Raw genomic sequence first — 55527 nt, forward strand, 5'->3', positions numbered from 1 at the left:
CCCGTACATCACGACGATCTCATTCGTGATCTACCTGGTCTGCCGGGCGCCGACCGCCCGGCAGACCAGGTAGATCACGAATGAGATCGTCGTGATGTACGGGCTGACGGGAAGAGTGCCCATGATCGCGAGCAGGATGCCGCCCACGGCCGACGAGATGCCGAAGACGGCCGCGAGCACCGGGACCGCCACGGGCCCGGTCGCCACTCTCAGGGCGGCGGCGGCAGGAGTGACGACCAGCGCCATCACCAGCAGTGCGCCGATGATGTGCACGGCGACGGCGACGACGAGTCCGAGCAGCAGCATGAAGGCGAACGAGACGCCGACCACGGGCACTCCCCGCGCCGCAGCAGCCTGCGGGTCGAGCGAGTCGAATCGCAGCGGACGCCAGATCAGCAGCAGACCGACGAGCACGAGGCCGCAGATGCCGGCCAGCCAGCTCAGCTGCGCCGACTGCACCGACACGATCTGCCCGGTGAGCAGACTGAACCGCCCGGCGGCCCGGCCGTTGTAGAGCGACAGGAACAGGATGCCGAGGCCGAGGCCGAACGGCATCAGCACGCCGATGATCGAGTTCCGATCCCTGGCGCGAGCGCCGAGCCAGCCGATGATGGCCGCCGCCAGCAGCGAACCGACGAGCGATCCGGCGACCACGTCGACGCCGATGAGCAGCGCCGCCGCGGCTCCGGCGAAGGAGAGCTCGCTGATGCCGTGCACCGCGAACGCCATGTCGCGCTGCATCACGAACAGGCCGATGAGACCGCCGACCAGTCCGAGGATCGCGCCTGCCCAGACGGAGTTGGAGACCAGGGCGAGGATCTCGCCGTACTGCGCGACGCCGCCGAACATGGCGTTGCCGATGTCGTCGAGGTTCACGCCTCGTCCCCTTCATGGCCATCGTGGTGGTGCGCGGTCTGCTCAGCATCCGGAGCACCGACGACGACGAGCCGCCCGCCCGCCTCGAGCACGTACACCGGCGCTCCGTACAACTCTGAGAGCACCTCTGTCGTCAGCACCTCCTGCGGGGTGCCGAGGGTGAACTGCCCGTTGGCGATGTACAGGATGCGGTCGACGATCTCGAGCACGGGGTTGACGTCGTGGGTGACCAGCAGCACTCCGGCACCGGTGCGGCGATGTGCATCGATGAGGCCCACCACGGCCTGCTGGTTGGCGAGGTCGAGACTCGTCAGCGGCTCGTCGCACAAGAGCAGGCGCGGGCTCCCGGCCAGCGCCTGGCCCACGCGGAGTCGCTGCTGTTCTCCCCCGGACAGGATGCCGACGGGCTTGTCGGCGAATGCACGGGCGCCCACCGCATCGATCAGCTCATCGGTGCGCGCCCGATCGCCGCGCCGGGGGATGGGCAGTCCGAAGCGGTGCCCGTCGATGCCGAGCGACACGAGGTCTCGGCCGCGCATCGAGGTCTCGGCGGGCAGCGGCCGCGCCTGGGGCAGGTAGCCGATGCGCCGGTTGCCGCGCCCGCGGACCGGATGGCCGAGGGCCGTGATGCTCCCTGCCGAGAGCTGCTGGAGCCCGAGTATCGCGCGCAGCAGGGTCGTCTTGCCGGATCCGCTCGGGCCGAGCACGGCGACGAGCTCGCCGGGCGCGACGTCGAGGTCCAGGCCCTGCCAGAGCTCGCGGTCGCCCCGCCGTATCGCGGCGCCGCGGATCTGCAGCGGCGCCGCGTCGGAAGGAGAGGTCACTTGTCGAGATTACCCGCGAGAGTGGTGATGTTGTCCTGCATCCACGTGATGTAGGTCTTGCCTTCGGGCACCACCTCGGTGACCTCCTGCACGGGGGTGCCCGCGGCCTTCGCCGCGTCGATCACCTGGGTGGTCTCGGCCCCGCCGGTCTGCGCGTTGGCGAACAGCACCTTGACGTCACCGGCCTTGAGCAGATCCAGGGCGTCCAGCAGGGTGGCCGGCGGCACGTCCTGACCCTCCTCGACCGCTTCGCTGAACGCCTCGGGCGTGACGTTCTCGAGACCGGCGCTCTGCGCGAGGTACAGCGGCACGGGCTCGGTGACGAAGATCTTGTCACCCTCGTGGCTGCTCTTGATCGTGGCGAGCGATTCCTCGAGACCGGCCAGATCGCTCTGGAAGTCGGCGAGGTTCTTCTCGTAGTCGGCCTTGTTCGCGGAGTCCAGGTCGATGAGCTGCTCGGCGATGGCCTCTGCGACGTGCTCCATGGTGTGCGGGTCGTACCAGACGTGCTCGTTGAAGCCCTCGATGTGGTCGTGCCCCTCATGCGTGTCGGCGCTCTCGGTGGGCTCGCTCTCGTGCTCGTGGCCGTCCTCGCCCTCGGCGTGGTCGTGCACCTCGGCGCCCGGGTAGTCGTGCGAGTACTCGACGGCCGTGACGACCTCGGCATCCGCGCCTGAGGCGTCGCGCAGCGATTCCATGTACGAGTCGTAGCCGCCGCCGTTCTCGACGATCAGCTTCGCCTTCTTCACGGTGAGCTGATCGGATGCCGACGCCTCGTACTCGTGCGGATCCTGAGACAGCGAGGAGATGATCGACGTCACGTCGACGTGGTCGCCGCCGATGCGGCTGGCGATGTCGCCGTAGACGTTGGTCGAGGCGACCACGCTGATGCCCCCCTCGCCGTCGGTCGCCGCCGAACCGGTCGATGCCGAGCAGCCCGCGAGGGCGAGAACGGCGACGGAGGCGAGCGTGACGGAGGCGAGTGGCTTGTGCATGCCTCCACTCTAAACGCTAATGAGAACCATTATCAACTCGGCGGAAACAACCCCGTAGCCGGTCGTTGAGCGAGCGATGGTCGTTGAGCGAGCGAAGCGAGACGAAACGCAGCATCCGCCCTACGGGTAGGACACAGGCGTTTCGTCACTTCGACTCGCTTCGCTCGCTCAGTACGGCGCTCGTCGCTGCGCTCCTCGCTCAACGACCGGCACACACGAGGCGCTGCGAGAGTCCTGGCGTCAGCCGATCAGGCCCGCCGGCGCGATCCACACCGTCGAGTCCCCCGGCAGCGCCCCCTCGGTCACCGGTCCGAGCACGACGTCCGCGGCATCCGCTCCCAGGTCGAAGGACTCAGAGCCGAAGTTCGTCACGACCTGCCATCCGTTCGGTCGCGCGAACCGCAGCACGTCGGCACGGCCCGTCTCGATCCACTCCAGGGTCTCGTCCGCCTGCAACCGGCGGCGCAGCCGCAGAGCCTCGCGATACAGCGACAGCGTCGATGCGGGGTCCGCGGCCTCGACGTCGACCGCGTAGTCCGCGAACCAGGCCGGCTGCGGCAGGTGGGCGTCGCCGCCGAATCCGAAGGACGATCCGGATGCCGTCCACGGCAGCGGCACGCGGCATCCGTCCCGCCCGAGGCCGTCGAACTCGCCGCCGCGGAAGAACGCCGGGTCCTGGCGCTGTTCGGGCGCGATCTCGGCGACCTCCTGCAGGCCGAGCTCCTCACCCTGGTAGAGATACGCGCTGCCGGGCAGGCCGAGCAGCAGCAGTGTGGCGGCGTGCGCACGGCGCAGACCCTGTTCGAGATCGATGCCGTCGGCCGGTCCGCCCGCGGCGACCCACTCGGTGCCCTGCTTGACCGCTCGTCCTTCGAGAGCCGGCAACCCGTAGCGGGTCGCGTGCCGGGTGACGTCGTGGTTCGAGAGCACCCAGGTCGTCGACGATCCGCTCATCTGCGACTGCGCGAGGTTCTCGGCGATCACCGAGCGGAACTGCCCCGCATCGAAGTCCGCGACCAGCAGGTCGAAGTTGAACGCCTGGCCGAGCCCCTCCGCCGATGCGTACCGCGCGCGACGCTCAGGCGTCGACACCCACGCCTCGGCGACCGCGGTGCGGGGCGGGTCGTACTCGTCGAAGACCCGACGCCACTCCGCGTAGATCTCGTGCACATCGTCGCGGTCGATCAGCGGATGCTTGCCGTCCTGCGGGAGCGCATCGAGCTCGGCCCGACTGGGCAGGGGCTCGGTGAGATCCTTCGTGAGCATGTGTGCCACGTCGATGCGGAAGCCGTCGACGCCGCGGTCCGACCAGAAGCGCAGGGTCTTCAGGAAGTCGGCCCGCACCTCGGGGTTGTCCCAGTTCAAGTCGGGCTGCTCGGTGGCGAAGTTGTGGAAGTACCACTGGCCGTCCTCGACGCGCTCCCACGCCGGGCCGCCGAACACCGAGACCCAGTCGGTCGGCGGTTCGGAGCCGTCGGGGCCCGTGCCCTCGCGGAAGATGTAGCGCTCCCGCGCGGCCGAGCCGCGCCCTGCGGCGAGCGCCTCCTGGAACCACTCGTGCAGGTCGGAGGTGTGGTTGGGGACGATGTCGACGACGACGCGGATGCCGCGCTCGTGGAGAGCGGCGACCATGGCGTCGAAGTCGTCGAGCGTTCCGAGCCGCGGGTCGACGTCGCGGTAGTCGGCGACGTCGTATCCGCCGTCGGCCAGCGCCGAGGGGTAGAACGGGCTGAGCCAGACGGCGTCGACTCCGAGGTCGGCCAGGTAGTCGACACGGGAGACGATGCCGGGGATGTCGCCCAGTCCGTCTCCGTTCGCATCGGCGAAGCTCCGCGGGTAGATCTGGTAGACGGCGGCCTGACGCCACCATGCGGCGGCGTCGACCTTGCGGGTCTCGACGAGAGCGTCGGTCATGAGAGGTGGTGCTCCTTGTTTCTTGTAGGTGGTTCTTCGACCGGAACGCCCGGTCGTTGAGCGAGCGAAGCGATGCGAGACGCGGGCTCAGCCCTTGACGGCGCCCTGCGTGACGCCCTCCATGACCCAGCGCTGCGTGAACAGGTAGGCCACGATAGCGGGCGCCATCGCCATGAGGTACGAGGCGAACGAGACGTTGTAGTTGTTGCTGAACTGGGTCTGGAACAGGTTCTGCCGCACCGGCAGGGTCTGCAGCGCCGGGTCGGAGATGATCAGCGACGGCATCATGAAGTCGTTCCAGGCGTAGAGGAAGGCGAAGATCCCCACCGTGGCGCTCATCGGCGCGAGCAGCGGGAAGATCAGCTTCCAGAACGTCTGCCAGGTCGTCGCACCGTCGATGCGCGCGCTCTCCTCGAGCTCCAGCGGGATCGACCGCAGGAACGCGGTGAACAGCAGCACGCTGAAGCTCAGCTGGAACATCGTGGCGAGGATGATCACGCCTGCCGGGTTGTCGAGACCGACCCGTCCGGTGAGCTGGATCTGCGGCAGCGCGACGACGGGGAACGGGATGAACATGGCCGCGAGCAGGTAGAAGAACGAGTAGCGGAACAGCCGGCGGTCCCAGTTGCGGACGATCGCATAGGAGGCGAAGGCCGCCAGCACGATCGTGGCGATCACGGTGCCGGCCGTCACGAGCAGCGAGATGCCTGCTCCGACCGGGAACTTCGTGAGGTTCCACGCCGCGATGAAGCCGTCGATGCTGAACGGCGCCGGAAGCGAGAAGGCGTTGCCGTCGACCGCCTGACCGTTGGTCTTGAACGCCATCGAGATCGTGACGTACAGCGGCAGCAGCACGGTGACGGCGCAGAGGATCAGGATGATCGTGCCCGACCAGTTGACACGCTCCATCCTGACGCGGGGCTTGCGGCCGGAGGCGGTGACGGTGGTGAGTGCCTGCGTCGACATCAGAGTGCGTTCCTTCCGCGAGTCATCGAGAGTTGGAGCAGCGAGATGAGGATGGCGACGATGAAGAAGATGGTCGCGTTGGCCATCTGATAGGCGTAGTCGCCGCCGTTGAAGCCCGCGATGATCGTCATCGCGACGCTGCGGGTGGAGGTGCCGGGGCCGCCGTTGGTGAGGCCGATGATGATGTCGTAGGCGTTCAAGAAGCCCTTGAAGCCGAGGATGATGTTGATCACGACGTAGCCGGCGACGAGCGGGACCGTGATGCGCAGCAGCTGCTGGCTCTTGTTCGCTCCGTCGATCGAGGCCGCCTCGTACACCTCGCCGGGCACAGACAGCAGCCCGGCGATGTAGATGAGCAGCGTGCCGGGCACCGCCTGCCAGGCGGTGACGATCACGATCGCGATCCACGCGAGGTCGGGATTCGCCAGCAGGCTGGTCTCCAGCCACGGGATGCCGGTGGCCGCACCCGCCGCGGGGAGCGAGTTCGAGAACAGGAAGTTGAAGACGTAGGCGATGATGATGCCCGAGATCACCATCGGGATGACGAAGATCGTGCGCAGTCCGGTCTTGAAGCGGATGCGCGAGGTGAGACCGACCGCGAGCAGGAACGCGACCACGTTCACCACGATCACGGTGGCGATCGAGAATCCGAACGTGAACAGGTAGCTCTGCAGAACAGCCGGATCGCTGAAGATGGCGATGTAGTTGGTCACCCCGTTGAAGCTCCAGTCGCCGATGCCGATGGAGTCGGTGAAGCTGAAGAAGATGCCGATCACGCCGGGCAGGGTGATCGCCAGGGTGAACAGCAGCAGCGTCGGCAGCAGGAAGAGGTAGTAGATCGGCTCGACCCGACGTGAGCTGCGGCGTGCGGTGCGATCGCCTCGTGTGACGATCGTGGTCGTGGTGCTCATTCGCCGGACTCCTCTGTCTCGGTCTTCACGACGGGTGCGCGGAACGCGACGCGCGCCCAGTCGGCATCCATCGTGCTGAGTGTCTTGCGCGGGTCGGCTCCCAGCACCATCGCCTGGGCGTAGTTGAAGACCGGGATGGTCTTCGGCACGAGCACCGACGGGCCCTGGTAGATCTTCCCGTCGTCGTAGTAGTCGATCATTCCGGCGATCCGCGGATCGCTCGGTGCGGGAGCGTTCTTGGTCGGCGTGAACCCGAGCTGGGACTCGTTGTAGGCCTCGATGTGCTCGGGTTGATACAGGTACTCGAGGAAGTCGCGGGCCGCTTCCTGGTGGCGCGAGCCCTCGGGGATCATCGCTGCGAGATCCATGTTGACCCGCACGGCCAGGTCGGACGCGTCGTCGGTCATGGGCAGCGGGAATGTGCCGAGCTGCAGGTCGGGCGCGGTCTTGGCGATCTCGCTGAAGGCCCACGGGCCCTGCAGGTACATGGCCGCCTCGCCCTTCGAGAATGCGAGGTTGCCGTCGCCGTAGCCGCGGCTCGCCGCGTCGTCATTGACGTAACCGCCGGTGAGCTCCAGCATCCGATCGATCGGCTCGGCGAAATCGTTCTGGAACGACGCCGACGACTCGGGCCCGACGTCTGCGCCCTCCGCGTTCAGCTGGTCGAAGAAGTCGATCACGTCGGTCGAGCCGCCGATCGAGTAGTCGTACCAGCCCTGGCCGATGGTCCAGTCGTCCTTGAAGGTGGCGTAGAACGGCGTGATCCCTGCGGCTTTCAGTTGATCGCACACGGCGATGAGCTCATCCCAGGTGGTGGGCACCTCGAGTCCCTGAGCCTCGAAGATCTCCTTGTTGTAGATGACGGATGCGGCCATCACCGAGTAGGGCAGCGCACTGGTGCGCCCCTCGCACGAGCCGTACTGGTCCATCAGGGGCTGCAGGTCGTCGCGGACGGATGCCGCGGCATCCGTGTCGGAGAGGTCGGTCAGCGCGCAGCGCTGCACGAAGCGGGCGACCTCCATGTTGTAGTTGGCGAGCATGATGTCGGGCGGGTTGCCACGGACGAAGCTGGCCGAGACCACGTCGACGCCGGAGGTGTCGATCTCGACGCGCACGTCGTCCTGCGAAGCGTTGTAGTCGGCGACGAGCTCGGTCATGAACTCGATCGCCTCGCGTTTGCTGAACGTGAAGCGGATGGTCTCGCGGCCGTCGCCGGCCGCGCATCCGGCGAGGGCCGTGCCGAGCAAGGCCAGCGCTATGGCGCCGGCCGCGGCGCGTAGGGGTTTGGGAGACACCGTCGTCCTTCCGATTGCTAGATCCGTAGAGTAAATCTAGTGAGCGAATTTACTTCGTCCGGGGGTACTCTCTCATTGGGGAGAGGGACGGGTCAAGAGTCGTGACAGAAGTTTCCGCAGGTCTTGGCACCGGTCGCGCGAGCGTCGGGGCCGTTCTCGACTTCGCCTGGGCCGCCGGGGAGTTCACCGCCACCGAGGTCATGGCCGGCACCTCTCTCACCCGCTCGACCGCGATCGACGCGGTCGACACCCTGGTCAGCGCCAAGATCCTGCGCGAGCTGCCGAACGCCCGCGCCGCGGGCGCCTACCGCTCGGGGCGCCCCGCCCGCCGCTTCGTGCTCTCCCCCGACCTCGGGGTCGTGATCGGCGTGGATGCCGGAGACACGCACCTCGCGGTGACCGTCGCCGACCCGCTCGAGTCCACCCTCGTGAGCCATCGGACGCAGCTCGACCCCACCCACTCCCCCGCCGAACGCCGCGCGGCGATCCTCGAGCAGCTCGCGGCCGCCCTCGCCGAGGCCGGCCGCGACCGCGACGACGTGCTCGCGATCTGCGTGGGCGTCGCCGCCCCCGTCGACCGCGACGGGATCTCGCCGCCGCATCCCGACGGTTTCTGGGAGCGCACGAATCCGGGCCTCGCGGCAGCCCTGAGCGACTGGGCGCCGGTCGTCGAGGTCAAGAACGATGCGCTGCTCGCGGCCGTCGCCGAGGGCTCGCAGGGCGCGGCGATCGGATGCCGCGACTACGTCGCCCTGCTCGCGGGAGAGCGCTTCGGCGGAGGGGTCGTCGTCGACGGTCACCTGCTGCACGGAGCGCACGGCGGCGTCGGCGAGGGCGTCGTCTTCGACCACATCATCGGCGTCGGATCGGCCTTCGGCCTCAGCTACGCCCTGCAGGACGAGGTTCGCGCCGCCGTGTCGAGCGGCGAGATCGCCCGCGACGGATTCATCGGCCGGCTGGCGGGAGCCCGACGAGTCGACCCCCGCGCGGTGCTCGCCCTCGCTGCCGACGGAGACGCGGACGCCGCACTCGTCAGCTCACGCGTCGGCGAGACGCTCTCTCGTGTCGTCGGCGTGCTCGGCAGCATGTACGACCCGGCGCGCGTGATCATCTGCGGCGCCGTCGCCGAGAGCATCGAACCGGTGCTCTCCGCCGCACGCCGCGTGCTGCCCTCGCAGCTGCATCTGCCCGCCCCCGAGCTGCTCGCCTCGTCGCTGGGGGCCGAGGTCGTGTCGCTCGGCGCGGTCGCGACGGCTCGGCGTGCGGCGCAGGAGCGTGCCGTACCGCTGCTCGCGGAGCGGCGGCTGGCGGTGCGGGCGTAGCCGCGATTCAATCTCGTTACCCGTTGCACACTACGCACCGAAACATTCTCGTTCACAGGTCGGAGAGAACCTGCTCGACCATCTCTCGAACTTCACTCTTGGCGTGGGACTTCGCCGTCAAAGCCGCAGATACCCAAGCTGGACCGTGGGTCGCCAAAGACTTGTCGTAGTCCTCCATCTCGCCAACCTTCACGACATAGAGTCCGATGTGAGCAAGCTCCCCAAGAAGCTGGACACAGGCGGAGTAAGACCCACCCGAAGGCAATCCCTGCAAACCAGTCTTCTTGAGAGTCTCCCAAAGTTGGTTCGCGTTCGGAACCTTGGAGAACTCAACCCAAAGATCGTTCATCGCGGTCGTCCAGGTCGCGCCAAGCGCCGTCACGATGCTGATGACGTCAGACCTATTGCGAAGAACATCGAAATCAAGGATTGCTCGCGCCTCGACCCCGAGACTCGTAAGCGCCTGTGCCATCTTAGGCACCCCTCCCTTGCCTCCTGTCGGCAGAAAGAGGACGTCATCCGCGATCGATCGACGGTTGGTAGCGCCTGCAACCACGTCGAGTGCCGCACCGTAAAATCTGCAGTCGCCATCTCCTTCACACATGACTACCCGCTTGTGGAAAAGCCCTTGTACGACATTCGAGTACCGAAGTGCGGGCTGATCCCAGACCGCCGACACGTTCTCCGGCGAGAGTTGCGTGAGGTTCGTAGTGTTGCCTTCGCGGTTCAGTCTCACGAAAGTGACTGCCGAAGCGCTTGCCCCTTCGATAAGTCCCAGCACAATGTCGCGATCATGAGTCGCGAGGATGATCTGATGGTCACCCTCTGCGGCATGACCTGAAAGCCACCGCCCCAGCGCGCGAGCCTGCCCCGGATGCAAGAAGGCTTCTGGCTCGTCGATAAGAAGCACGTTTGGACGTTCCGCCAAGATCAGAAGAACTAGCCCAACGAAGCTACGAAAGCCATCACCTTGGGAATCGAGGGTCGGCAGTTCTGCAACGGCCCGCGCGTAGTCCGCAGTAGGTCGGTTGATGGGCGGTACCTCTACATCAACACGGCCCACACGTAGCCGAACCTCAGCGTTAATCCGGTCCAACACCAGCCCTGCGCCAAAAACTTCCTCAACGACATCCGAAAGCTCTTGTTCAAGATCGCCGTCCCTGAGCAGGCTCGACAGTGGTGAATTCATCGCCCCGTAGCTGCCAGGCTGAATTGCCCCGGAGGCGTATTGGGAAAGCGTTCCCGCGGAGGTCTTCGTTATGAAGTAGCTAGGGATATTTCCAAGATATGTTGAACTTCTACCTTGAAATTGGGTGAACCAGCTGACAAATTCAGGAACCGTGAGCCCGTTGCTGTTAGGAGAGTGTCCGTAGCGACGCGCGTGCCCCGATGGTGTAGCCGCTGGATAGGCATTGGCGACAAGCCATTCCTCAGCCTCCTCGTTTGTCCCACTCGGTCGTTCGGCCGTAGCTGCAGAGATCGTGACGATGTCAAGTTCTTCTTCCGGCGACGATGCCCGAGCATCAATATCCCTCAGCATCTGCGACTTTCCAGCATTGTTGCCACCGACGATGCACGTGACTCCCCGCGCTGGCAAGATGACGGTCTGCCCACCACCGGAGGTGAGCGTCTCAAACCGGTACCGAATCGCCATATCTCAAATATGCCCCATGCAGAGAGCGCACCGCATCCGCACGTGAGATTGCGAGCTCTGGCCGGGCAGTCACGTCGAAGTAGCGCAGGAGCCAGAGCGGTTTACGACGCCGGCTAAGCGGGCGCTCCTGGAGGCCATTCTGGCGTCCAGCTCAGACCACGATCGACAACTCCTGTCAGTCGACGAGCAGTGCGGGCTCCTCGAGAACCGACGCCACGTCGGCGATGAAGCGGCTCATGCCGTCGCCGTCGATCACGCGGTGGTCGAACGAGCCCGCGACCGTGGTCACCCAGCGGGGGCGCACCTCGCCGTCGACGACCCACGGCTTCTGACTGATCGTGCCCATCGCGATGATGCCGGCCTCGCCGGGGTTGATGATCGGGGTGCCCGCATCCATCCCGAACACGCCGATGTTCGTGATCGTGATGGTGCCGCCCTGCTGATCGGCGGGGCTGGTCTTGCCTTCGCGCGCCGTGAGGGTCAGACGGTTCAGAGCGCGAGCGAGGTCTTTCATGCCGAGGTCCTGCGCGTCCTTGATGTTCGGCACGAGCAGACCGCGCGGCGTGGCCGCGGCGATGCCGAGGTTCACGTAGTGCCGCACGACGATCTCGGCGCCGTTGTCGGTCTCGACCCAGGCGGCGTTCACCATCGGGGTGCGGCGGGCGGCCCAGATCACGGCGCGCGCCATGATGAGAAGCGGGGAGACGCGGATGTCGGCGTAGTCCGGCGAGGCCTTCAGGCGCTTGACGAGCTCCATGGTGCGGCTCGCGTCGATCTCCTTCCACACCGTCACGTGCGGCGCGGAGTAGGCGCTCTGCACCATCGCCGACGAGGTCGCCTTGCGCACGCCCTTCACGGGGATCGACTCGGTGCGCGAGTCGTCGACGGGAGCGGATGCCGGAGCCGGCGCGACCCCACGGGCGAGGCCGGCGGGCGCGGCCTGCGGTGCGGGCACGGTCTCCTCGCGCACGGCGCCCCACTCGGGGGTCTGGATGTTGCGGAACACGCTGGCCTGCGAAGCGTGGTTCACCACGTCGTCGCGGGTGACCTCGCCGTCGGCACCGGTGGGAGTCACCGAGGTCAGGTCGACCCCGAGGTCGCGCGCGAGCTTGCGGATCGGGGGCTTCGCGATGACTCCGACCGACGAACGGACGGGGCGTTCGGCCGGACGCTTGCGACGAGATGTCGCACCGCCGCCGGTGCCGTAGCCGACGAGCACCGAGCCGCCGCCCTCTTCGGGAGCCGGGGCCTCGGCCGTCACGACGTGGCCGGGACCTGCGTCGTCTCGAGCATCCGTCACGAACGTGATGATCGGCGTGCCGACCTCGACCGTCGCGCCCTCGGCGACGAGGAGCTCGCCGACGACACCCGCGTGCGGTGACGGCAGCTCGACGAGCGACTTCGCCGTCTCGATCTCGCAGATCACGTCGTTGATCGCGACCGAGTCGCCGGGGGCGACCTTCCAGGTGACGATCTCGGCCTCGGTCAGACCCTCGCCGACGTCCGGGAGGGTGAAGTTCTGCGTGCTCATGGGTGGGGTCCCTTCAGAACGATCAGTAGGCGAGCGAACGGTCGACGGCTTCGAGGATGCGGTCGGCATCCGGAAGGTAGGAGCCCTCGAGCTTCGCGGGTGGGAACGGGGTGTCGTAGCCCGACACCCGCAGCACGGGCGCCTCGAGAGCGTAGAACGCGCGCTCCATGACGGTCGCCGCGACCTCGCTGCCGACGCTCGTGAAACCCTGCGCCTCCTGCGCGTAGACCATGCGGCCGGTCTTGCGCACGGAGTCGAGGATCGGCTCGTAGTCGATCGGCGAGAGCGAGCGCACGTCGACGACCTCGCAGCTCGTGCCCTCGGCTTCGGCGAGCGCCGCAGCCTGCAGCAGCGTGGTGACCATGGCGCCGTGACCGACGAGCGTGACGTCGCTGCCGGTCCTGACGACGCGAGAAGCATGCAGCGGGGCGGCCGACGCATCCAGTTCGACCTCGCCCTTGGGCCAGTAACGGCTCTTCGGCTCCATGAAGATCACGGGGTCGTTCGAGGCGATCGCCTCCTGGATCATCCAGTACGCGTCGTTCGGCGTCGACGGGCTCACCACCCGCAGACCCGGAGTGTGCGCGAAGTACGCCTCGGGGCTCTCCTGGTGGTGCTCGACGGCGCCGATGTGTCCGCCATAGGGGATGCGGATCACGATCGGGAGCGAGAGCTTCCCCTCGTGGCGGTTCGTGAGCTTCGCGAGCTGCGTGGTGATCTGGTCGAAGGCCGGGAAGACGAACCCGTCGAACTGGATCTCGATCACGGGACGGAATCCGACCATCGCGAGACCGATCGCGGTGCCGACGATCCCCGACTCGGCGAGCGGGGTGTCGAGCACCCGCTTCTCTCCGAAGTCGCGCTGCAGGTGCTCGGTCACACGGAACACGCCGCCGAGCTTGCCGATGTCCTCACCCATGAGCAGGACCTTCTCATCGTCCTCCATGGCGCGGCGGAGTCCTGCGTTGAGAGCCTTGCTGAACGGCATCGTCTCGAGAGTCATGATCAGTTCCCCCCTTCGAACGACGCCTCGTAGGCGACGCGCCACGCCTTCTGCTCAGCGATGAGCGGATGCGGTTCGCTGTACACGTGGTCGAACATCTTGTCGGCGCTGGGCGGGCCGAGCTCGACCGTGCGGGCGCGGAGGTCTTCGGCAGCATCCGCCGCCTCGGCCTCGACCTCGGCGAAGAAGCCCTCTGCCGCTCCTCTGTCCGACAGGAACGCGCGCATGCGGGCGATCGGGTCGCGCTGCGCCCACGACTCCTCTTCCTCGGAGCCGCGGTACTTCGTGGGATCGTCGCTCGTGGTGTGCGCGCCGACGCGGTAGGTCACGGCCTCGATGGCTCGAGGACCTTCGCCGTTGCGGGCCTCGTCGAGGGCGATGCGCGACACGGCGTAGCTGGCGAGGACATCGTTGCCGTCCACGCGGACGCTGGGGATGCCGTAGCCCGCGCTGCGCTGAACCAACGGCACGCGCGACTGGGTCGACACGGGCACCGAGATGGCCCAGTGGTTGTTCTGCAGGAAGAAGACCGTTGGGGACTGGTAGCTCGCGGCGAAGACCATGGCCTCGTGCACATCGCCCTGGCTGGATGCGCCGTCGCCGTAGTAGACGATGACGGCCTCGTCGCGGTCGGGGTCGCCGGTTCCGCTGCGACCGTCGAACGACAACCCCATCGCGTAGCCCGTGGCGTGCAGCACCTGCGAGCCGAGCACCAGGGTGTAGAGCCGGGTGTTGCCGTTCTTCGGGTCGGTCGGATCCCAGCCGCCGTGCGAGACGCCGCGCATGAGCTTGATGATGTCGACCGGGTCGACGCCGCGGATGCGGGTGACCGCGTGCTCGCGGTACGACGGGAAGATCGTGTCCTGCGCGCGGGCCGCACGGCCGGAGCCGACCTGCGCGGCCTCCTGCCCGCGAGACGGTGGCCAGAGCGCGAGCTGGCCCTGCCGCTGCAGGTTGGTGGCCTGGGTGTCGATCGCCCGGATGACGACCATGTCGCGGTAGAACTGCTCGAGTTCCGCGTCGCTGATCTTCTCGATCAGCGGGAGGTAGCGCTCGGCAGACTCCGACGGGGCGAACCGTCCGGCTGCGTCGAGGACTTGCACGAGGGGGGTCTCGGAGGTGGTCACGTGCCCACGCTACCCGCGCCCGCATTCCCGGGCACGCATACCTAGGACGCCCTTGTATCTGTCGGGAAACCGGAGGATTGCGCTCAGCGAGCGGTCCGCGCGACCTCGAGCACGCGTCCGATGGACGCTTCTTCTCCGACCGAGATGCGGATGCCGTCGCCCGAGAACGGACGCACGACGAGGTCGTTCTGGGCGAAATGGGCGGCGACGGCATCCGTCTGCTCCCCCGTCGGCAGCCATACGAAGTTGCCCTGCGCATCGGGCACGTCCCAGCCTTGAGCCCGCAGACCGTCGACCAGGCGCGTGCGGCGCTCGGCGATCTGGGCGACGCGCTTGAGCAGCTCGGGTTCGGCGTCGAGGCTCGCGATCGCGGCGTTCTCGGCGGAGGAGGTGACCGACAGCGGGATGCCGGTGCTGCGGGCGGCGTTCAGGACGGTCTCGTTGCCGACCGCATAGCCGATGCGGAGGCCGGCGAGTCCGTAGGCCTTCGAGAAGGTGCGCAGCACGACGACGTTCGGGTGCCGCTCGAACACGCGCTCGGCGAGGCCGTCGACGGCATCGGGAGCCGTGACGAACTCGGCGTACGCCTCGTCGAGGACGATCAGGACGTCGCCGGGCACGCGGGCCACGAAGTTCGCGAACTCGTCGCTCGTGATGATCGGCCCGGTCGGGTTGTTGGGAGTGCACAGGATGATCGCGCGCGTGCGCTCGGTCACGGCATCCGCCATCGCGTCGAGGTCGTGACGGAAGTCGGCGGTCAGCGGGACCTGGATGCCGGTGGCTCCCGCGACCAGCGGCAGGCTCGGGTAGGCCTCGAAGGAACGCCACGCGTAGACGACCTCGTCGCCGACGGACGCAGTGGCGAGGATCAGCTGGTGCAGGATCGACACGCTCCCTGCGGCGACATGCACCTGGTTCGGGTCGACGCTGAAGCGCATGCCGAGACGCTCGCGCAACCGGCCGGCCGTGGCGTCGGGGTAGCGATTGATCGGCGTCGTGTGCTGGAGAGCCTCGAGGACCGACGGGAGCGGCTCGAACGGGTTCTCGTTGCTCGAGAGCTTGAACGCCTCGGGGCCCGCCTGCTTGCCCTGACGGTACGGCGCGAGGGCGGCGATGGCGGGGCGGATGCGGGGCAGGATCGGGTCGGTCACGGTTCCGAGTCTAGAGATTCCGAGATCATGACACCCGCTGACATCTCAGGCCGGGCGTGTGAGACTGAGAGGACTATGCGCTTCATCATCAGAGTCGTCGTGAACGCGTTCGCCCTGTGGGTGGTGACGCTGATCCCCGCCTTGCAGGTGACCGTGACGGCGTTCCCGCCCGGCGAGACGCTGCAGCTCGTGCTCACCCTGCTCGCCGTCGCCGCGATCTTCGCGCTCGTCAACACGATCATCGGCACCGTGGTGAAGATCGTGGCGTTCCCGCTCTACATCATCACCTTCGGACTGATCGGCTTCGTGATCAACGGCTTCCTGCTGTGGCTCACCGCCTGGATCACGCAGTCGTTCGGCTGGGGTCTCACGGTCGGCGACTTCTGGTGGGGCGTGCTGGCCGCACTGATCATCTCGGTCATCAACGGCGTCTTCGGCTTCATCCTGCGCCCGCAGGAGAAGCGGGCGCGCCGCGACTGATCGACCGCCGCCGCCCGCTCGTTCAGCGCATCGCCGACACGAGTCCGGCGATCACCACGATCACCGCGATGCCCGCCCACGCGAACGCGAGGTACTGCATCGGGATGAAGAACAGCGTGTGCACGTTGTAGGCCTTCTTGGTCTGCTCGACTTCGTGCGCGAGCACGGCATCCGCCATCTGCCGCGCTTCCTCGAGAGACGTGGGCTGCGGCTGACCGGGACCGAGTGAGAACCGTCCGGTCGCGACGAGTTCGTCGAGCTGAGCGCGGCGGCCCTGAGCCCAGGCGTCGATCTTGCGCTGCGGACCGGTGCGGTTCATGGCGATACCCGTGAACCAGGTCGCTGCGGCTGCGCCCAGGAGGCCGACCGCGGCGGTGAAGGGCAACGCCGCATCTGGAACGAGCGTCGACGCGAGCCCCAGGAAGAGCATCATGGCGACCGCGGCGTAGATGAACGCCAGAATCCCCCACCCGCGCCAGATGATCATCAGCATTCCCCCCGGTCGTGCTCGCTCCCGACGCGCATGCGCCGTTGCGCACCACCCTATCCATTCCGCTCAGCGTGATACTCGGTCCTCTCGATCTTGACGGCCTCGTTCAGGCCCGCCCAGAAGTCGTCGAGGGACTCGACCCGGGGATCGCCCGACTTCTCGGCCAGCTCGGCCGTCTCGATGTACGAGTCGAGCATGTGCGTGTCGAGCAGCAGATCCTGCAGTCCGGCTCCGGGGTCGCCCTCCCTCGTGACCGTGAAGCTGCCGGGGCTTCCGCTGGCGCCGGGCGATCCCCCGCCGGACAGACTGCTGACGACGTCGTCGGTGTGCCGGAACTGCACGAGGATCTGGTCGTCGCCGACGGTCGGCTCGACCGGGCTGCCTGCCGTGATCTGCACGTGCACATCGAACTCGCTCTCCATCGAGAGATGCGCCGCGATCATTCCCGACTGCGAATGCGCCACGATGTCGACCTCGTCGCCCGGCCGCGCGCCCGCAGCATCGAGGGCATCGAGCGTCGCCTGGTACGACGCCGACGTCTTGCCGCCGTACAGCTCGGTGTTCGACGCCATGTCCCATGGCTCTTCGCCGCCGAAGCCGACGCTCTGCGTGCCCTTGAGGTACGCGACGTACTTCGCGCTGCCGTCTTCCATCGTGTACTTCTCGACGGCCACCTGGGCGCCGTCGCTCTGCGGCATCCGCCGGAAGGCCTCGGGAATGCTCACCGGTGCACCGGTCGGCGACGTGGTCTTCACCGGGCACACCTGGACCTTGTGGAACAGGTGCGTGAGACGCATCCCCGGCCAGATCTTGCCGAAGCCGGCGTGGGTGCCGACCATGCCGCCCATGCCGAACAGCACGCCCAGCCCGCCAGGGATGAACTGGCTGTCGAGCCCCTCGAAACGAGCATCCTCCCAGCCCTGCACGAGCATGGTCGACATGTCCACCACGCGAGGCTCCGCTTCGGCGAGCGCCTCCATCCGCAGATACAGGGCGTCTGCGGCGGCCCGATCGCTCAGCGCCAGCGCGTCGGCCTCGGCCTTGAGCTCGGTGTACTCGTAGACGTCGGCCATGAGCCGCGTGCCGACGACGGCCGACTCGCAGTCCGCGCGGAGCTGGTCGGCCGCGTCTCCGCTGGCCCACAGAGCGACAGTGTCGACCTGTTCGCTGAGGCCGGCGGTGCCGACGACGAGCTGATGCGCGGTGCGGATTGCGGAGCACGCGTCGTCGAAGTCGCCTCCCAGTCCCACCATCCGCGCCGCCACGTCGCGCAGCGCCGCGGGATCGACCGAGATCGCCCCGCCGTAGCCGATGTCGATGCCGGCACTCACGACAACGCCCGATCGAGTTCCCAGGCGCGGCTGCTGAGCCGGCCGACTTCGACACCGGCCGCCGTCTGGAACGCCGCGAGCGTGTCGTGAAGCGCCCTCACGCCGTCGGACTGCCACTCGGTGTCGACCGTGAGACCGACGAGCGCGGCGCCTGCGGCGTTCAGGGCGGAGATCGCCTCGTCGACGGCGGACGCCGCCTGCAGGCAGGCCCAGGCGTCGGCGGAGGTTCCGGATTCTGCGATTGCGAAGGAGTGCATGCCGACAGCATCCGCTTCCCGGACCCGGCTCCGCTCCCGGAAATCGGCCGATCCGCATGTTCTGTGGAGAGCCCGTGACCGAGGCGGACTGTGCAGGAAGACAGCACGACCGGCAGAATGGGTGAGTGATGTCCCCGGATCCCTTCCGCGTGCTCTTCGTGTGCACGGGGAACATCTGCCGATCGCCGATGGCGGAGGTGGTGTTCCGCGATCTCGCCGAGCGCCAGGGACTCGGCACGCGCATCGTCTCGCGCAGCGCGGGAACCGGCGACTGGCACCTCGGCGAGCGGGCCGACGAACGCACGATCGAGTCTCTCGCGCGTCGAGGTTACGACGGCTCTCAGCACCGGGCCAAGCAGTTCACCGCCTCGTCGTTCGCCGACAACGATCTGATCGTCGCCCTCGATCGCACTCACGAGCGCATCCTGCGCGAGTGGGCGCACGACGAAGACGAAGAGGGAAAGGTCACCCTGCTCCTCGCCTTCGACCCGGATGCGTCGACCCAGGACGTGCCGGACCCGTACTACGCGGGCACCGAGATGTTCGATTCCGTGCTCGGTATGATTGAGGCGGCGACCCGCGGCCTGTTCCGTCAGCTCGAACCGGCCCTCCGCGCCCCTCGCACGCCCCGCGCTTAGGGGCCCTATCAGGAGGACTCCCCTGACTTTCCAGCCCTCTCTCCCGCCGCAGCCCCTGAGCCCTCTCGACGGCCGCTACCGCTCCGCCGTCACCGGCCTCGCCGACTTCCTCTCGGAGGCGGGTCTGAACCGCGCTCGCGTCGAGGTCGAGGTCGAGTGGCTGATCGCGCTCACCGACCGCTCGCTCTTCGAGACCTCACCGCTGTCGGATGCCGACAAGGAGCGCCTGCGCGCCCTCTACCGCGACTTCGGACAGGCCGAGATCGACTGGCTCGCCGAGAAGGAAGCCGTCACCCAGCACGACGTCAAGGCGATCGAGTACCTGGTGCGCGACCGCCTGTCGACTCTCGGGCTCGACGCGATCGCCGAGCTCACGCACTTCGCGTGCACGAGCGAGGACATCAACTCCGCCTCGTACGCGCTCACCGTGAAGCGCGCGGTCGAGGAGGTCTGGCTTCCGGCTCTCGACACCGTGATCGCGAAGCTGCGCGAACTCGCCGTCGAGCACGCCGACGCCGCCATGCTCTCCCGCACGCACGGTCAGCCGGCGACCCCGTCGACCATGGGCAAGGAGCTCGCCGTCTTCGCGTGGCGCCTCGAGCGCGTGCGCGGCCAGATCGCGGCATCCGACTACCTCGCGAAGTTCTCGGGCGCGACTGGCACGTGGTCCGCCCACCTGGCCGCCGACCCGGATGTGAACTGGCCCGAGGTCGCCCGCGAGTACATCGAGGGCCTCGGTCTCGGCTTCAACATCCTCACCACCCAGATCGAGTCGCACGACTGGCAGGTCGAACTCTACGACCGCGTACGTCACGCAGGCGGCATCCTGCACAACCTCGCCACCGACATCTGGACCTACATCTCGCTCGGCTACTTCGCGCAGATCCCCGTCGCCGGCGCGACCGGCTCGTCGACGATGCCGCACAAGATCAACCCGATCCGCTTCGAGAACGCCGAGGCGAACCTCGAGATCGCAGGCAGCCTGCTGAACTCGCTGTCGCAGACCCTGGTGACCTCGCGCATGCAGCGCGATCTCACCGACTCGACGACGCAGCGCAACATCGGGGTCGCGTTCGGCCACTCGCTGCTCGCCCTCGACAATCTGCGCCGCGGACTCAACGCGATCTCGCTGTCGCGCGACGTGCTGCTCGCCGACCTCGACGTGAACTGGGAGGTCCTCGCCGAGGCGATCCAGACCGTCATCCGCGCCGAGGTCGTCGCCGGACGCTCGACGATCAGCGACCCCTACGCGCTGCTCAAGGAGCTCACGCGCGGTCACCGCGTCGGCGCCGCCGACCTCGCGGAGTTCGTCAAGGGGCTCGAGATCGGCGATGCCGCGAAGCAGCGCCTGCTCGAGCTGACCCCCGCGACCTACATCGGCATCGCCGAGCAGCTCGCGAAGTAACCCGGATGGACAGCGCACAGCTCGCCGGGGCGACGCTGCCGCTGCGTCGCACCGGAAGCCGGTACGACGTCGAGGAGGTCGACGCCTTCCTCGCGCGGTGCGTGGACGCGCTGAGGTCCGGGGAGCGCGGGTTCCGCCCCGCGCTCCGAGTGGATGAGATCGTGCTCGCCCAGTTCCGGAACGTGCCGTTCTTCGGCGCCGGCTACGACGCGGATGCAGTGGACAACCTGCTCGACGAGGTCAGCGTGCGGCTGCGCGCGTACGACCCGGAGTCGGCGCAGGAGAAGGCGCAGGAGGCCGAGCTCCGCGCCATGCTCGACGACATCAAGAAGCGCCCCCGGAGCTGACCCGCTCTCCCTGCGTCGCGCCGCCGCCGTCGAGTGCACGTGAACTCGTCGAGTGCACGGCATCCTCGCGCCGAGAACCCGTGCATTCGACGACTTCACGTGAAGCCGACACGACCCTGGGGCGCGAGAGGGAGCTAGCGCGCCTCTCCGGAGTGCTCCTCCACGGAGTCGCGCGGCATGAAGAACGCGGCAGCCAGGGTGAGCGCCGCGACGACGGCGGCGCTCACGAAGACCCAGACGGATGCCGAGACGATCGTCGCGGGATCGTCGGGCCCCGCGCCGCGAGCGATGACCGCGTTCGAGATCGCCCCGAAGACGGCGACGCCGAGGGCGCTGCCGGCTGAACGGGCGAAGGCGTTCATGCCCGTCACGGCTCCGCGCTCGCCCCAGCCCACCGAGGCCTGCGCCGCGATGAGCGTCGGCGCGGCGCTCCAGCCCAGTCCGAAGCCCAGGACGAACGCGATCCCTGCGACCGAGAACGGGTTCGGCCACGGCGACACCGCGGCGAGGGCGATCGCGGCGATCGTCGTGATGCCCATGCCGGTGAGGGTCGTGCGGCGGAAGCCGATGCGCAGGTACAGGCGTCCGGCGTTGGCCGCCGAGATCGGCCAGCCGAGCGTGAGCGCCGCGACCGCGAGGCCAGACAGCAGCGGGGCGATGCCGATCGACCCCTCGAGATAAGCCGGCGCGAAGCTCGTGACGCCGGTCATGAGAGCGCCGATGCCGAGCGACACGATGGTCGTGGTGAGGATGAGCGGCCGGGCCGCGAGCCGCAGATCGACGATCGGCTCTGCGGCCCGGCGCTCGACCAGGCCGAACGCCACGAGCGCGAGCACACCGATTCCGAAGCACAGAGCGCTCGGCGCCGAGATCCAGTCCCAGGCGTTGCCGCCCTCGAGCATGCCGAGGATCAGGCCGGTGAGGCCCACGGTGAGCAGTGCAGCGCCGGCGTAGTCGATGCGGTGCTTCTGCGTCTGCATCTTCTCGTGATATTCGCGCAGCAGCATCCATCCGGCGATCAGACAGAGCGGCACATTGACCCAGAAGATCCAGCGCCAGGCGTCGAGCTGGGCGAAGATGCCGCCGAGGGCGGGACCGACGACCGACGAGATCGCCCACACCGAGGCGATGTACCCCTGCACCTTGGCGCGCTCGGCCACCGTGTAGATGTCGCCCACGATCGTCATCGACATCGGCGCGACCGCGCCGGCTCCGAGACCCTGCACGATGCGGAACAGGATCAGCGCGGGCATGCTCCACGCGACGCCGCAGAGGATCGATCCGAGCAGGAACAGTCCGATGCCGAGCAGGATGATGGGCTTGCGTCCCACCGTGTCGGCGAAGCGCGAGTAGATCGGAACGCTCACCGCCTGCGCCAGCAGGTACACCGAGAACAGCCACGGGAACTGCTGGTAGCTGCCGAGGTCCCGCACGATGCTGGGCACAGCGGTGGCGAGGATGGTCGCATCGATCGCGATGAGGCCGGTCGACAGCATGAGCGCAGCGAGCACCGGACCACGCTCGGATCTCAGCCCGATGGAGGCGCGGTCGACGGAGGCGGTCACCACAAGGACAAGGCGCGAGCGGCCTGCCGTATTCCTTCGACGACGACGGATGCCGCGACGCGAGCGGGACGTGCCCGCGAAGAGGCTATGAAGCGGAGGGCCCGCCGGTCGAGCCCGTGGTCGCGTCGTCGTCGGACTCGGCGTCGTACAGCACGGGACGGTCGATCGTCTTGGTGACCTTGTTCGGATCGACGGCCAGGATCAGCATCGACAGCATCAGCAGCGTCACGATGAACGCGCCGCCGCCGACGACCAGACCCAGCGCGAGGGGCGTGAGCCCCTGGTACGTGCCGTCGATGATCGCGTTGTTGACTCGGGCCGTGAAGGCGCCGGTGGAGACCAGGGTCACCAGGGCGGCGAACACGCCGCAACCCAGGGCGATGCCCAGCAGGTGCAGAGGCCGCAGGATGTCCCGGCGGGTGGGCTTCTCGTCGCTCATCGCTCTCCTCCGGGCGCGATCTCGCTCGCGCTCCGTTCGTTCTCGGATGCCCTGGCGATGGCATCCGCTCGCTGCGGGGTGAGACCGGCGATGCCGAGGAAGACGGCCACGATCGCGGCGTATCCGCCGAACATCCCCACCCCGAGGATGATGCCGGTCAACAGGAACTCGCCCGCGTCTTTGATGGCGTACGGCTGCGTGAGCCCTGCGGGGATCGCGAGAAGCGCGACGCCGAGGATAAGCCCGAAGGCGCCCACCGTGATCGAATCGCGTGCGGTCTGCTCACCGACGCGCCGCGCGCGGAGACCCGCGATCAGCTCGATCGCTCCCGTGATCAGACCCCATGCGACGACGACGCCGAAGAACACGTCGTTCGTGCGCCAGGCGGGAACGCCGCCGGCCATGCCCGCGAGGAGGTCGACGGCGGCCAGCATCACATACGGCCAACGTCCGCCGGCGGGGAGCACCAGCCATGCGGAGAGCGCGAGCACCAGGGCCGTCGCGATCGCGAATCCGCTGAAGACCGACAGGCCGATCGCGGCCGAGTGGTCGGGAGAGAAGGTGATCATCGCTGCGGCCGCGGCGGCGAACAGCGCGCGCACGAGTTGAACGTTGCGCACGGTGAACGTGCGAGCAGGGGCAGACATGACGGTTCTCGGTCCTCCGGGGTGGTGTTCCCAGTCTACGCGCGGGCGCGAGACGCCGCCGCCGGAGACGTTCGTGGGGTCCGGGCGGATCTCCCCAGATCGTCCACCGGACCCCACGAGATACGCAGCGAGGGGGGCATCACTGCGTGAAGCTGTTCGTCCGCAAGGTCGGGCACCCTGCTTGCGCCGAGACAGCCAATCGACCCCACGAAGTGCGCCCGGTCCCCTGAGACGCATGCGTGCGGTCGTATGCTCACTCTAGAGCGCAGTTCTTCACATACCGGAGGGGGTCTGTGATGAGTTCGAGAAACGAACTCCGCAGGGCGCGGGCGGATGCTTTCGCCAGCGCCCTCCGTGACGGCATCAACGCGCGCGGGGTCACGCTCGCCTGGCTGCAGGAGAACCTGCGGCTGCGCGGCAACACCGTGTCGATGGCCACTCTCAGCTACTGGCGCTCCGGAGCACGGCGCCCCGAGGGGGCACAGTCGATGGCTGCTCTGGGCGATATCGAGTCGCTGCTCGGTCTCACCGCCGGCGCCCTCACAGGGCTGCTCGGCAGCACCAAGCGAACCGGTCCGCTCGGGCCGAACCAGTTCCCGATCGACGAGGCCGCTCTCGAGCAGATGGTGAAGGACGCGTTCGCCGCCCTCGGCACGCCCTACCCCGACACCAGTCGCGAGGTGACCACGCACTCGGTGACCGACGTCGACGCCGACGGCAACGTGTCGCACTGCATCACGCGCAGCGTCGTGCAGTCGACGGTGGGCACCGTGACCGCGATCCCGTTCCTCGAACTGAGCCCCGGGGTGAGCACGCCCGCCCCCGTGCTGTCCGCCGTCTCGGGCGGACGCATCTCTGCGCGATACTCGCATCCGAGCGGCGAGGTGCACGGCGCGCTGTTCGAGCTCGAGGCGCCGCTGACGGCTCCCGGCACCGCGGTGATCGAGTGGTCGGTCGGCTTCCCGCCCGGCTACCCGCCCACACAGGAGACCGGCCATGCGGTGGCCCGGCAGTGCCGCGAGCTGATGGTGTGGACGCGCTTTCACCCTGATGCGCTGCCCGACTGGGTGGAGGAGAAGATCGAGACGCCGACCGGCATCCGCCTCGCTCCGCTGTCGTTGGCCGGCCGCACCTCGGTCCATCAGGTGCGCAGGGCTTTCGGACCGGGAGCGATCGAGCTGCGCTGGGGATACGGTGAGCGCGCGGATCAGCCCGGCTGATCACCCGTAGCGACGGGACGACCGGGTGTGTTCGACCACTGACTCCATGAGCCGGGGTAGACCTTCAGCGGAATGCCCACCTCGTCGGCGACGAGGGCGGTGTGCGCGGCGGTCACGCCAGAGCCGCAGTACGCGGCGACCGGGATGCCGGGGGTCACGCCGACCCCGGCGAAGGTCTGCTGCAGCGTGTCCGTGTCGAGGATCTTGCCGTCGGCATCGAGATACGCCGCCATCGGCACGTTGAGCGCTCCGGGGATGTGCCCGGCCGCCGGATCGTAGGGCTCGGTCTCGCCACGGTATCGCTCGGGGGCCCTCGCGTCGAGGAGGATGCCGGATTCGGGGAACGCGGCCGCCTCGTCGATCGAGATCGCATCCGCGCCGATCTCCTCGAGAACCGCATCGCCCGGTACGGGCACGACGTCATCGGTCGCGATCTCGAACCCGGCGGCCTTCCACGCACGGATGCCGCCGTCGAGCACGCGCACGTCGACGCCCGCCTGCCGTAGCAGCCACCATGCACGTGCAGCTCCGAGACCCTTGGAGTCGTCATAGGCGATCACGATGTCGCCGTGGTTCACACCCCAGCGGCGCGCGGCGTTCTGCAGCTCCTCGGTGGACGGGAGCGGGTGCCGGCCGTCGGCGGCTTCGCCGTGCGTGGCGAGTTCGGTGTGCAGCGGAACGAAGACGGCCCCCGGCACGTGGCCGGAGAGGTACTCGCCGCGCCCGTCCGGACGATCGAGGCTCCAGCGCACGTCGATGACGCGCACCGGGGAGCCCGAGGAGAGGAGGCCTTTCAGCTCGGCGGCGGAGACGAAGTTGCTCATGATCCCGAGCGTACCCGGGCTCGATGAGCCGTCGCCCGCCACGGATGTCGGCGGGTTCCACAGATGTCAGCCGAGAACGGCGATCCGGACCGGCATCCGTGATCTGGGCCGACAAGTGCGCCGAACGATATCCTCGATTCGGCAGATCGAGAAAGGCTCCGTATGCGCTCCCGTCTGCGTCTTCTGCGCTTCCGCCCTCAGGAAGCCGCCCTCGTCGCGATCACGGCGGTGTGGGGCAGCACGTTCCTCCTCGTGCACTGGGCGATGGAGCATTCGGGTCCGTGGTTCTTCATCGGCATCCGCTTCCTGGTCGCCGGGCTCATCAGCGTGATCATCTTCCGCCGCTCGATGCGCGGCATGCGCTGGTCGGACATCGGCGCCGGCGCCGCGATCGGCCTGATGATCCACCTCGGCTACGGCCTGCAGACCGTGGGGTTGCAGACGATCGAGTCGAGCACCTCGGGCTTCATCACCGCGATGTACGTGCCGCTTGTGCCGTTCGCGCAGTGGGCCGTGTTCCGCAAGAGACCGCCGGCGATGGCGTTCGTCGGGGCCGGTCTGGCGTTTCTGGGTCTTCTGCTGATCGCGGGCCCCGAGGCGATCGTCACGCTCAGCCTCGGGGCCGGCGAGGTCGCCACGCTCATCGCCACGCTGCCGATCGCTGCGGAGATCATCCTCATCAGCGTGTTCGCCGCGAGGGGCGTCGACCTCGGGCGCGTCACCGTGGTGCAGCTGTTCACGGCCGGTCTGCTCGGCATCCTCACGATGCCCATCGCGCGCGAGGCGGTGCCCTCGTTCAGCTGGGTGTGGGTCGGCGCGGCCGTGGGGCTCGGGGCGGCGAGCTGCGTCATCCAGCTGACCATGAACTGGGCGCAGAAGTCGGTGTCGCCGACCCGCGCGACGATCATCTACTCGGCGGAACCGGTCTGGGCAGGCGTGGTCGGACGCATAGCCGGAGAGCGCCTCCCCCTCACCGCGCTGATCGGCGGCGGACTCGTCGTGCTCGGCATCCTGGCGAGCGAGCTGCGCATCGTCCGCCGCCGCGCAACGCCGGTGGACGACGACTGTTCCTGACGGGGGTCCGGATGCCGCCTCGTGACGCACCGGGAATAGATCCGCACGAACCCCGGGTTGCACCCGACATGATTGAAACTTCAACCGTCGTTCCGGTCGTCACCGAGCGGACTCGCGTGCGAGTGCCGATGCAGTTCGCCGACGGGTTCGCCACCACGGCCGACGTGATCACGTTCGACGGTCTCGTCGACGGCCGCGAGCACCTGCTGCTCGGTCTCGGCGATTGGCGCGCGGCGCTCGAGCGCGCAGCCGACGGCGGCGAGGCTCCTCTGGTCCGCCCGCACAGCGAATGCCTGACCGGCGACGTGTTCGGCTCCCAGCGCTGCGACTGCGGCCCGCAGCTGCGCGAGGCGGTCGAGCGCATCGCGGCCGAGGGCGGATTCCTGCTCTACCTGCGCCAGGAGGGCCGGGGCATCGGCCTGTACGCCAAGCTCGACGCCTACGCGCTGCAGGACACGGGTCTCGACACCTACGAGGCGAACGTCGCCCTCGGCCACGGCGAGGACGAGCGCGATTACACGGTGGCCGCGCAGATGCTGCAGGCGTTGGGCGTCGACACCATCCGCCTGCTCAGCAACAACCCCGACAAGGCTCTTCAGCTCGAGGTCCTCGGCATCCGCGTCGCAGAGAGCGTCCGCACGGGGGTGCACCTGTCAGAGGCGAACACCCGCTACCTGCAGGCGAAGCGCGACCACACCTCGCACACGCTCGACCTGTCCGCAGCGTGAACGAGCGGCGGCTCGATGACGCCGAGATGGCGACGTGGCTGCCGACGATCCGGTTCGTGCAGTTGCTTCCGCAGGTGCTCGATCGTGCGCTGAAAGCCGAGACCGGCCTGAACCACGCGCACTACGCGATCCTCATCACCCTCGCGAACGACTCGGAGAAGGCGATCCCGATGACCGAGCTCGCGCGCATCGCGGGGCTGAGCCGCTCGCGTCTCAGCCACGCGATCGACTCGCTCGAGGAGCGCGGGTGGGTCACCCGCACATCCTGCAGCAGCGACAAGCGCACGCTCACCGCAGCCCTGACGGATGCCGGACGCGAGCTGCTCCGATCGGCGGCGCCCGTGCATGTGGCGCAGATCCGCGAGCTCGTGCTCGACCCCCTGAGCGCCGAGGAGCGCGAGCAGCTGGGCAGCATCGTGTCGAAGCTGCTGCCGGGCATCACCGCCGCCCTGTAGGCGCGCTCGTTCGGGAGGGGAACTCACTCACGCTCGGAAGGACGGATGCCGTCCTCGTGCCCGCTCGTTCGGGAGGAGATCTCACGTTCCGAAGGACGGATGCCGTCCTCGGCTCCTCCCGAACGTGCGATCTCCTTCGGAACCCGGGCTCGCGGAGCAGTCCCCTCCCGGGCCGATTCTGCGGGCATCATCACGCTTCGGGGATCACCCGGCCGAACGTCTCGAGCGTGACGACCTCGGGTTCGGGTCCGCGGCGCACGCCCGTGTCCAGAGCGTCGATCGCGGCGAGCTCGTCCTCGGACAGTGCGAAGTCGAACACGTCGAAGTTCTCGGCGATGCGGGCCGGACGAACCGACTTCGGCAGCGCCGAACGCCCTTGCTGCAGGTGCCAGCGCAGCATGACCTGCGCCGGCGACTTGCCGTGCGCTGCGCCGATGGCCTTGAGCGTCTCGTCGTCGAAAGCGGACGCTCCGCCATCGCGATATGCGGTGATGCCACCGATCGGCGACCACGCCTGTGTGACCGTTCCGGTCACGGCATCCGCTCGCTGCACCTCTCGCTGCTGGAAGTAGGGATGCACCTCGATCTGGTTGACCGCGGGGACGATGCTCGTCTCGGCCGCGAGCTGTACGAGGTGGTCTGCCATGAAGTTGCTGACCCCGATGGCGCGCACACGGCCGTCGGCGAGCAGGGTCTCGAGCGCCTTGTAGGCGCCGAGGGTGAGATCGAAACGGGTGGGCAGCGCCTGGTGCAGGATGAAGAGGTCGAGCCGGTCGACGCCGAGCTTGCCGGCCGACTTGTCGAAGGCGTGCAGGGTCTCGTCGTAGCCGAAGTCGCTGATCCATACCTTGGTCTCGATGAAGATCTCCTCGCGCGAGATGCCGCTGCGGCGGATCGCCTCGCCGACTTCGCGCTCGTTGCCGTAAGCGGCGGCCGTGTCGATCAGACGGTAGCCGACCTCCAGCGCCGACCCGACCGCATCGACGGTCTCCTCGGGCGCGGCCTGGAAGACGCCGAACCCGAGGGCCGGCATCGTGACTCCGTTGTTGAGGGTGATGTTCATCGTCATCCCCCCAGTGTGGGCGCAGTTGTGCGGGAAAGGGAGGTCCTGATGGAACCCCCGTCACCGGCAGAGTGGTTGCGCCAGTACCTGTCTCGCGCGAGACGAAAGGCGTAGCGTCGACGGCATGGACACACGCAGCGACGTGCGCGAATTCCTCTCGTCGAGGCGCGCGCGCCTCACCCCCGATCAGGCGGGCCTTCCTGCGTTCGGCGGCAATCGCCGGGTACCCGGGCTGCGCCGCGAAGAGGTGTCGCTGCTCGCCGGGGTCAGCGTCGACTACTACACGAGGCTCGAGCGCGGTGATCTGTCGGGCGTATCGAACACCGTGCTCGATGCGCTCGCCCGCGCGCTGCAACTCGACGACGCCGAGACCGCGCATCTGTTCGACCTCGCCCGCACGGCCAACGCCTCACCGGTGGCACGCAAGCCGCGCAAGAAGGCCACCGGGCTGCGCCCCAGCATCCTGCGCCTGCTCGACGCGATGACCGAGGCGCCCGCCGTCGTGCGCAACAACTACTTCGACTACCTGGCGGGCAATGCGCTCGGGCGCGCCTTGTATCTGCCGGTCTTCGCGTACCCGGCGCCGAACAGTGCGCGTTTCGCGTTCCTGGATCCGGCAGCCCGTGACTTCTACCCGGAGTGGGAGCGCAACACACGTGAGCTCGTCGCCGCCATGCGGGGCGACGCCGGTCGCGACCCGTACGACAAGAAGCTCACCGATCTGGTCGGCGAGCTCTCGACGCGCAGCGAACGGTTCCGCACGCTGTGGGCGGCACACGACGTGCGCTACCACCGCACCGGAACCAAGCGCATCAACCATCCGATCGTCGGCGAGATGGAACTGACATACGAGGCGTTCGAGCTTCCCGCCGATCCGGGCCTGCAGCTGTCGACCTACACCGCCGAACCCGGCACGTCGTCGGCGGAGAAGCTGACGCTGCTGGCCAGCTGGGCGGCGACGGATGCTGCGGCACCCGCTTCGACCGGAGCCGACACCGCTTCGCCCGCATCGGCCCCCGACCACGCCGAGGCCTGATTCGCGCCCCGACGCATTCAGCCGATGCACTCCGGGGGCGACGCGCCAGATCGGGGGCCCGTTTCGCGATTCCGTCCCCCGATCTGGCGTGTCGACCCCCGTTCTGCTCTGAGCAGAACTGCTTCGACCGAGGCGCGGGTGCGGATTATCGTGAGGCATGGCCGACATCGTCCCGTTCCCCCATGCACCCCGTCGTCCCGCCGACCCGGAGCCGCTGTGGCGGCAGCTGCTCGGCGATCAACTGCGCCGCCGCCGACATGACCGCGAAGAGACGCTGACCGAGACCGCCGAGAAGGCCGGAGTCTCACCGCAGTACCTCTCGGAGGTCGAGCGTGGGCTGAAGGAGCCGTCGAGCGAGATGATCGCAGCGATCGCGGGGGCGCTCGACACGTCGCTCATCGAGCTCACGAGCTCGGTCGCCGACGAACTGCGGTCGGCGCCGGCATCCGCCGCCGTGTCCTCCGGACGCGGAGCCTTCGCGCTGGCCGCCTGAGCCTGCCCGTCATTCGGCCGGACGCCGGCTCGCATTCACCGGCATCCGCCTCGCATCCGCCCTTGGGGCCGTCCCCGGCCACACCGCTCCCGGGGACGACACGCCAGATCCGTGGACGAGACCGCGAAACGGTCCCCCGATCTGGCGCGTCGGCCCCCGAAGTAGGGCGCCCGGGGAGCGGTCGCCCGTACCGCTCAGTCGCGCGCGCCCAGCACCGAGTCGATCAGCCCGTACTCCAGGGCGGCGGATGCGGTGAACACGCGGTCCCGGTCGGTGTCGGCGCGGAGCTCTTCGAGCCTGCGGCCGGAATGCCTCGCGAGCACAGACTCCATGTCGGCACGCACCCGCACCACCTCGTCGGCCGCGAGGATCAGGTCGGGGATCGCCCCGCGCGACTGCCCGGCCGGCTGATGCAGCACGATGCGGGCGTGCGTGAGCGCCGACCGCTGACCGGACGCACCGGCCGCGACGAGCAGAGCCGCCGGGCCGATCGCCTGTCCGACGCACGTCGTCGCGATCGCGGGGCGGATGTGCTGCATGGTGTCGTAGATCGCCAGCGCCGCGCCCGGATCACCGCCTTCGCTGTTGATGTAGAACTGCACGGCGCTCTCCGGACTGTCGGCGTCGAGGTGCAGCAGCTGGGCGATCAGGGCGTTCGCGACTCCGGCGTCGATACCGGTGCCGAGGTAGACGACCCGCTCGGCGAGCAGGTGCGAGTAGACGTCCATCACGCGTTCGCCGCGCGGATGCTGCGCGATGACGTTCGGGATCGTGTAGCTGCTCATGCGTCCACCCCCAGGCCGACACGAGCCTTCCGCCGCGGCATCACCTCGGCGAACGACGAGACGATCTCGTCGATGAAGCCGTAATCCTTCGCCTGGGGCGCGGTGTACCAGCGGTCGTGCAGGGAGTCCTCGAAGATGCGCTCGCGCGGCTGGCCGGTGTCGTCGGAGATGAGCCCGAGCACGGTGTCGCGCATGTGCCGCAGATCGTCCGCCTGCGTCTCGATCTCGACAGCGGAGCCGCCGATGCCCGCCGACCCCTGATGCATGAGGATGCGTGCGTGCGGCAGCGCTCGGCGCTTGCCCGCAGCGCCCGCGGAGAGCAGGAACTGCCCGGCGCTGCAGGCGAGGCCGAGTGCGAGGGTCGAGACGTCGTTCGGCACGAGCTTCATGAGGTCGCGGATCGCGAGCATCGACGGCACCGAGCCGCCGGGCGAATGGATCCACAGGGCGATGTCGGCTATCGGGTCCTCGACCGACAGGGTGAGCAGCTGCGTCATCAGCAGTGTGCCGTTGTCGTCGTCGAGGGCTCCGTCGAGCACGAGGATGCGCTCGTGGAACAGCGCCCTGCGGGCTTCGGGTCCGAACTGCGGGATGGGGTTCTCTTCGCTCATGGGCCCAGCATCCCCCGCTCCTCCCGACCCCGCTCCGGAATCCGCCCTGAGCGGCTCTGCCGACAGCGGAGCCGGGCTGTAACACCCCCGACTCACGACCCTCCTACCCTCGGAGACATGGCGAAGCAGAAGGAACCGACATGGTCGGAAGACGGGCTGAACTTCCGCACGCGCAAATGGGTTCGGCCCGAGGATCTCAACGCGAACGGCTCGCTGTTCGGCGGAAGCCTCTTGAAATGGATCGACGAGGAAGCGGCCATCTACGCGATCGTCCAGCTCGGCAACCACCGGGCGGTGACCAAGCACATCTCGGAGATCACCTTCGAGGCATCCGCGGTGCAGGGTGATCTGATCGAGATCGGCCTGAAGGCCACGCACTTCGGCACCACCTCGCTCACGATGCGCGCGGTGGCTCGCAACATGATCACGCGCAAGCGGATCCTCACGATCGACAAGATCGTGTTCGTGAGCCTGGGCGACGACGGCAAGCCGACGCCGCACGGCTACCGCGAGACCACCTACGACCGCGATCGGATGCCGACGGAGCACGCGGTGACCGGGACGATCCGCCTGCCGTAGCGGGGTTGCTCTCAGCGCACCGCGTGCAGCTCCTCCGGGGCCGCCCCGGCGGTCTCGTCGGCAGGCAGTGTAGCGAAGGCCCGGGCGAGATCGGCGATGAGATCGTCGGCGTTCTCGAGTCCGATCGACAGCCGCAGCACGTCGGCGGCGGGACGCGCCTCCGGCGGCACCGGCCGGTGGGTGAGCGCCGCCGGATGCTGGATGAGCGAGTCGACTCCGCCCAGCGACACGGCGTGCGTGAACAGCTCGGTGGCGGAGGTGACGGCGGATGCCGCGGCGAAGCCGCCCCGCATCCGCATCGCGATCATCGCGCCTGTTCCGCGCATCTGTCGTTCGAGGATGCCGTGCTGATCCCCGTCGAGTCCGGGGTAAGACCCCTTGCTTCTAAGTCCGGGGTAGAACACCTCGGCGACCTCCGGCCGATCGATCAGCCACTGCACGATGCGACGAGCGCTCTCCTGCTGGGCCCGCATGCGCACGGGCAGGGTCGTGAGCCCGCGGTGCAGCAGGTACGCGCCGAGCGGATGCAGCAGTCCTCCGGTGACGGCGCGCACCCGCCGCAGCGCCTCGGCGGTCTGCTCGCTGCACGCGACCACGCCGGCGATCACGTCGCCGTGCCCGCCGAGGTACTTCGTCGCGCTGTGCAGCGACATGGCCGCGCCCAGGTCGATCGGGTTCTGCAGCACAGGCGTCGCGAAGGTGTTGTCGACGACCACCGGAACGCCGCCGGCCTGCGCGACGACGGCCGCGATGTCGGCGATGTCGAGTGTGGGGTTCGCCGGGGTCTCGACGACGACGAGACCCGTGTCGGGTCGGATGCTCGACGCGACCTCGTCAGGCTCGCAGTACGTGGTCTCGACCCCCAGCAGCCCGGAGCCGAGCAGGTGATCGGTGCCGCCGTAGAGCGGACGCACAGCGACCACGTGGCGCTTCCCCGCGGCGGCGCCGTGCGCGAGGATGACCGCGGTCATGGCCGCCATGCCCGAGGCGAATGCGACCGACGCCTCCGCGTGCTCGAGCTCGGCGAGCGCCTCTTCGAAACGGGCGACCGTGGGGTTCCACAGCCGCGCATAGACCATGCTGCCGTCGGCCGGCGGGCGTCCGCCCGTGGCCATGGCCTCGTACGACTCGCCGCCCCGTTCGATGTCGGGAAGCGGGTTCGTCGTCGAGAGGTCGATCGGCAGCGCATGGACCCCGAGACCTTGGAGGTCGGAACGGCCGCTGTGGACGGCGACGGTGTCAGGATGCAGCGGTGCAGTCATGCTTCCACGTTGCCTGAATCTCAACGAATGCGCTCTGATTCGACAACATCCGTGATCAGTCGTGTGATTCTCGCTATTCTGAGCCGACACAGGCATCCGAGGAGGGATACGGTTGGCGAAAGCGCAACTCGATGAGGTCGATCTCGAGATCCTCGCGATCCTGACCCGCGACGCCGAGATCACGAACAAGTCCCTCGCGCACCGGCTGGGTCTCGCCGAGTCGACGTGCGCACACCGGGTGCGGGCGCTGCGCGAGCGCGGCGTCATCCGCGACACCCGCATCCGCGTCGACGGCGCCGCCCTCGGATTCCCGCTGCAGGCGATCATCAAGGTGCGTCTCGCGAACCACACCGGGGAGAAGGTCACGGCGCTGTTCGACGCGCTGGTGAGCATCCCTCGCGTGCTGCAGGTGTTCCACGTCGCGGGGGTCGACGACTTCCTCGTGCACGTCGCCGTGCAGGACGCGACGGCGCTGCGTGACATCGTGCTCGAGCACATCACCGTCCATCCCGTCGTGCGCGGCACCGAGACGCAGCTCGTGTTCGAGCTCCGCGACGGCGGCGGGCTTCTCGCGCGCTGACCCGCGTACGGATCGCGGAGCCGATGACGAATCGCGGATGCCGTCACGCAGAAGAATCCGTGAATCGTCACCGCATCCGCGATTCGTCGCGCCGCGCTCGCGCGTCGCCGCGGCGAACGCCAGGATGGAACCGGCACATGAAGCAAAGGAGCACCGAATGAGCCGCAGAGCCACCGCAGCGACGACCGCGATCCGCGACATGCGCGACTTCCTGTTCGCGAACGCCACCGACTACGAGGCGGCGCGGGCGGGCTTCTCGTGGCCGCGCCCGAGCGAGTTCAACTTCGCGCTGGAGTGGTTCGACGTCGTCGCCGGCGAGAAACCCGACCGCCCCGCCGTGCAGATCGTCGAGGCCGACCTGTCCCTGCACGCATGGACCTACAGCGAACTCTCCGCCCGATCCGACCAGGTCGCGAACTGGCTGACCGGCATCGGCGTCCGCCGTGGGGACCACGTCATCGTGATGCTCGGCAACATGATCGAGCTGTGGGAGGTGATGCTCGCGATCACCAAGATCGGCGCGGTCTCGATCCCCACCTCGACGCTGCTGTCGGCATCCGATCTGGCCTACCGCATCGAGCACGGCCGCGCTCGCGCGGTCGTGACCCTGGGTTCGCTCGCGAGCCGGCTCGACGGCGTCGACGTGCTGCGCATCGGCGTGGGAGACGACGTCCCGGTCGACTGGATGCGGTTCGAGGACTCGGCGGACGCGCCGACGGCGTTCGAACCGGAGGCGGCGACCCCGGCATCAGACACCGCCCTGCTCTACTTCACGAGCGGCACCACCAGCCGGCCCAAGCTCGTGCAGCACACCCACGTGTCGTACCCGATCGGGCATCTGTCGACCATGTGGTGGTTGGGCGTGCGGCCCGACGACGTGCACCTGAACATCTCCTCCCCCGGCTGGGCGAAGCATGCGTGGTCGAGCTTCTTCTCGCCCTTCCTCGCCGAGGCGACCGTGTTCGTCTACAACTACGACCGCTTCGACGCGAACGCCCTCATGCAGGTGATGGACGCGCATCACGTGTCGACGTTCTGCGCTCCGCCGACGGTGTGGCGGATGCTGATCCAGGCCGATCTCGGCCGGCTCACCCATCCGCCGCGCGAGCTGGTGGGGGCCGGAGAGCCGCTGAATCCCGAGGTGATCGAACGGGTGCAGGGCGCCTGGGGTGGCACGATCCGCGATGGCTTCGGACAGACGGAGATGACGGCCTGCATCGGCAACTCCCCCGGCCAGCCCGTCAAGATCGGCTCGATGGGCCGACCTCTTCCGGGCTATCCGGTCGTGCTGCTCGACCCGGTGACGGGTGCTGTGGCGGATGCCGAGGGGGAGATCGCCCTCGACCTGTCGCAGCCGCCGCTCGGGCTGATGGCCGGCTACTACGACGATGCGGACAAGACGGCGCAGTCCCGCGCCGGCGGATTCCACCACACCGGCGACATCGCCACGCGTGACGCGGAGGGCTATCTGACCTACATCGGGCGGGCGGATGACGTCTTCAAGGCCTCCGACTACAAGATCTCGCCGTTCGAGCTCGAGTCGGTGCTGCTCGAGCACGACCTCGTCGTCGAGGCGGCCGTGATCCCCAGCCCCGATCCCACGCGGCTCGCGGTGCCGAAGGCGTACGTGTGCCTTCGGGCGGATGCGACGGATGCCGAAGCGGATGCCGCCCGCGCGATCTTCGCCTACGCACACGACCGCCTGTCGTCGCACCTCTGGGTGCGGATCATCGAGTTCGTGCCGGAACTGCCCAAGACCATCTCGGGCAAGATCCGTCGCGTCGAACTGCGTGCGCGCGAGGCGGCACGTGTGGGCTCGGGAGACGAGGCCGGCCAGCACCGCGACCGGGACTACCGCTGAGACGCGTCGAACCAGGGGGGCGGACGGGCACGCCGAAGAACGGCGTCAGTTAGCGCTGGATCAGGCCGCGCGCACCGGATTCGATCGTGCCAGCACGGGCACCGACGTCGTCGTGGGAGCAGAAGCCGTCGTCGGCGCTTCGGCGGGAGCATCGGCGTCGGCCTTGCGCCGGGGCAACTCGATGCCCTTCGCATTCATGACCCCGCGCACCACCGCACCGATCGCCAGCATGCCCACGAGCGCGGCGCTCGACAGCAGCAGCGGCATCCACTGATTAGCGAATCCGGCCACCGAGCTGAGCATCGCCGCGGGGATCCAGATTCCCACAGCTCCACCACACAGGCCACTGGCCCTTCGCACGATCGCGATGCCGGCGACCAGAGCGCACAGCCCTGCGATCACCGCTCCGACCACGCCGATCGGCACCATGATGGCCGCCAGATCGCTGGCCACCCTCCATGTCGTCATGACGACCCCCCGTCAACGGACCTTCCGCACCTTCGAAGTTACGCCGATCCTCAGACGTCGGCATCCCTCTGAAGGATGATGTTTCCTACAACGACAGGTTAACGCCGCCTCAGTCGTGAGCGCTTCACCACGCGCAGGGGCTGCGTGACGACGGCATCCACGACCATCGAACCGTCGACGGGACCGACGATCGCGATCGCCGAGGTCTCGGTCGCCTCGACCGGGTTCACGGGCATGCGCCCCAGGTCGCGGTGCGCGCGGATGTACGCCGGCACCAGCAGCAGGATCGCGCTGACCCAGGCGAGCGGGTTGCTGAGCGCGACGCCTGTGAAGTCGATCATCGCGCCGAGGATCACCGCGGCGGCGACGCGCGCGACGAGCTCGATCACGCCCGTGACGGTCGGCACCAGCGTGTGCCCGAGTCCCTGCAGCGCGCCGCGCAGCACGAACAGCACTCCGAGCGCCCAGTAGCCGAGCCCGTTCACGATGAGCATGAGATGGGCGAGCTCGACGACGTGATCCGAGCCGTCTCCGACGAACAGGCGCACCATCGGCACGCCGAACGCGATGATGAGCGCGCCGATCGCCGCACCGCCCGCGATCGCCATCCAGGTCGCCTCCACGACGCCCCGGCGAATGCGGTCTGGGCGTCGGCCGCCGAGGTTCTGCGCGGCGTACATAGACACCGCGAGCCCCAGCGACGACAGGAACGCGACGCCGAGGCTGTCGACGCGTGCACCTGTCGTGTAGGCGGCGACGGCCTCTGCGCCGAGCGTGTTCAGGGCGACCTGCACGGTCAGTGTGCCGATCGCGATGATCGAGGCCTGGAAGCCCATGGGCAGGCCGAGACGCAGATGCTCGGCGATGTCGCCGCGTGTGATCCTCCAGTCGATCCGGCGCAGATGCAGCAGGGGAAGGCGGCGACGCACGAACTCGAGGCACAGCAGCACCGAGACCGCCTGCGCGACCACGGTCGCGATCGCCGCGCCCGCGACGCCCCACTCGAGCGGTCCGACCATGAGGATCACGAGACCCGCGTTCAGGGCGCACGAGACCGTGAGGAAGATCAGCGGAGTGCGGGAGTCGCCGATCGCCCGGATGATCGCCGAGAGGAAGTTGAAGAACATCGTCGCGCCCGCGCCGATGAAGCTGATCTGCGTGAAGACCGTGGCCTCGGCCATCAGCTCGGGAGGCGTCTGCAGAAGCGCCAGCAGCGGCGCAGAGATGAGGGGCGCGACGATGGTCAGCACGACGCTCGTGATGCCGGTCAGCAGCACCCCGGTCGCGACGGATCGCCGCACGGCGGCGTCGTCACCAGCGCCGAACGCCTGGGCGATCGGAATCGCGAAACCGCTGGTCAGGCCCCACGCGAAGCCGAGCAGAAGGAAGAGCAGAGGTCCGGTCGCGCCGACGGCGGCGAGCGAGTCGACGCCCAGATGGCGCCCGACGACGATCGCGTCGACGAACTGGTACAGCTGCTGGACGACGTTGCCGAGCAGGAGAGGGACGGAGAAGGCGAGGATGACACGCCACGGGCGGCCCGTGGTGAGGGAGGTGGCCATGAGGAAGCGGCTCGCAGAACTGAGGGGCGGATCGGGGGACGACCAGTTTATCGAATCGATTCGGCAAGCGGTATCCCGAACCGTCGAGCCCGACTCGCACAGCACACGTTGACTTCGACACTCGAACCGATTCGACCCGACGACGCCGCTTCGTGTACGAATGAGAGCGGACACATCGGGGAATCACGAATTGATCACGAACACTTGACTTCGAGACTCGAACTCAAGGAAAGTATCTCCGGAGCGAGTCCCGAACGACCGGGATTCTGGTCTCGGGGCAAAGGCGCCGAAGACGCATTGCACAGCGAAGGAGCTCGTGATGAAGAAGAAGTACGCACTGGCGGCACTCGGCCTGGTCGGGGCGCTCGCCCTCGCCGGCTGCGGTGGAGGCGGAGCCGGATCGACCGGCGGATCGGGTGGTTCCGAAGGTGCCGACAAGGGCGACATGCTCATCGGCGTCTCGATGCCGACGGAGACCTCGGAGCGCTGGATCGCAGACGGCAACGCCGTGCAGTCCGGCCTCGAAGACGCCGGTTACCAGGTGGAGCTGCAGTACGCGGGTGACGACATCCCCACCCAGGGTCAGCAGATCGACCAGATGATCACCAAGGGCGCCGACCTGCTGATCATCGCCGCCATCGACGGAACGGCCCTGTCCTCCCAGCTCGACGCCGCAGCGGCAGCGAACATCCCGGTCATCTCGTACGACCGCCTGATCCGCGACAGCGAGCACGTCGACTTCTACGTGACGTTCGACAACTACAAGGTCGGCGTGCAGCAGGCCACCTCGCTTCTCACCGGACTCGGCGTCCTCGACGCCGACGGCAAGGAGACCGGCGAGAAGGGCCCGTTCAACATCGAGCTGTTCGCCGGATCGCTCGACGACAACAACGCCCACTTCTTCTGGCAGGGCGCGATGGACACGCTGCAGCCGTTCATCGACGACGGCGTCCTCGCCGTTCCCTCCGGCCAGGTCAAGATCGAGCAGGCCGCGACCCTGCGCTGGGCGCAGGAGACCGCGCAGAAGCGCATGGAGGACCTGCTCACCGCCACGTACGGCAACGGCACCAAGCTCGACGGCGTGCTCTCGCCCTACGACGGCATCTCGCGCGGCATCATCACGGCACTGCAGGGCACCGGCGGGTACGGCGCCACCATCGCCGACGGCCTGCCGATCGTCACGGGTCAGGATGCGGAGATCGCATCCGTCGCTCTGATCAACCAGGACGTGCAGTTCGCCACGATCTTCAAGGACACCCGCAAGCTTGCCGAGCAGTCGGTCGTCGCCGCGGAGGCCATGCTCGAGGGCGACGACCCCGAGGCCAACGACACGAAGACCTACGACAACGGCGTGAAGGTCGTGCCGTCGTACCTGCTGCAGTCGGACATCGTCTACAAGGACAACATCACCTCGCTCCTCGTCGACTCCGGCTACTGGACGCAGGCCGAGGTCGACTCGGGCGTCGCCGAGTAGTCTCCTCCCGTCGGGGCGTGCGGCCGGCAAGGCCGCACGCCCCGACTCTTCACGAAAGGACATCGGGTCATGACGACACCGGTTCTGCAGATGCGGGAGATCGAGAAGAGCTTCCCGGGTGTGAAGGCGCTCCAGGGCGTCAGCCTCGATGTGAACCGCGGCGAGATCCTCGCGATCTGCGGCGAGAACGGCGCGGGCAAGTCCACTCTCATGAAGGTGCTGTCGGGCGTGTACCCCCACGGCACCTATGAGGGCGAGATCATCTACGAAGGAGAGGAGGCGGCCTTCGGTTCGATCAACGACTCCGAGCAGAGGGGGATCGTGATCATCCACCAGGAGCTCGCCCTGATCCCCTACCTCAGCGTCGCCGAGAACATCTTCCTCGGCAACGAGCGGCGCGGGAAGAACGGTCTGATCGACTGGGATCGGGCGAATGCCGAAGCATCCGCTCTGCTCGCCCAGGTGGGCCTCGACGAGAACCCGACGACCCCTGTCGCCCAGCTCGGCGTCGGAAAGCAGCAGCTCGTCGAGATCGCCAAGGCGCTCTCGAAGAACGTGCGTCTGCTGATCCTCGACGAACCGACCGCCGCCCTCAACGACACCGACTCGGCGCACCTGCTCGACCTGCTGCGCCGACTGCGCGACGAGGGCATGACGTCGATCATCATCTCGCACAAGCTGAACGAGATCGCCGAGATCGCCGACCGCACCACGATCATCCGCGACGGCAAGTCGATCGAGACGCTCGACATGAAGGATCCGGCCTCCACGCAGGATCGCATCATCCGCGGCATGGTCGGCCGCGACCTCGCCCACCGCTTCCCCGAGCGCACCTCGAACCCGGGCGAAGAGGTGCTGCGCATCGAGAACTGGTCGGTGAACCATCCGACCCAGCCCGGTCGGGTCATGGTCGAAGACGCTTCGCTCACCGTCCGCGCCGGAGAGGTCGTCGGCATCGCCGGCCTCATGGGCGCCGGCCGCACCGAGCTCGCGATGAGCGTGTTCGGGCGCACCTACGGCAGGCACGCCCGCGGCAAGGTGTTCGTGCGCGGCAAGGAGGTCGACACCTCGACCACGAGCGCCGCCATCCGCGCGGGCATCGCCTACGCCACGGAGGACCGCAAGAAGTTCGGGCTCAACCTGATCGACGACATCCGGCACAACATCACGATGGCCTCGCTTCGGCTGATCAGCCCGGGCGGCTGGATCAACGCGAACCGCGAACTGCAGGTCGCAGAGCAGTACCGTGCCGACATGAACATCAAGAGCCCCAGCGTGCTCCAGCTCGTCGGCAACCTCTCCGGAGGGAACCAGCAGAAGGTCGTGCTGAGCAAGTGGATCCAGACGGCGCCCGACGTCCTGATCCTCGACGAGCCGACGCGAGGAATCGACGTCGGAGCCAAGTACGAGATCTACACGATCATCAACCGCCTGGTCGCAGAGGGGAAGGGCGTGCTGGTGATCTCCTCCGAGCTCCCCGAGCTCCTCGGCATCTGCGACCGCATATACACCCTGGCTTTCGGGAGGATCACCGGTGAACTCCCCACCAGCGAAGCCACACAGGAGAACCTCATGCACCTCATGACCCTCGAAAGGACGGCCGCGCGATGACCGGCGTCAGCAACCTCTTCAGCCTCGCCACGCGGAACCTCCGTCAGAGCGGCATCCTGGTCGCCTTCATCGCGATCGTCGCGTTCTTCGCGATCCTCAACCCGACGTTCCTCTCGCCGGGCAACCTCACGAACATCGTGCTGCAGTACTCGTACATCCTGATCCTCGCGATCGGCATGGTGATCGTGATCATCGCCGGGCACATCGATCTGTCGGTGGGATCGGTCGTCGCCCTCACCGGAGCGACGGCAGCCGTCATCGTGATCCGCGGGCAGCAGCCGTGGTGGGTCGGCGTGCTCGCGGCGATCGCCGTCGGCCTGCTCGTCGGAGCCTGGCAGGGCTTCTGGGTCGCGTACGTCGGGATCCCCGCGTTCATCGTGACTCTGGCGGGCATGCTGCTGTTCCGCGGCCTCACCTTCATCGTGCTCAGCAACGTCTCGCTGTCGCCGTTCGGCGGCACCTACTACTCGATCGCGAACGGCTTCTTCAACGGGTTGCTCGGCGGATACGGGGTCGACGTGTTCACGCTCGTGATCTTCGCGATCGGCGTGGTCGGCTACGCCGTGTGGCAGGTGCGCAGCCGCCGCTCGAAGCTCGCGCACCAGCAGTCGGTCGAGGCTCTCGGCTGGTTCATCGCGAAGATCGCCCTCATCGCGGCCGTGGTGATGTGGTTCGGCTACCAGCTCGCCACCAGCCGCGGCCTGCCGTTCGTGCTGATCATCCTCGCCGTGCTGATCATCGCCTACTCCGTGATCACGCAGAAGAGCGTGTTCGGCCGCCACGTCTACGCGATCGGCGGCAACCTGCACGCGGCACTGCTCAGCGGCGTCAACGTGCGCAAGGTCAACTTCTGGATCTTCGTGAACATGGGACTCCTCGCCGGCATCGCGGGCGTCGTGTTCTCCTCGCGCACCAACGGCGCGCAGCCGGGCGCGGGAAACATGTTCGAGCTCGACGCGATCGCCGCCTGCTTCATCGGCGGTGCGGCGGTCACCGGCGGTGTCGGCCGGGTCGGCGGCGCGATCGTCGGCGGCCTGATCATGGCCGTGATGAGCAACGGCATGCAGCTGATGGGACTCGACCAGGCGACCCAGCAGGTCGTCAAGGGCCTCGTGCTGCTGATCGCCGTGGCCTTCGACGTCTGGAACAAGCGTCGGGCGGGCGCCGCCCGTTGACCACGATGACGGCGTCGACCCGCGATATGCTCCCGCTATGAGCAGATGGTCCGGCGGATCCCAGTCGGGGTTGCGCGAGGCCAACACCGCGAAGATCGTCGACGCCGTCAAACGCTTCGGCGGGCTCACCCAGGTCGAGCTCGCCGAAGCGACCAGCCTGTCGACGGCGACCGTCTCGGCCATCGTCAAAGAGCTCAGCCTCTCGGGTCTCGTCGAGACCCACCCGACGTCGCGCAGCGGCCGCCGGGCGCAGCTGGTCACGATCGCCCGAAGGGCAGGTCTCGTCGCCGCGGTGCAGATCGGCAGCCGCAGCATGCGGGTGCGGCTGTCGGATGTCGGGCAGGACGTGCTGGCCGACCGGTCGATGCCCTTGCCGACCGATCACGCCGAAGACACCGTGCTCGATCGCATCACCCTGCTCATCATCGACATGCTGGGGATGATCGCCGCCGACCCCGGCGACCTCATCGGGGTGTGCATCGCGCTGCCGGCGCCGGTGGATCCGGCCACCGGACTCATCGCGTACCGCGGGGTCATGCGCCGGTGGGAGACGCAGCCCGTCGCCGAAGTCGTCGAGCAGCGCATCGGCTGCCCGGTGCTCGTCGAGAAGGATGCGAACCTCGCGGCCCTCGCCGAGGCGACGCTCGGCACGGCCCGCGACGTGAAGGACAGCCTGTTCGTGCACGCCTCGTACACGATCAGCGCCGGCGTGATGCTGAACTCGCAGATCTACCGAGGGCGCGCCGGGACGGCCGGCGAGATCGGCCACGTGCAGGTCGACCCGGCGGGCTCCATCTGCGCCTGCGGACAGCGGGGCTGCCTGGAGACGATCGCCGGCGCCGAGGCCGTCACCGCACCGCTGCGGGCCACATTCGGTCAGGTGACGTTCAAGGACGTCATCGCCCGGGCGGCGGCGGGCGACCCCGGATGCGCTCGCGTCGTCTCCGACGCCGCCACCGCTCTCGGACGCGTGGTCGCCGCAGCGCATCAGTCGCTCCCTCCCGAGGTGATCACCGTCGGCGGCGAGCTCGCCGAAGCCGGCCCCATCTTCCTGCTGCCCTTCGCGACCGCCGTGCGCGACAACGCGCCCCAGGGGCGCACCCCCCGCCACGACCCGGTGCCCTCCTCGTTCGGCAAGGACGCCGTGCTGGTCGGGGCGACGATCCACATCCTGCAGTCGACAGACCCGTCTCAGCTGCTCGAGGACCGCTCATGAGCCTCACCGCTGCGCAGGCCGAGCCCCTGCTCACCCTGCGTGGGGTCTCGAAGAGGTTCGGGGCCGTCGAGGCCCTCACCGACGTCGATTTCACCGTCAACGCCCGCGAGGTCGTCGGTCTCGTGGGCGACAACGCCGCCGGCAAGTCGACTCTCGCGAAGATCATCGCCGGCGCGCTCACACCGACCTCGGGCGAGATCCGCATCAACGGCGAGCGCGTGGAGATCTCGAACCCCGCGGAGGCGAATCGGCTGGGCATCGCCACGGTCTTCCAGGACCTCGCGGTGTGCGAGAACCTCGACGTGACCGCCAACGTGTTCCTCGGGCGCGAGCTGCGCACCCACAACGGCATGCTGCGCGAAGGCGAGATGGAGCAGGCGACCAGACAGGCGCTCAGCGACCTCGCCGCGAACATCCCCTCGATCCGCTCGCCACTGAACACCCTCTCCGGCGGCCAGCGTCAGGCCGTCGCGATCGCCCGCACGCTCATCAGCCAACCGCGACTCGTCGTCCTCGACGAACCCACCGCATCACTCAGCGTCGCGCAGACCGCCGACGTGCTCACGCACATCGAGCAGCTCCGCGAGCTCGGTCTGGGCGTGGTCTTCATCAGCCACAACATCGCCGACGTCCAGGCGGTGTCCGACCGCGTCGAGGTGCTGCGCCACGGCCGCAACAACGGGTCGTTCGCGAGCCAGGACGCCGCCTACTCCGACCTCATCGCCGCCATCATCGGGACCTACCGCGGACCGGACTCGAACCGACGGCGCTGACTCGCGGCGGATGGCGGCGAGGGTCTCGGAACGATCGGAGGCGAGCTTCTCGCGGCGCAACGATCGGCCGGCGCCGTGTGCGCCCCGGCCGATCGCAGGCCTCAGGCGGATGCCGTCGGCGAAGAGGCGGACGGCTCCCCAGCGCCCTCGGTCCGCCTCGACTGCTCCGCTTCCCTGACGACCTCCTGCACGACCGGCGAGTCCTCTCCGATCTCGCGCTGCAGCTCGTGGGCGAGCGAGTCGAGCTCGGCCCCGCCGGCCATCATGCTGGTCAGCTGCGAGAGGGAGATCTCTTCCTTCTCGAAGTTGCCGATGCTCGTGCCGCGGTTGAGCAGCAGGAACCGATCGCCGACCGGATAGGCGTGGTGCGGGTTGTGCGTGATGAAGACGACGCCGAGTCCTCGGTCGCGAGCCCTGGCGATGTACTTCAGCACCACACCGGACTGCTTCACGCCCAGCGCCGCAGTCGGCTCGTCCAGGATCAGCACCCTGGCCCCGAAGTACACGGCGCGGGCGATCGCGACGCACTGGCGCTCTCCGCCGGAGAGCGTGCCGATCGGCTGATTCACGTCGCGCAGGTCGATGCCCATATTCGCGAGCTCGGTGTACGTGATCTGCTTCATGCGCTTCACGTCGAGCCGCCGGAGCGGGCCCCATCCCGTCGTCAGCTCCGACCCGAGGAAGAAGTTGCGCCAGACCGGCATCAGCGGCACCACGGCGAGATCCTGGTAGACCGTCGCGATCCCGGCATCCAGCGCCGCCCGAGGCGACGAGAACGTCGCCGGCTCGCCATCGACGAGCAGTTCGCCGCTCGACGGCGTGTGCGCTCCCGCGAGCATCTTGATGAAGGTCGACTTGCCGGCGCCGTTGTCGCCGAGCACGCACGTGACCTGTCCCGCGTTCACGGTCGTGCTGACGCCGGCGAGCGCGTTCACCGGCCCGTAGCTCTTGCCGATGTCCCGCACCTCGACGACGGGAACGGCCGTGCTGAACCCGCTCATTTCACTCCTCCCGCTCGCAGCCGCACCCAGTGGTTCAGGAACACCGCGAGCAGCAGCATCGCCCCCAGGAACGTGCGCAGCCAGTTCGTGTCCCACTGGGCGAAGGTGATGCCCTGGAAGACCATGCCGTAGATGAGAGCGCCCAGCGCCGCCCCGATCGCCGATCCGAATCCGCCGGTCATCAGGCAGCCGCCGACCACCGCGCAGATGATGTAGATGAACTCCTGGCCGACACCCGTGTTCGCCTGCACCGTCGAGGTGCGGAACAGCGAGATCATCCCCACCAGCCACGCAGCACCGGCCGTGACCATGAACAGCCCGATCTTGGTCCGCAGCACCGGAACACCCACCTGACGCGACGCGGTCGCCGCTCCGCCGACCGCGAAGATCCAGTTGCCCGGTCGCGTTCTCAGCAGCACCCACGTGGCGACGGCCGTGACGACGAACCACCAGAGCACTGAGACGTAGAACGTGCCTCCGCCGATCGAGATCGACGAGCCGAACAGCGGCTGGATGCTGTCGTAGTACGGCACCTTCGTCATGCCCTGGATGGCGACCTGTCCCGTGATGAGCTTGGTCACTGCCAGGTCGATACCGGCGAGCACGAAGAACGTGCCGAGCGTGATGATGAAGCTCGGAAGGCCGGTCTTCATGACGAGGAAGCCGTTCAGGGCGCCGATCGCGAGGGCCAGCACCAGCGAGACGAGTACCGCGACCCAGATGTTGAGCCCGTACTTGGTGGTGAGGACGCCGACCACGAGTGCCGTGAAGCCGGTGAGCACACCGGCCGACAGGTCGAACTCGCCGCCGATCATCAGAAGCGCGACAGCCACGGCCATGATGCCGAAGGTCGACGCCGATTCCAGCCAGACGCCCGCCCCTGCGGCCGTCATGAAGCTCTTGGTGTAGACCGAGAAGAAGATCATCACCGCCAGCGCGGCGACGAGTGCGCCCATCTCGGGCCGTACGAGCAGGTTGCGCAGGGGGCGCCGTTCGAGACGCGGCCTGTTCCCCATCGTGACGATGTCGGTCGTTGTCATCTTCAGTCCTTTCACACCGGAAGGGGGCGGGACCCGCCCACCCCCTGACGGATGCTTAGCGCGTGCCCTTCTTGGCGAACTCCGCGACCTGTGCCGCGTTGTCCTTCGTGACGAACGCAGGTCCGGAGTAGACCGGCTGACCGCCTCCGATGTCATTGCCGTTGGTGCTCTTGAGGTACAGCGCCGTCACCCCGAGGAAGCCCTGGACATAAGGCTGCTGGTCGACCGCGAAGAGGATCTTCCCGTCGGCCACGGCTGTCACGACGTCTTCCGAGAGGTCGAAGGTCACGACCTTCGCCGCACTGCCGGACTCCTCGACCGCGCCCACTGCGTCGATCGCGTACTGGCCGCCCAGCGTCAGCACCGCGTCGATGGTCGGGTCGGCCTGCAGCTTCGACTTGATCGTCGCCTTGACCTCGGCGTCGTTCGTGCCGTCGACCTGCAGGTTCGCCATCGTGCCCGCGAACGCCCCCGCCGCAGAAGAGCAGCGCTCCTCGAGGCCGATGTTGCCCGCCTCCTGGATCACGCAGAGGGCGTTGGTCGCACCCTCATCGCTGAGGCGCTCACCCACCGCGGCACCGGCGATCGATTCGCTCTGTCCGATGTGCGTGATGGCGCCGAACTCGGCGAACTTCTCGATGCCGGAGTTGATGGTGACGACGGGGATGCCCTCGGCGACGGCGCGCTCGACGCTCGCCTGCACGCCATCGGGATTCGCCATCGAGACCACGATCCCGTCGACGCCCTGCGCGATCGCGTTGTCGATGAGCTGCGACTGCTTGGCCGGGTCGGGGTCGGAGTTGTACGTGATGGCGGCGCCGTAGTCGGAACCGGCCTGCTCCGCGCCGGACTTGACGCGATCCCAGAATGCGTCGCCGGGTGCTGCGTGCGTGACCACGGCGTAGCTCAGACCCGAGGACTCCGTGTCGCCGCCGCCTTGGGTGTCGGTCGTCGGTTCCTGCCCTGTTCCGGAGCATGCCGAGAGCAGCAGCGCGGCTGTCGCGGCGATCCCCAGAACGCCGATGAGGCGCTTCTTCATTTCGGTTTCCCTTCGATGCGGATGCTGTCGACGTCGACGCGTCCCACATTGATGACGTCGGTGTCAGGGCGAGTTTGGCATCGGCGACTTTAAATGTCAATACATTCTGTCAACATCTCCATTCGGGGTATACGCTGTGTCCAACGGAAGGAGTCGCCCGTGGTGACGAAGAAGCACATCGGCGTCGGTCTGGTCTCGGTCGGATGGATGGGGCGCCTGCACTCACGTGCGTACCTGGAGGCGCATCGGCACTACCCCGAGCTGCCCGTCGTGGCCGATCTCGCTGTCGCCGCCGATCCGGATGCCGGTGGGCGGGAGCATGCCGTCGACGTGCTCGGCTACCGCGAGACCGTGTCTGACTACCGCGAGCTGATCGCACGTCCCGACGTCGATGTCGTCTCCATCTGCTCTCCGAACTTCCTGCACCACGAGATCGCGCTGGCCGCGATCGGCGCCGGCAAGCCCTTCTGGATCGAGAAGCCGATGGGCCGCGGAGCCGGCGAATCGCGAGAGATCGCGCAGGGCGCGCTCGACGCGGGTCTCGTGACCTCTGTGGGCTTCAACTACCGGCACGCCCCGGCCATCGCGCACGCCAGACGCCTGGTGCGCGAAGGCGCGCTCGGCACCATCACGAACGTGCGCGTGGCGCTGCTCGCCGACTACTCGGCCGACCCCGACGGCGCCCTCACCTGGCGGTTCAGCCGCGACCGCGCCGGCAGCGGCGTGCTCGGCGACCTGCTCTCGCACGGGGCTGACCTCGCGCAGTACATCGTCGGCCGGATCAGCTCCGTCAGCGGGCTCACCGAGACCTTCATCCGCACCCGCCCCCTGCCCTCCGCAGGCGCCGCGAGCCACTTCAGCAAGGGCGCCGACGACGGGCCCCGTGGCGACGTGGAGAACGAGGACTACGCCGCGATCCTCGCCCGTTTCGATTCCGGCGCGGTCGCCGTGCTGGAGTCCAGCCGCGTCGCGATCGGCCCCCGCGCCGAGTACCGCATCGAGGTGTATGGCACGAAGGGCTCACTGCGCTGGGACTTCCAGCGGCTGAACGAGCTCCAGCTCGCCGATGACACCTCCGGCTATCGCACCGTGATGGCAGGTCCCGACTACGGCGACTTCGCCCGCTTCCAGCCGGGCGCCGGCACCGGCATGGGCTTCGACGACCTGAAGACCATCGAGGCGTCGCTGTTCCTGCGCTCAGTCGCAGAGGGCAGGCAGCTCGCACCGTCCGCCTCCGACGCCTGGTCGGCGGCGGAGATCGTGGATGCGGCGCTGCGGAGCACGGCATCCGGGGCCTGGGAGACCGTGCCCGAGGTGACGGGGCCGACGACGTACGACGCGTGAGAAAAAGTGAGGCCGGCGCATCGCGCCGGCCTCACTCACCATCCGCAGAGCCTCAGGCCTCGAAGGCACTCCGGAACGCGTCGAGCGCAGCATCGGTGTCATGCCGCGCCCAGCCCTCGAGGCCGATCACGCCGTCGTAGCCGAGCTCGCGCAGCGCCGCGGCGATCGCCTCGTAGCGGATCTCCCCCGTGCCCGGCTCGCAGCGACCCGGCACATCGGCCACCTGGATCTCGCCGACCCACGGCAGCGCCTCCCGCACCAGCTCGATCAGGTTCCCCTCGCCGATCTGCGCGTGGTACAGGTCGAGGTTGAGCCGCAGCCACGGCGACTCCACGGCTTGCGCGAGGCGGAGCGTGTCGGCGGCGCGGGCGAACGGGGTGCCGGGGTGGTCGACGGCGGTGTTCAGGTTCTCCAGCGTGAACACGCGTCCCTCGCGCGCACCCAGCGCGGCCAGCCGCGCGAGGGTCTCTGCCGCGATCCCCCACTCGTGCGGGGTGACCTCGGTCTGCGGACGCACCGGCAGACCGCCGGGCGCGAGGCCCGTGCCGTGCAGGTTCAGCCGGGGCACATCGATCAGTTCGGCCATCCGCAGCGATTCCTCGGCAGTGGCCACCAGTTCGGCGATGCCGTCGGGGGTCGTGAGGTCGCCGCGTAGGTACCCCGTCATCGATGAGAACGTCGCCCCCGTCGCCGCAAGCGCCGCGAGGTCCTTCGTGCTCCAGTCCCAGATCTCGACCTCGAAGCCGCGCTCGTGCAGGCGGCGCACCCGCTCCACGAAGTCGAGGTCGGTATAGAGCATCTCCGCCGAAGCGGCTAGCCGGTACCGCGCGGTCTGCTCCGAGGCGCTCACGCCAGATCCACCGGCACGACGACGCGCTCGGTCGCAGAGCGCTGCGCGGCATCGGCGAGGATCAGGGCTGCCCGGCCGTCTTCGAACGTCGGGCTGGTCGATTCCTCTCCACGGGCGAGCCGGATGAACTCGTGCAACTCAGCGGCGTAGGCGGCGGCGTAGCGCTCCAGGAAGAACAGCTCGTACGGGGGCTTCGCCTCGACGGCCGACGCGTTCGACAGGCTGACGAGGCTCGTCGGCGCATTCGCGACCTGCAGCATCCCGGTGCCGCCGAACGCCTCGATGCGCTGGTCGTAGCCGACCGCGCTGTGCCGCGAGTTCACGATCGTGACGAGGGCGCCTGATGCCGCACGCAGTGTCGTGATCGCGGTGTCGAAATCTCCGTGCTCTGCGGCGCCGGCGTCGAAGGTCGTCGAGCCGGATGCCGAGACCTCGACGATGTCGGGCAGGAAAAACCGCGCCATGTCGAAGTCGTGGATCGTCATGTCGCGGAAGATCCCGCCCGACACCGCGACGTAGTCGGCCGGTGGAGCGGAGGGGTCGCGGCTGATGATCGTGAGCTGCTCGAGCGCGCCGATCTCGCCTGCGGCGACGCGAGCCCTGGCCGAGGCGAACGCGGGATCGAAGCGGCGGTTGAACCCGAGCGCGACCGGCACGCCGGCTGAGGCGATCCGCGGGCGCAGTGCTTCGACGCGGGCGATGTCCAGGTCGATCGGCTTCTCGCACAGCACGGGGATGCCGGCATCCACCGCCTGCGCGATGAGGTCGACGTGCGTCGGAGTCGGCGAGGCGATCAGTATCGCGTCGACCTCACCCGAGGCGAACACCTCGTCGGGGGTGTCGGTGGCCGTGCCGCCGAACGTCGCGGCCACACGGCGCGCGCCGTCGACGAACGGGTCGGCGACCCAGGAGAGCTGCGCGTCGGGGTCGGCGGCGATACTCGCGGCGTGCACCTGGCCGATGCGTCCGGTGCCGATCAGGCCGAAGCGGAGGGGAGCGTGTGACATCGTGCGGTCCTTCGTGGTGGATGGGACGTCACGCCCAGGGGCGCAGCGCCTCGCGGTTGCGGATCTGATCGGCCCCGCGTGCGGCGCGGAACTCGGAGAGGGAGACGTCGGGGCCGTTCAGCACGTCCTGCTCGACGACGATCCAGCCGTCGAAGCCGTGGGCGTCGACGGCGTCCATCACCCCAGCGAGGTCGATGTCGCCCTCGCCGAACGCGACGAAGGAACCCGACGACCAGACCTCGCGCATGCCGCCGCCCGCGGAGAGCACGCGGGTCAGCTCGCCGAGGTCGACGTCCTTCAGGTGCAGGTGGTTGATGCGGTCCCCCCACCGGTGCACGGCGTCGAGCGGGTCTCCGCCGGCGATGAAGAGGTGACCGGTGTCGAGGGTCAGGTCGACGTCGACGTTCGCGAGAAAACGGTCGATCTCGTCGGGGGACTCCACGAACGTGCCGGCGTGGTGGTGGAAGGTCGGCTCGAAGCCGGCGGCGCGCACGATGTCCGCGGCGCGTTCGGTGTTCGCGAGGAGCCGACCCCAAGCGGCCTCGGCGAGCGGGTCGACCTCGTCGCCGCGTCCCGGCGCTCCCTGGCGGAGCGCTGAGCCGCCGTCGGCGAGCGTGGGCAGCGGCAGCCGGTCCGGTCCGTCCTGCGCGGCGTCGGAGAAGGCGCGCAGCGCCTCGTGCAGCTCGGGCAGCGCGGCCTCGAACGCCTCGTCGTCCGAGAACGGCAGTTGCACCCAGCCGCCGGCGAGTTCCAGCCCGTGGCTCCGCAGCCGCTCTCGCAGCATCACGCCCTGACCGAAGAACCCGGACGGGCCGAGGTCGACGCCGCGGTAGTCGGACTCCGCGAGCGTCGCCAGCAGGTCATCGGGGCTGATCGTCTCCGCACCCTCGGGGGTCAACTCGAACACGCCGAAGCTCACCGGGGCACCGGCCACCGTCGCCTTCATGCCTCTCCTCCGTCTTCTGCGCCCAGCAGCGGACGCTGCGCCGTGCGACGCTGTTCGTATTCGCGACGCGCTCGTCGCGTCGACGGCAGCGATGCCTCCTCCGGCACCGGCACATCCCACCACCCCTCGCCGTCGGGGGCGTAGAGCAGCGGATCGCTCTCGATGTGGATCACGGTCGATCGCGGCGAGGCCTTCGCCGCGGCGAGCGCGGCCGACAGGTCGTCGATCGCGGATGCCGTCGCGGGGATCTCCACGACGTCCAGTCCGTAGCTGCGCGCGTTCATCGCCAGGTCGACCGGCAGCAGCCGCTCGACCTGTGCGGGGTCGTCCTGCATCCGATACCGCGTGCCGAACCGCTCCGACCCGACCGTCTCCGACAGGTGGCCGATCGAGGCGTAGCCGTGGTTCTGCACGATCACGACGATCAGCTTGATGCCCTCTGCGACGATCGTCGCGAGCTCGGAGCTCAGCATCAGGTACGAGCCGTCGCCGACCATCACGACCACGTCGCGATCCGAGCCGTCGGCGAGCGCGCCGCGCTTCGCACCGAGGCCGCCCGCGATCTCGTATCCCATGCACGAGAACGCGTACTCGACGTGATAGCCGAGCGGGTCGCGCACGCGCCAGAGCTTGTGCAGATCCCCGGGCAGCGACCCCGCGGCCTGGACGATCACGTCCTCCGGGTCGGTGGCCGCCTGCACCGCGCCGATGATCTCGGACTGGCCTGGTCGCGCGAGGCTCGAGGGGGCGAATGCGGCGTCGACCGCGGCATCCCACTCCCGCTTCTCCCCCGCGATGCGCGTCGCGTACTCCTCGCTCACCAGGCCGTCGGGAAGCGCCGCGGCGAGCGCCATCAGCGTTTCGCGCGCGTCGGCGATCACGGGCAGCTGCGTACCGTGCTTGTACGCGTCGAAGGAGGCGACGTTGATGTTGACGAACTCGACGCCCGGGTGCTGGAACGCGGTGCGGGACCCGGTGGTGAAGTCGCTGTAGCGCGTGCCGATGCCGATCACGAGATCAGCCTCGGCGGCGAGCCGGTTCGCCGCCGTCGAGCCGGTGGCTCCGACGCCCCCGAGGTACTGCGCGTGATCCCAGGCGAGGCTGCCGCCACCGGCCTGCGTCGTGCCGACGGGGATGCCGGTGACCTCGACGAGGGCTCGCAGCTGCTCCTCGGCGCCCGAATAGATCACGCCGCCGCCTGCGACGATGAACGGACGCTTCGCGGCGCGGATCGCTCGCACGGCCCGCTCCAGCGCTCCCCGCTCGGGGACGGGACGGCGCACATGCCACTCGCGCTCAGCGAGGAACGACAGCGGCACGTCGATGCCCTCGGCCTGCACGTCCTCCGGCAGTGCGATCGTGACGGCGCCGGTCTCGGCGGGGTCGACGAGCACGCGGAGGGCATTCAGCGCGATGGAGAACAGCTGCTCCGGCCGCTGCACGCGATCGAAGAAGCGCGAGAGCGGACGGAAGGCGTCGTTCACGGTGAGCCCGATGTCCCAGGGCTGCTCGAGCTGCTGCAGCACAGGGTCGGCCACGCGGGTCGCGAAGGTGTCGCTCGGCAGCAGCAGTGCGGGCAGCCTGTTCGTCGTCGCGAGCGCGGCGCCCGTGAGCATGTTGGTCGCACCAGGGCCGACGGATGCCGCGGAGGCGAACGTCGCCCTGCGCCGGTGCATGCGCGCGAATCCGACGGACTGGTGCACCATCGCCTGCTCGTTGCGGGCCTGGTGGTACGGCATGAGGCCGGGGCGCTCGACATCGAGCTGGCGCAGCGCCTGCCCGATTCCGGCGACGTTGCCGTGCCCGAAGATGCCGAACACTCCGGGGATCGTCCGCTCGCGGATGTCGCCGTCGACCGTCCACTGGTTCGCAAGGAACTCGATCAGCGCCTGGCTGACCGACATCCTCCTGGTCGCCGTCATCGCGGCCCTCCTTCGTCGTGCTCGTCATCGTTGTCGTGTCCGTGCGGACCGGCGGCCGCGAACGGCAGCCGTGGGTCGATCGGCTGCGACGCCCAGGCGTCGCGCACCCAGGCGTGCGCCGGATCGTCGGCGATCAGCCATTCACGTTCGGGATCGGGACCCGCCATCACGTTCAGGTAGTAGAGGTCGTAGCCGGGCGCGGCGACAGCAGGGCCGTGATATCCGTAGGGCACCAGGGCGATGTCGCCCGTGCGCACCATCGCGTCGATCTCGATGTCGCCAGCGGGAGAGGAGTATGTGCTGAACAGCCCGAACGCGGCATCCGCGCCCTGCACCGACCGATCCGCACGCGCCGCCTCGAAGTAGTAGATCTCCTCGAGCCTCGACTCATGGCCAGGCACATGCTCGTCGTGCTTGTGCGGCGGATACGACGACCAGTTGCCCGCGGGCGTGATGACTTCGCAGACGATCAGTCGCGCGGCATCCAAGGCCTGCGGCGTGCCGAAGTTGTGCACCTGACGGCTCGACGGCCCCGCTCCTCGGAGCTCGACCGGGGTCTCGCTCGCCGCGATCCTACGGGTCGGCCGGATCTCGGTCGTCGGAGATGATGCCACCGCGACTCTTCCGCTCCCGCGCACGGTCGCGGTCGCGTCGCACGAGAGGTAGAGCACGTCGGTCGGACCGTCGAAGACCGACGTCCGGCCCGTGAGCTCCACGGTCGACGCGACCCCCCGCTCGACGACCTCGACCGTGAAGCTCCCGGCGAGCGGCACGACGATGCGCTCCTGTCCGCCCTCGTCCACTGCGAGTGCGGTGCCCTCTTCCAAGACGCCGATGCGCAGACCCGTGTGCTGCCAGCCGGGGATGCCGTCGTCGACGACGCTCTCCCACCCCTCGCCGGCGAGCGCGCCGCGGCGATGGAACCATCCGGTCTCGTCGTTCATGCGCGCCTCAGCGATTCTGCGGGAAGCCGAGGTTGATGCCCTCGTGCGTCGCGGGATCGAGCCAGCGGCTGGTGACCGCCTTCTCCCGCGTGAAGAACTCGAACCCGTGCACACCGTACGCCTTGGCGTCGCCGAACAGCGAGGCCTTCCAGCCGCCGAAGGAGTGGTACGCGACCGGAACGGGGATCGGGACGTTGATGCCGATCATGCCGACCTGCACCTCGGTCTGGAAGCGCCGGGCGGCGCCGCCGTCGTTCGTGAAGATCGCCGTGCCGTTGCCGAACTCGCCGGAGTTGATGAGGTCGAGTCCCTCCTGGAACGTCTCGACGCGCACGATCGACAGCACCGGGCCGAAGATCTCCTCGCGGTACGCCCGCGACGTGAGCGGGATCTCGTCGATCAGCGTCGGTCCGAAGAAGAAGCCGTCCTCGTGCCCGTCGACCACGAAGCCGCGGCCGTCCACCACGATGCGCGCCCCGTCGGCGACCGCGATGTCGACGTAGCCCGACACCTTCTCGCGGTGCGCGCCGCTGATCAGCGGGCCGAGGTCGGGCTCGCCGTCGGCATCCCCCGCGCCGTTGCCCACCCGCAGACGGGATATCCGTTCGGTGATCTTTTCGATGAGCCGGTCGGCCACCGGCTCCACCGCAATCAGGACCGAGATCGCCATGCACCGCTCGCCTGCGGCGCCGTAGCCCGCGTTGATCGCCTGGTCGGCGACGAGGTCGAGGTCGGCGTCGGGGAGCACCAGCATGTGGTTCTTCGCGCCGCCGAGCGCCTGCACCCGCTTGCCGTGACGGGATGCCGTCTCGTAGATGTACTGCGCGATCGGCGTCGAGCCGACGAACGAGATCGACTGCACGACGGGACTCGTGAGCAGACCGTCGACCGCGAGCTTGTCACCCTGCAGCACCGTGAAGACGCCATCGGGGAGCCCTGCCTCGCGCCACAGCTCGGCCATCCAGAGTGCGGCGGATGGGTCCTTCTCGCTGGGTTTGAGCACCACGGCGTTGCCGGCGGCGATCGCGATCGGGAAGAACCACATCGGCACCATGACCGGGAAGTTGAAGGGGCTGACGATGCCGATCACGCCGAGCGGCTGCTTGATCGAGTACACGTCGATGCCGGTCGAGACGTTCTCCGAGTATGCGCCCTTGATCAGGTGCGGGAACCCGGTCGCGAGCTCCACCACCTCCTGCCCGCGGAGGATCTCCCCCATCGCGTCGGAGAGCACCTTGCCGTGCTCGCGCGTGACGATCTCGGCGAGCTCGCCTTTGCGGGCGTTCAGCAGCTCGCGGAACGCGAACAGCACCGCCTGACGCTTCGCGATCGACGTGGCGCCCCAGGCCTTCTGCGCACGCTCGGCAGAGGCGATCGCCTCGGCGATCTCCTCCTCGTCGGCCAGCGCCACCCGGC

The 55527-nt window shown here is 68.4% G+C and carries 54 protein-coding genes (1 of these 54 only partly in view); 20 read left to right on the forward strand and 34 right to left on the reverse strand.

Annotated elements, in window-relative coordinates; genetic code table 11:
- Nucleotides 1-30: 30 nt before the first annotated feature.
- From ACI3KT_RS08925 to ACI3KT_RS08955, 7 genes are all read right to left on the reverse strand, one after another.
- Nucleotides 31-876: a metal ABC transporter permease gene (locus ACI3KT_RS08925; RefSeq protein WP_404903707.1), complete on the reverse strand. Its 846-nt coding sequence runs from the start codon at nt 874-876 to the stop codon at nt 31-33.
- Nucleotides 873-1700, reverse strand: a complete 828-nt coding sequence (locus tag ACI3KT_RS08930) for a metal ABC transporter ATP-binding protein (protein ID WP_404903709.1) — start codon at nt 1698-1700, stop codon at nt 873-875. The genes ACI3KT_RS08925 and ACI3KT_RS08930 overlap by 4 nt, the downstream gene beginning before the upstream one ends.
- Entirely contained in the window at nt 1697-2695 is a 999-nt protein-coding gene (locus ACI3KT_RS08935) for a metal ABC transporter substrate-binding protein (RefSeq protein ID WP_404903711.1), read from the reverse strand. Before ACI3KT_RS08935 ends, ACI3KT_RS08930 begins: the two co-directional genes overlap by 4 nt.
- Before the next feature lie 240 nt (nt 2696-2935).
- The gene (locus tag ACI3KT_RS08940) at nt 2936-4609 is read right to left on the reverse strand and encodes a glycoside hydrolase family 13 protein (RefSeq protein WP_404903713.1); all 1674 of its coding nucleotides are present in this window, start codon (nt 4607-4609) and stop codon (nt 2936-2938) included.
- Between the two features lie 87 nt (nt 4610-4696).
- Nucleotides 4697-5575, reverse strand: a complete 879-nt coding sequence (locus ACI3KT_RS08945) for a carbohydrate ABC transporter permease (RefSeq protein WP_404903714.1) — start codon at nt 5573-5575, stop codon at nt 4697-4699.
- On the reverse strand, nt 5575-6486 hold the full coding sequence (locus ACI3KT_RS08950; RefSeq protein ID WP_404903716.1) for a carbohydrate ABC transporter permease: 912 nt from the start codon (nt 6484-6486) through the stop codon (nt 5575-5577). Before ACI3KT_RS08950 ends, ACI3KT_RS08945 begins: the two co-directional genes overlap by 1 nt.
- Nucleotides 6483-7781 (reverse strand): ABC transporter substrate-binding protein, encoded by a 1299-nt coding sequence (locus ACI3KT_RS08955; RefSeq protein WP_404903718.1) that lies wholly within the window; start codon nt 7779-7781, stop codon nt 6483-6485. The genes ACI3KT_RS08950 and ACI3KT_RS08955 overlap by 4 nt, the downstream gene beginning before the upstream one ends.
- Before the next feature lie 101 nt (nt 7782-7882).
- Between ACI3KT_RS08955 and ACI3KT_RS08960 the strand changes: the two genes are divergently transcribed.
- A complete protein-coding gene (locus ACI3KT_RS08960) occupies nt 7883-9103 on the forward strand; it encodes an ROK family protein (RefSeq protein WP_404903720.1) in 1221 nt (406 codons plus the stop codon).
- Between the two features lie 52 nt (nt 9104-9155).
- On the opposite strand, the gene ACI3KT_RS08965 is transcribed toward ACI3KT_RS08960, so the two are convergent.
- The 5 genes from ACI3KT_RS08965 to ACI3KT_RS08985 all read right to left on the reverse strand — a co-directional run bounded on the left by ACI3KT_RS08965 (nt 9156) and on the right by ACI3KT_RS08985 (nt 15569).
- Nucleotides 9156-10757 carry an ATP-dependent nuclease gene (locus tag ACI3KT_RS08965; protein WP_404903722.1) on the reverse strand — a complete coding sequence of 534 codons (1602 nt, stop codon included), beginning with the start codon at nt 10755-10757 and terminating at the stop codon, nt 9156-9158.
- Between the two features lie 175 nt (nt 10758-10932).
- Nucleotides 10933-12288, reverse strand: coding sequence for a dihydrolipoamide acetyltransferase family protein (locus tag ACI3KT_RS08970; protein WP_307292793.1), 1356 nt, complete (start codon nt 12286-12288; stop codon nt 10933-10935).
- Between the two features lie 22 nt (nt 12289-12310).
- Nucleotides 12311-13291 (reverse strand): alpha-ketoacid dehydrogenase subunit beta, encoded by a 981-nt coding sequence (locus ACI3KT_RS08975; protein WP_292904664.1) that lies wholly within the window; start codon nt 13289-13291, stop codon nt 12311-12313.
- A gap of 2 nt (nt 13292-13293) precedes the next feature.
- Nucleotides 13294-14418 carry a pyruvate dehydrogenase (acetyl-transferring) E1 component subunit alpha gene (gene pdhA, locus ACI3KT_RS08980; RefSeq protein WP_404903724.1) on the reverse strand — a complete coding sequence of 375 codons (1125 nt, stop codon included), beginning with the start codon at nt 14416-14418 and terminating at the stop codon, nt 13294-13296.
- Between the two features lie 83 nt (nt 14419-14501).
- Entirely contained in the window at nt 14502-15569 is a 1068-nt protein-coding gene (locus tag ACI3KT_RS08985) for a histidinol-phosphate transaminase (RefSeq protein ID WP_292904660.1), read from the reverse strand.
- A 75-nt stretch (nt 15570-15644) separates the two neighbouring features.
- Between ACI3KT_RS08985 and ACI3KT_RS08990 the strand changes: the two genes are divergently transcribed.
- Entirely contained in the window at nt 15645-16049 is a 405-nt protein-coding gene (locus ACI3KT_RS08990) for a phage holin family protein (RefSeq protein ID WP_404903726.1), read from the forward strand.
- Nucleotides 16050-16071: 22 nt separating this feature from the next.
- On the opposite strand, the gene ACI3KT_RS08995 is transcribed toward ACI3KT_RS08990, so the two are convergent.
- From ACI3KT_RS08995 to ACI3KT_RS09005, 3 genes are read right to left on the reverse strand one after another with little or no spacing between them, the layout of a single operon-like run.
- Nucleotides 16072-16536 (reverse strand): hypothetical protein, encoded by a 465-nt coding sequence (locus ACI3KT_RS08995; RefSeq protein ID WP_292904656.1) that lies wholly within the window; start codon nt 16534-16536, stop codon nt 16072-16074.
- A 56-nt stretch (nt 16537-16592) separates the two neighbouring features.
- Nucleotides 16593-17870, reverse strand: coding sequence for a hypothetical protein (locus ACI3KT_RS09000; RefSeq protein ID WP_404903728.1), 1278 nt, complete (start codon nt 17868-17870; stop codon nt 16593-16595).
- On the reverse strand, nt 17867-18127 hold the full coding sequence (locus ACI3KT_RS09005; protein ID WP_292904652.1) for a hypothetical protein: 261 nt from the start codon (nt 18125-18127) through the stop codon (nt 17867-17869). Before ACI3KT_RS09005 ends, ACI3KT_RS09000 begins: the two co-directional genes overlap by 4 nt.
- 128 nt (nt 18128-18255) lie before the next feature.
- On the opposite strand from ACI3KT_RS09005, the gene ACI3KT_RS09010 reads away from it, so the two are divergent.
- From ACI3KT_RS09010 to ACI3KT_RS09020, 3 genes are read left to right on the forward strand one after another with little or no spacing between them, the layout of a single operon-like run.
- On the forward strand, nt 18256-18765 hold the full coding sequence (locus tag ACI3KT_RS09010) for a low molecular weight protein-tyrosine-phosphatase (protein WP_292904650.1): 510 nt from the start codon (nt 18256-18258) through the stop codon (nt 18763-18765).
- A gap of 22 nt (nt 18766-18787) precedes the next feature.
- Nucleotides 18788-20170 (forward strand): adenylosuccinate lyase, encoded by a 1383-nt coding sequence (gene purB / locus ACI3KT_RS09015; RefSeq protein ID WP_404904058.1) that lies wholly within the window; start codon nt 18788-18790, stop codon nt 20168-20170.
- 5 nt (nt 20171-20175) lie between these two features.
- Complete coding sequence (locus ACI3KT_RS09020) at nt 20176-20517, forward strand: hypothetical protein (protein ID WP_404903730.1); 342 nt, start codon at nt 20176-20178, stop codon at nt 20515-20517.
- A gap of 134 nt (nt 20518-20651) precedes the next feature.
- Here ACI3KT_RS09020 and ACI3KT_RS09025 read toward each other — a convergent pair whose 3' ends face one another.
- The 3 genes from ACI3KT_RS09025 to ACI3KT_RS09035 form a co-directional block, all read right to left on the reverse strand.
- The gene (locus tag ACI3KT_RS09025; RefSeq protein WP_404903731.1) at nt 20652-22082 is read right to left on the reverse strand and encodes an MFS transporter; all 1431 of its coding nucleotides are present in this window, start codon (nt 22080-22082) and stop codon (nt 20652-20654) included.
- Between the two features lie 85 nt (nt 22083-22167).
- Nucleotides 22168-22521: a hypothetical protein gene (locus ACI3KT_RS09030; protein WP_307292806.1), complete on the reverse strand. Its 354-nt coding sequence runs from the start codon at nt 22519-22521 to the stop codon at nt 22168-22170.
- A complete protein-coding gene (locus tag ACI3KT_RS09035) occupies nt 22518-23168 on the reverse strand; it encodes an acyl-CoA synthetase (RefSeq protein ID WP_404903733.1) in 651 nt (216 codons plus the stop codon). Before ACI3KT_RS09035 ends, ACI3KT_RS09030 begins: the two co-directional genes overlap by 4 nt.
- Nucleotides 23169-23464: 296 nt before the next feature.
- On the opposite strand from ACI3KT_RS09035, the gene ACI3KT_RS09040 reads away from it, so the two are divergent.
- A complete protein-coding gene (locus ACI3KT_RS09040) occupies nt 23465-24388 on the forward strand; it encodes a hypothetical protein (RefSeq protein ID WP_292904640.1) in 924 nt (307 codons plus the stop codon).
- Here the strand turns inward: ACI3KT_RS09040 and ACI3KT_RS09045 are convergent.
- Nucleotides 24376-25212 (reverse strand): sulfurtransferase, encoded by an 837-nt coding sequence (locus tag ACI3KT_RS09045; protein WP_404903735.1) that lies wholly within the window; start codon nt 25210-25212, stop codon nt 24376-24378. The two genes, ACI3KT_RS09040 and ACI3KT_RS09045, sit on opposite strands and share 13 nt — an antisense overlap.
- A gap of 162 nt (nt 25213-25374) precedes the next feature.
- On the opposite strand from ACI3KT_RS09045, the gene ACI3KT_RS09050 reads away from it, so the two are divergent.
- The 3 genes from ACI3KT_RS09050 to ACI3KT_RS09060 all read left to right on the forward strand — a co-directional run bounded on the left by ACI3KT_RS09050 (nt 25375) and on the right by ACI3KT_RS09060 (nt 27469).
- Nucleotides 25375-26286, forward strand: a complete 912-nt coding sequence (locus tag ACI3KT_RS09050) for a DMT family transporter (RefSeq protein ID WP_404903737.1) — start codon at nt 25375-25377, stop codon at nt 26284-26286.
- A gap of 68 nt (nt 26287-26354) precedes the next feature.
- Nucleotides 26355-27014 (forward strand): GTP cyclohydrolase II, encoded by a 660-nt coding sequence (ribA, locus tag ACI3KT_RS09055; RefSeq protein ID WP_404903739.1) that lies wholly within the window; start codon nt 26355-26357, stop codon nt 27012-27014.
- Nucleotides 27011-27469 (forward strand): MarR family winged helix-turn-helix transcriptional regulator, encoded by a 459-nt coding sequence (locus tag ACI3KT_RS09060; RefSeq protein ID WP_307292815.1) that lies wholly within the window; start codon nt 27011-27013, stop codon nt 27467-27469. Before ribA ends, ACI3KT_RS09060 begins: the two co-directional genes overlap by 4 nt.
- Before the next feature lie 190 nt (nt 27470-27659).
- On the opposite strand, the gene ACI3KT_RS09065 is transcribed toward ACI3KT_RS09060, so the two are convergent.
- Entirely contained in the window at nt 27660-28532 is an 873-nt protein-coding gene (locus ACI3KT_RS09065; protein WP_404904060.1) for an aldo/keto reductase, read from the reverse strand.
- A 124-nt stretch (nt 28533-28656) separates the two neighbouring features.
- Between ACI3KT_RS09065 and ACI3KT_RS09070 the strand changes: the two genes are divergently transcribed.
- Entirely contained in the window at nt 28657-29568 is a 912-nt protein-coding gene (locus ACI3KT_RS09070) for a helix-turn-helix transcriptional regulator (protein WP_292904631.1), read from the forward strand.
- Nucleotides 29569-29725: 157 nt separating this feature from the next.
- Entirely contained in the window at nt 29726-30061 is a 336-nt protein-coding gene (locus ACI3KT_RS09075; RefSeq protein ID WP_404903741.1) for a helix-turn-helix domain-containing protein, read from the forward strand.
- A 194-nt stretch (nt 30062-30255) separates the two neighbouring features.
- Here ACI3KT_RS09075 and ACI3KT_RS09080 read toward each other — a convergent pair whose 3' ends face one another.
- Nucleotides 30256-30846, reverse strand: coding sequence for a ClpP family protease (locus ACI3KT_RS09080; protein ID WP_404903743.1), 591 nt, complete (start codon nt 30844-30846; stop codon nt 30256-30258).
- On the reverse strand, nt 30843-31457 hold the full coding sequence (locus tag ACI3KT_RS09085; protein ID WP_404903745.1) for a ClpP family protease: 615 nt from the start codon (nt 31455-31457) through the stop codon (nt 30843-30845). The genes ACI3KT_RS09080 and ACI3KT_RS09085 overlap by 4 nt, the downstream gene beginning before the upstream one ends.
- 117 nt (nt 31458-31574) lie before the next feature.
- Between ACI3KT_RS09085 and ACI3KT_RS09090 the strand changes: the two genes are divergently transcribed.
- Nucleotides 31575-32036, forward strand: a complete 462-nt coding sequence (locus ACI3KT_RS09090; protein WP_404903747.1) for an acyl-CoA thioesterase — start codon at nt 31575-31577, stop codon at nt 32034-32036.
- Nucleotides 32037-32047: 11 nt separating this feature from the next.
- On the opposite strand, the gene ACI3KT_RS09095 is transcribed toward ACI3KT_RS09090, so the two are convergent.
- Nucleotides 32048-33298 (reverse strand): trans-sulfuration enzyme family protein, encoded by a 1251-nt coding sequence (locus ACI3KT_RS09095; RefSeq protein ID WP_404903749.1) that lies wholly within the window; start codon nt 33296-33298, stop codon nt 32048-32050.
- A gap of 112 nt (nt 33299-33410) precedes the next feature.
- Here ACI3KT_RS09095 and ACI3KT_RS09100 point away from each other — a divergent pair, with 112 nt between their 5' ends.
- Together ACI3KT_RS09100 and ACI3KT_RS09105 are read left to right on the forward strand one after the other, a co-directional pair.
- Entirely contained in the window at nt 33411-33878 is a 468-nt protein-coding gene (locus ACI3KT_RS09100) for an Lrp/AsnC family transcriptional regulator (protein ID WP_404903751.1), read from the forward strand.
- A 157-nt stretch (nt 33879-34035) separates the two neighbouring features.
- The gene (locus ACI3KT_RS09105) at nt 34036-35739 is read left to right on the forward strand and encodes an AMP-binding protein (protein WP_404903753.1); all 1704 of its coding nucleotides are present in this window, start codon (nt 34036-34038) and stop codon (nt 35737-35739) included.
- Nucleotides 35740-35799: 60 nt separating this feature from the next.
- On the opposite strand, the gene ACI3KT_RS09110 is transcribed toward ACI3KT_RS09105, so the two are convergent.
- Both ACI3KT_RS09110 and ACI3KT_RS09115 read right to left on the reverse strand, forming a co-directional pair.
- On the reverse strand, nt 35800-36207 hold the full coding sequence (locus ACI3KT_RS09110) for a hypothetical protein (RefSeq protein WP_307292830.1): 408 nt from the start codon (nt 36205-36207) through the stop codon (nt 35800-35802).
- 98 nt (nt 36208-36305) lie between these two features.
- On the reverse strand, nt 36306-37769 hold the full coding sequence (locus ACI3KT_RS09115) for an MATE family efflux transporter (RefSeq protein WP_292904614.1): 1464 nt from the start codon (nt 37767-37769) through the stop codon (nt 36306-36308).
- A 319-nt stretch (nt 37770-38088) separates the two neighbouring features.
- On the opposite strand from ACI3KT_RS09115, the gene chvE reads away from it, so the two are divergent.
- From chvE to ACI3KT_RS09140, 5 genes are all read left to right on the forward strand, one after another.
- A complete protein-coding gene (gene chvE, locus ACI3KT_RS09120; RefSeq protein ID WP_404903755.1) occupies nt 38089-39243 on the forward strand; it encodes a multiple monosaccharide ABC transporter substrate-binding protein in 1155 nt (384 codons plus the stop codon).
- A 69-nt stretch (nt 39244-39312) separates the two neighbouring features.
- Complete coding sequence (gene mmsA, locus ACI3KT_RS09125) at nt 39313-40854, forward strand: multiple monosaccharide ABC transporter ATP-binding protein (protein WP_404903757.1); 1542 nt, start codon at nt 39313-39315, stop codon at nt 40852-40854.
- The gene (mmsB, locus tag ACI3KT_RS09130; protein ID WP_404903759.1) at nt 40851-42029 is read left to right on the forward strand and encodes a multiple monosaccharide ABC transporter permease; all 1179 of its coding nucleotides are present in this window, start codon (nt 40851-40853) and stop codon (nt 42027-42029) included. The genes mmsA and mmsB overlap by 4 nt, the downstream gene beginning before the upstream one ends.
- A gap of 37 nt (nt 42030-42066) precedes the next feature.
- On the forward strand, nt 42067-43245 hold the full coding sequence (locus ACI3KT_RS09135; protein ID WP_404903761.1) for an ROK family transcriptional regulator: 1179 nt from the start codon (nt 42067-42069) through the stop codon (nt 43243-43245).
- Nucleotides 43242-44018 (forward strand): ATP-binding cassette domain-containing protein, encoded by a 777-nt coding sequence (locus tag ACI3KT_RS09140; RefSeq protein WP_404903763.1) that lies wholly within the window; start codon nt 43242-43244, stop codon nt 44016-44018. The genes ACI3KT_RS09135 and ACI3KT_RS09140 overlap by 4 nt, the downstream gene beginning before the upstream one ends.
- A 101-nt stretch (nt 44019-44119) precedes the next feature.
- Here the strand turns inward: ACI3KT_RS09140 and ACI3KT_RS09145 are convergent, their stop codons facing one another.
- Genes ACI3KT_RS09145 through ACI3KT_RS09155 form a run of 3 tightly spaced genes read right to left on the reverse strand, consistent with a single transcriptional unit; the run spans nt 44120 to nt 47098 of the window.
- Entirely contained in the window at nt 44120-45019 is a 900-nt protein-coding gene (locus ACI3KT_RS09145) for an ATP-binding cassette domain-containing protein (RefSeq protein ID WP_404903765.1), read from the reverse strand.
- A complete protein-coding gene (locus ACI3KT_RS09150) occupies nt 45016-46059 on the reverse strand; it encodes an ABC transporter permease (RefSeq protein WP_292904600.1) in 1044 nt (347 codons plus the stop codon). Before ACI3KT_RS09150 ends, ACI3KT_RS09145 begins: the two co-directional genes overlap by 4 nt.
- Nucleotides 46060-46114: 55 nt before the next feature.
- Entirely contained in the window at nt 46115-47098 is a 984-nt protein-coding gene (locus ACI3KT_RS09155) for a substrate-binding domain-containing protein (RefSeq protein WP_404903767.1), read from the reverse strand.
- 159 nt (nt 47099-47257) lie between these two features.
- Between ACI3KT_RS09155 and ACI3KT_RS09160 the strand changes: the two genes are divergently transcribed.
- Complete coding sequence (locus tag ACI3KT_RS09160) at nt 47258-48442, forward strand: Gfo/Idh/MocA family protein (RefSeq protein ID WP_292904596.1); 1185 nt, start codon at nt 47258-47260, stop codon at nt 48440-48442.
- 52 nt (nt 48443-48494) lie between these two features.
- Here ACI3KT_RS09160 and ACI3KT_RS09165 read toward each other — a convergent pair whose 3' ends face one another.
- The 6 genes in view from ACI3KT_RS09165 to ACI3KT_RS09190 are tightly spaced (at most 47 nt apart) and all read right to left on the reverse strand, a layout consistent with a single transcriptional unit that may run on beyond the window.
- Nucleotides 48495-49241 carry a TIM barrel protein gene (locus ACI3KT_RS09165; protein ID WP_404904061.1) on the reverse strand — a complete coding sequence of 249 codons (747 nt, stop codon included), beginning with the start codon at nt 49239-49241 and terminating at the stop codon, nt 48495-48497.
- Between the two features lie 47 nt (nt 49242-49288).
- The gene (iolG, locus tag ACI3KT_RS09170; RefSeq protein WP_404903769.1) at nt 49289-50299 is read right to left on the reverse strand and encodes an inositol 2-dehydrogenase; all 1011 of its coding nucleotides are present in this window, start codon (nt 50297-50299) and stop codon (nt 49289-49291) included.
- A 28-nt stretch (nt 50300-50327) separates the two neighbouring features.
- The gene (locus ACI3KT_RS09175; protein WP_404903771.1) at nt 50328-51245 is read right to left on the reverse strand and encodes a sugar phosphate isomerase/epimerase family protein; all 918 of its coding nucleotides are present in this window, start codon (nt 51243-51245) and stop codon (nt 50328-50330) included.
- The gene (gene iolD / locus ACI3KT_RS09180; RefSeq protein ID WP_292904590.1) at nt 51242-53167 is read right to left on the reverse strand and encodes a 3D-(3,5/4)-trihydroxycyclohexane-1,2-dione acylhydrolase (decyclizing); all 1926 of its coding nucleotides are present in this window, start codon (nt 53165-53167) and stop codon (nt 51242-51244) included. Before iolD ends, ACI3KT_RS09175 begins: the two co-directional genes overlap by 4 nt.
- Nucleotides 53164-54111, reverse strand: coding sequence for a 5-deoxy-glucuronate isomerase (gene iolB, locus ACI3KT_RS09185; protein ID WP_404903773.1), 948 nt, complete (start codon nt 54109-54111; stop codon nt 53164-53166). Before iolB ends, iolD begins: the two co-directional genes overlap by 4 nt.
- Nucleotides 54112-54118: 7 nt before the next feature.
- A protein-coding gene (locus ACI3KT_RS09190) for a CoA-acylating methylmalonate-semialdehyde dehydrogenase (protein ID WP_307292848.1) crosses the window boundary here: on the reverse strand, nt 54119-55527 show its 3' portion. It continues 145 nt past the right edge of the window; the window shows 1409 of its 1554 coding nt (coding positions 146-1554); its start codon lies beyond the right edge, outside the window; its stop codon occupies nt 54119-54121.

Source organism: Microbacterium sp. ZW T6_19, assembly GCF_044987465.1.
Classification (GTDB): Bacteria; Actinomycetota; Actinomycetes; order Actinomycetales; family Microbacteriaceae; genus Microbacterium; species Microbacterium natoriense_A.

What these genes read in the sequence shown, in the direction of transcription:
- ACI3KT_RS09035 (WP_404903733.1), bottom strand. Translation starts at nt 23,168, where the DNA reads ATGTCTGCCCCTGCTCGCACGTTCACCGTGCGCAACGTTCAACTCGTG.
- ACI3KT_RS09030 (WP_307292806.1), bottom strand. Translation starts at nt 22,521, where the DNA reads ATGAGCGACGAGAAGCCCACCCGCCGGGACATCCTGCGGCCTCTGCAC.
- ACI3KT_RS09095 (WP_404903749.1), bottom strand. Translation starts at nt 33,298, where the DNA reads ATGACTGCACCGCTGCATCCTGACACCGTCGCCGTCCACAGCGGCCGT.
- ACI3KT_RS09145 (WP_404903765.1), bottom strand. Translation starts at nt 45,019, where the DNA reads ATGAGCGGGTTCAGCACGGCCGTTCCCGTCGTCGAGGTGCGGGACATC.
- ACI3KT_RS09045 (WP_404903735.1), bottom strand. Translation starts at nt 25,212, where the DNA reads ATGAGCAACTTCGTCTCCGCCGCCGAGCTGAAAGGCCTCCTCTCCTCG.
- ACI3KT_RS08935 (WP_404903711.1), bottom strand. Translation starts at nt 2,695, where the DNA reads ATGCACAAGCCACTCGCCTCCGTCACGCTCGCCTCCGTCGCCGTTCTC.
- ACI3KT_RS09080 (WP_404903743.1), bottom strand. Translation starts at nt 30,846, where the DNA reads ATGAGCAGCTACACGATCCCGAACGTCATCGCGCAGCATCCGCGCGGC.
- ACI3KT_RS09140 (WP_404903763.1), top strand. Translation starts at nt 43,242, where the DNA reads ATGAGCCTCACCGCTGCGCAGGCCGAGCCCCTGCTCACCCTGCGTGGG.
- ACI3KT_RS08965 (WP_404903722.1), bottom strand. Translation starts at nt 10,757, where the DNA reads ATGGCGATTCGGTACCGGTTTGAGACGCTCACCTCCGGTGGTGGGCAG.
- ACI3KT_RS09010 (WP_292904650.1), top strand. Translation starts at nt 18,256, where the DNA reads ATGTCCCCGGATCCCTTCCGCGTGCTCTTCGTGTGCACGGGGAACATC.
- ACI3KT_RS09090 (WP_404903747.1), top strand. Translation starts at nt 31,575, where the DNA reads ATGGCGAAGCAGAAGGAACCGACATGGTCGGAAGACGGGCTGAACTTC.
- ACI3KT_RS09175 (WP_404903771.1), bottom strand. Translation starts at nt 51,245, where the DNA reads ATGAAGGCGACGGTGGCCGGTGCCCCGGTGAGCTTCGGCGTGTTCGAG.
- iolD (WP_292904590.1), bottom strand. Translation starts at nt 53,167, where the DNA reads ATGACGGCGACCAGGAGGATGTCGGTCAGCCAGGCGCTGATCGAGTTC.
- ACI3KT_RS09085 (WP_404903745.1), bottom strand. Translation starts at nt 31,457, where the DNA reads ATGAGCGAAGAGAACCCCATCCCGCAGTTCGGACCCGAAGCCCGCAGG.
- ACI3KT_RS09155 (WP_404903767.1), bottom strand. Translation starts at nt 47,098, where the DNA reads ATGAAGAAGCGCCTCATCGGCGTTCTGGGGATCGCCGCGACAGCCGCG.
- ACI3KT_RS09105 (WP_404903753.1), top strand. Translation starts at nt 34,036, where the DNA reads ATGAGCCGCAGAGCCACCGCAGCGACGACCGCGATCCGCGACATGCGC.
- ACI3KT_RS09005 (WP_292904652.1), bottom strand. Translation starts at nt 18,127, where the DNA reads ATGCACTCCTTCGCAATCGCAGAATCCGGAACCTCCGCCGACGCCTGG.
- ACI3KT_RS09115 (WP_292904614.1), bottom strand. Translation starts at nt 37,769, where the DNA reads ATGGCCACCTCCCTCACCACGGGCCGCCCGTGGCGTGTCATCCTCGCC.
- ACI3KT_RS09135 (WP_404903761.1), top strand. Translation starts at nt 42,067, where the DNA reads ATGAGCAGATGGTCCGGCGGATCCCAGTCGGGGTTGCGCGAGGCCAAC.
- ACI3KT_RS09065 (WP_404904060.1), bottom strand. Translation starts at nt 28,532, where the DNA reads ATGAACATCACCCTCAACAACGGAGTCACGATGCCGGCCCTCGGGTTC.
- iolB (WP_404903773.1), bottom strand. Translation starts at nt 54,111, where the DNA reads ATGAACGACGAGACCGGATGGTTCCATCGCCGCGGCGCGCTCGCCGGC.
- ACI3KT_RS08950 (WP_404903716.1), bottom strand. Translation starts at nt 6,486, where the DNA reads ATGAGCACCACGACCACGATCGTCACACGAGGCGATCGCACCGCACGC.
- ACI3KT_RS09070 (WP_292904631.1), top strand. Translation starts at nt 28,657, where the DNA reads ATGGACACACGCAGCGACGTGCGCGAATTCCTCTCGTCGAGGCGCGCG.
- iolG (WP_404903769.1), bottom strand. Translation starts at nt 50,299, where the DNA reads ATGTCACACGCTCCCCTCCGCTTCGGCCTGATCGGCACCGGACGCATC.
- ACI3KT_RS09150 (WP_292904600.1), bottom strand. Translation starts at nt 46,059, where the DNA reads ATGACAACGACCGACATCGTCACGATGGGGAACAGGCCGCGTCTCGAA.
- mmsA (WP_404903757.1), top strand. Translation starts at nt 39,313, where the DNA reads ATGACGACACCGGTTCTGCAGATGCGGGAGATCGAGAAGAGCTTCCCG.
- ACI3KT_RS08995 (WP_292904656.1), bottom strand. Translation starts at nt 16,536, where the DNA reads ATGATCATCTGGCGCGGGTGGGGGATTCTGGCGTTCATCTACGCCGCG.
- ribA (WP_404903739.1), top strand. Translation starts at nt 26,355, where the DNA reads ATGATTGAAACTTCAACCGTCGTTCCGGTCGTCACCGAGCGGACTCGC.
- ACI3KT_RS09050 (WP_404903737.1), top strand. Translation starts at nt 25,375, where the DNA reads ATGCGCTCCCGTCTGCGTCTTCTGCGCTTCCGCCCTCAGGAAGCCGCC.
- ACI3KT_RS09165 (WP_404904061.1), bottom strand. Translation starts at nt 49,241, where the DNA reads ATGCTCTATACCGACCTCGACTTCGTGGAGCGGGTGCGCCGCCTGCAC.
- ACI3KT_RS09020 (WP_404903730.1), top strand. Translation starts at nt 20,176, where the DNA reads ATGGACAGCGCACAGCTCGCCGGGGCGACGCTGCCGCTGCGTCGCACC.
- ACI3KT_RS09040 (WP_292904640.1), top strand. Translation starts at nt 23,465, where the DNA reads ATGAGTTCGAGAAACGAACTCCGCAGGGCGCGGGCGGATGCTTTCGCC.
- ACI3KT_RS09075 (WP_404903741.1), top strand. Translation starts at nt 29,726, where the DNA reads ATGGCCGACATCGTCCCGTTCCCCCATGCACCCCGTCGTCCCGCCGAC.
- ACI3KT_RS08940 (WP_404903713.1), bottom strand. Translation starts at nt 4,609, where the DNA reads ATGACCGACGCTCTCGTCGAGACCCGCAAGGTCGACGCCGCCGCATGG.
- ACI3KT_RS08990 (WP_404903726.1), top strand. Translation starts at nt 15,645, where the DNA reads ATGCGCTTCATCATCAGAGTCGTCGTGAACGCGTTCGCCCTGTGGGTG.
- mmsB (WP_404903759.1), top strand. Translation starts at nt 40,851, where the DNA reads ATGACCGGCGTCAGCAACCTCTTCAGCCTCGCCACGCGGAACCTCCGT.
- chvE (WP_404903755.1), top strand. Translation starts at nt 38,089, where the DNA reads ATGAAGAAGAAGTACGCACTGGCGGCACTCGGCCTGGTCGGGGCGCTC.
- ACI3KT_RS09110 (WP_307292830.1), bottom strand. Translation starts at nt 36,207, where the DNA reads ATGACGACATGGAGGGTGGCCAGCGATCTGGCGGCCATCATGGTGCCG.
- ACI3KT_RS08945 (WP_404903714.1), bottom strand. Translation starts at nt 5,575, where the DNA reads ATGTCGACGCAGGCACTCACCACCGTCACCGCCTCCGGCCGCAAGCCC.
- ACI3KT_RS08970 (WP_307292793.1), bottom strand. Translation starts at nt 12,288, where the DNA reads ATGAGCACGCAGAACTTCACCCTCCCGGACGTCGGCGAGGGTCTGACC.
- ACI3KT_RS08975 (WP_292904664.1), bottom strand. Translation starts at nt 13,291, where the DNA reads ATGACTCTCGAGACGATGCCGTTCAGCAAGGCTCTCAACGCAGGACTC.